This is a genomic window from Antiquaquibacter soli, assembly GCF_030580675.1.
Classification (GTDB): Bacteria; Actinomycetota; Actinomycetes; order Actinomycetales; family Microbacteriaceae; genus Rhodoglobus; species Rhodoglobus soli.
This window is the reverse complement of the sequence record NZ_JAUQUB010000001.1, coordinates 1,578,051-1,634,624: the sequence shown is the minus strand read 5'-3', so window position 1 is coordinate 1,634,624 and position 56,574 is coordinate 1,578,051. Positions and strand designations below refer to the sequence as shown.

Here is a 56,574-nt window from a genome sequence, read left to right as displayed (position 1 = left end):
ATACGAGGAGCTCCGCCCGGGCGGCGATGAGCGGCCGGGCGGCCGAGTAGCCCCACTCGGTGACCCACGCCTCACCCGCCACGAGCCGGCGGACGTCGTCGAGGAACTCGTCCCGCGGCACCCAGTCCGGCCCGTGATACAGCCCGTCGAGCTCCGTGTGCGGGATGCCCGTGCGCTCGCTGATGCGACGGGAGAGCGTCGTTTTCCCGACGCCCGTCACCCCTGCTACTGCGATTCGCACCCGGCGATCCTAGTAATGAACGCCAGCCGAGTTGTAGTCACCCTGACCCTAAGTGCTAGAATCAGTTCAGGTCGGTTTGACCTTTACTGATCGGACCCTCGTGAGCGCAGACATCTCCCTCGCCGTCTCGACGGCGATCTTCGCTCTGCGCCCGCATCCGGACACGGGGTTGAGCGCCCTATGGATCCCTCTCGTGCGCCGCACCCGCGACCCGTTCGAGAACCGCTGGGCCCTGCCGGGAGGCTGGGTGAGTCCCGACGAGAGCCTCTCGGATGCTGCCGCCCGCAACCTGCTCGAGACCACCGGCGTCGAGCCGACCTACCTCGAGCAGCTCTACGCGTTCGGCGCAGTCGACCGCTCGCCCGACCGGCGCGTCGTCTCCATCGTCTACTGGGCCCTCGTGCGGCCGGAGCAGGCGGATGCCGCGACCGACGGCGACAACGTCCGTTGGTTCCTCGCCGACGACCTGCCCGAGCTCGCGTTCGACCACAACCTCATCGTCGACTACGCCCTCTGGCGGCTGCGCACGAAGATGGAGTACAGCCGTATCGCGCACGCGTTCCTCGGCCCGACGTTCACCCTCACCGAGCTTCGCGAGGTGCACGAGGCCGTGCTCCAACGCCCCCTCGACCCCGCCAACTTCCGTCGTCAGGTCGAGCCCACGCTCGTCGCCACGGAGACGCTCGTGACCGGCGGCCGTCACCGCCCGCCCCGCCTGTACCGCTACGACGAGTCCGTCCGGCTCGTCGACAACGGCCCCCTGACCATCGCCACCCCGAGGAGCACCCCATGACATCCGTCGACACCCTCATCAAGTCGGCGCCCGGCGACACCTGCTCGCCGGCGCTCGCCGACGGCCCCTGGACGTTCGACCTCGGACTGCCCTCGTACGGCCCCGGAGCATCCCAGGGCGACATCATCCCGACCGGCTCGCCGCGACAGGGCCAGCTCCCGGTCGAGTACCAGCGCGCGTCGACCGAGGAGCTGCACGATCGCATCCGCGTCGCCAAGCAGGAGCTCGGCGACCGGGTCGTCGTGCTCGGGCACTTCTACCAGCGCGACGAGATCGTGCAGCACGCCGACTTCCTCGGCGACTCGTTCCAACTGGCGAACGCCGCCCAGACGGTACCCAACGCCGAGGCGATCGTGTTCTGCGGCGTGCACTTCATGGCCGAGACCGCCGACATCCTCGCCCAGCCCGGGCAGTCGGTCATCCTGCCGAACCTCGCCGCGGGCTGCTCGATGGCCGACATGGCCGACATCGACTCGGTCGAGGAGGCGTGGGCGCAGCTCGCCGAGCTGTACGGCACGGAGCCCGACGAGAGCGGTCGCGTCCCTGTCATCCCCGTCACGTACATGAACTCGTCGGCGGCCCTCAAGGGCTTCTGCGGCCGCAACGGCGGCATCGTCTGCACCTCGTCGAACGCCGCGACGGTGCTCGAGTGGGCGTTCGAGCGCGGCCAGCGTGTGCTGTTCTTCCCCGACCAGCACCTCGGTCGCAACACCGCGAAGGCCATGGGCGTGCCGCTCGAGCAGATGCCGATGTGGAATCCGAACAAGCCGCTCGGCGGCAACGACGAGCAGGGGCTGCTCGACGCCCGCGTCATCCTGTGGCACGGTTTCTGCAGCGTGCACCGCCGCTTCACGGTCGACCAGATCGAGAAGGCGCGCGCCGAGCACCCGGGCGTGCGCGTGATCGTGCACCCCGAGTGCCCGATGCCCGTCGTGGATGCCGCGGACGAGGCGGGCTCCACGGACTACATCCGCAAGGCCGTCGCCGCTGCGACCGAACCCACGACCTTCGCGATCGGCACCGAGATCAACATGGTCAACCGGCTCGCGGCCGAGTTCCCGCAGCACGAGATCTTCTGCCTCGACCCGGTCGTGTGCCCGTGCTCGACGATGTACCGCATCCACCCCGGCTACCTCGCGTGGGTGCTCGAGGCCCTCGTGCGCGGCGAGACCCTCAACCAGATCACCGTTCCCGACGACGTCGCCGAGCCCGCCCGAGTCGCGCTCGAGCGGATGCTCGCGGCCAAGCCGAGGGCCTGACCGTGGCCCGCGTCATCGTGGTCGGCACCGGCATCGCCGGGCTCATCACGGCCTACCGCGCGAGCGCGCACCACGACGTCGTCCTCGTCACGAAGGCGGAGCTCGCCGAGAGCAACACGAAGTACGCCCAGGGCGGTGTCGCCGTGGCGATGTTCCCCGACGACAGCCCGGCCTCCCACGTGGCCGACACCCTCGTCGCGGGCGCCGGTCTCTGCGACCCGGTCGCCGTCGAGGTGCTGTGCACGGAGGGTCCGCTGCGGGTGCGCGAACTCATGGAGCTCGGGGTCGAGTTCGACCGGGTGAACGGCGAGCTCGCGCGCGGCCACGAGGCGGCCCATTCGGCGCGCCGGGTCATCCACGCCGGCGGAGACGCGACCGGCCTAGAGATCGAGCTCGCGCTCGTCCGCGCGGTGCGCCGACTCGCTGTCGAGGTGCACGAGCACACGTTCATGCGAGATCTGGTCGTCGAGGAAACCGATGGCGATCGGCGGGTGACCGGCATCGTGGCAATCGGACCGGATGGCTCGAGCCGCGAGATCCTCGCCGACGTCGTCGTGCTCGCCTCGGGGGGTGCGGGCCAGCTGTACTCCCACACCACCAACCCCACCGTGACGACCGGCGACGGGGTCGCCGCCGCATGGCGCGCGGGCGCCGTGCTCGCGGACGTCGAGTTCTACCAGTTCCACCCGACCGCGCTCGCGGTGCCCGGCACGCCGCTCGTCTCCGAGGCCGTGCGCGGCGACGGCGCCGTGCTGCTCGACGAGAACGGTGAGCGATTCATGCGGCGAGTGCACCCCGACGGCGAGCTCGCCCCGCGCGACGTCGTCGCCCGGGGGATCGCCGCCCAGATGGCGAAGCAGGGCGGCCGGCCGGTGATGCTGGATGCGACCGCCCTCGGCGCCGAGTACCTCGAGGAGCGCTTCCCGGGCATCTCCCGCGTGACCCGCGAGCACGGCTTCGACTGGTCGCGGGAGCCGGTTCCCGTGACGCCGGCCGCCCACTACTGGATGGGGGGCATCCGCACCGACATCGACGGGCGTACGTCGCTGCCCGGGCTCCTCGCGGTCGGCGAGGCCGCGTGCACGGGGGTGCACGGCGCGAACAGACTCGCGTCGAACTCGCTCCTCGAGTCTCTCGTCTTCGCCTGGCGGGCGGCCGACGCCCTCGACGAGGTGCCGCCCTCGGCGCCCGCGCCCGGCCGGGATGCCCGGCTCGCGCCGTGGCCGGCCCCCGCCGCGAGGGCGACCACGCCGGTCACTCGCGAGGAACTCCAGTCGCTCATGTGGAGCCACGTCGGGCTCGAGCGCGACCTCGGCCTTCTCCGCGAGGCGCAGCACCGCCTTGCCGGGTGGACCGCTGAGGGCGACTCCGTCGAGGCCGGCGAGGTGCGCAACCTCCTCGACCTCGCGCGGATCGTCGTGCACGCGGCGATCGCTCGGGAGGAGTCGCGCGGGGCGCACGACCGCACCGATTTCCCGGACACACGCGAGGAGTTCGCGTTCTCCCTCGAGTGGTTCGCGACGGCGGACGAGCCGGCGGTGGTCCGATGACGAGGGAGGCGATCGACGGCATCATCCTCGGCGCTCTCGCCGAGGATGCGCCGTGGGGTGACGTCACGTCGGAGGCGTTCCTGCCGGAGTCGGCGCGGGCGAGCGCCGCTCTCGTGCCGCGCGAGCCCGGCATCCTGAGCGGCATCGAGGTCTTCGGTCGCGTGTTCGAGCTCGTCGACGAGGACGTCGTCGTCGAGCTCGGTGCCGAGGACGGGTCGGCCTTCGAGCCCGGCGCCGTGCTCGCGAGAGTGGAGGGCTCGGCACGGTCGGTGCTGCGCGCGGAGCGCATCGCGCTCAACCTCTCGCAGCGGATGAGCGGCATCGCGACACTCACTGCGCGGTACGTCGCCGCGGTGGAGGGTACTCGTGCGCGCATCGTCGACACCCGGAAGACGACCCCGGGGCTCCGCATCCTCGAGCGCCAGGCGGTGCGCGACGGCGGCGGCCACAATCACCGGTACTCGCTCTCGGACGCCGTGCTCGCCAAGGACAACCACCTCGCCGTCCTCGCCGCGCAGGGCGTCTCGCTTGGCGACGCGATCCGCGACGCGCGCTCCCGCATCGGGCACACGGCGCACCTCGAGGTCGAGGTCGATCGGCTCGACCAGGTCGAGGAGGTCGTCGCCGCGGGAGTCGACACGATCATGCTCGACAACTTCTCGATCGACGAGCTCGTCGCCGGGGTCGCGCTGGTCGCCGGCCGGGTGCGGGTGGAGGCGAGCGGGGGAGTGAACCTGGACACGGTCGCCGCGATCGCGCGCACCGGGGTCGACGTCATCTCGGTCGGCGCCCTCACCCACTCGGTGCGCTCGCTCGACCTCGGGCTCGATGTCGAGGTGACGGCGGGCTAGATGATCTACCTCGATCAGGCTGCGACGAGTGCCACCCGGCGCGAGGTGCTCGAGGCGATGTGGCCGTACCTCACCGGGGACTTCGGCAACCCGTCGAGCCATCACGCCGTCGGCGAGTCGGCGGCCCGCGGGCTCGCGGATGCCCGATCCCGTGTCGCCGCCGTGCTCGGCGTCCGCGCCTCCGAAGTGGTCTTCACCTCGGGCGGCACGGAGGCGGACAACCTCGCGGTCAAGGGCATCGTGCTCGCGAGCCGTCGGGGCCGGCACATTGTGACGAGCGCGATCGAGCATCCCGCCGTCCTCGAGTCGTGCGACTATCTCGCGCGGCACCACGGCGCGGACGTCACCGTTCTCCCGGTCGGCTCCGACGGGCTCGTCGACCCCGATCGCTTCGCGGCGTCGCTGCGGGATGACACGGCTCTCGCCACGATCATGTACGCGAACAACGAGGTCGGCACCGTGCAGCCCGTCGAGGAGCTCGCCCGTGCCGCACGGGAGCGGGGCATCCCGTTCCACACGGACGCGGTCCAGGCGGCGGGATGGCTCCCGCTCGCCCTTGACACGCTCGGCGTCGACGCGCTCAGCATCTCCGGCCACAAGCTCGGCGCGCCCAAGGGCATCGGCGCCCTCGCCGTGCGGGCTCGCGTGCCGCTCGAGGCGGTACTCCACGGGGGCGGCCAGGAGCGCGAGCGGCGATCCGGCACGGAGAACGTCGCCGGGGCGGTCGGTCTCGCCACCGCGCTCGAGCTCGCGGGAGCGGCCGACGTCCCCCGAATCGCTGCGCTGCGCGACGACTTCATCGCGGAGGTCCTCGCGAGCGTCCCGGGCGCGATGCTGACCGGGTCAGCCACTCATCGGCTTCCCGGCCACGCCTCGTTCTGCTTCCCCGGCACGAGCGGCGAGTCCGTGCTCCTCGGCCTCGAGGCACGCGGGATCACGTGCTCGAGCGGCTCCGCGTGCGCCGCGGGAAGCGACGAGCCGAGCGACGTGCTGCTCGCGCTGGGCATCCCCGCCGAGGTCGCGCAGACGGCCGTGCGCTTCACGTTCGGCGACGACATCACGCGGGAGCAGCTCGCGACGACCGCGGAGGAGCTCCGCGTCGCCGTCGCGTCCGTGCGCTCACTGGGCTGAGCGCTCACTATGCTGAGCGCGTGACCACCGCCCCGATCCGCACCGGCATCATCGGATTCGGCCTCGCCGGCCGCGTCTTCCACGCGCCGTTCCTCGCCACCAACCCCGACTTCCGGCTCGAGGTCGTCGCCACGAGCAGTCCTGAGCGAGCCGCGGACGCGACGAGCCAGCATCCCGGCGTCGCCGTCGTCGAGAGCCCGGATGCCCTGCTCGCCCGAGCGGCGGACCTCGACCTCGTCGTGCTCGCGTCCCCCGCCCACACTCACCTCGAGCAGGGTCTCGCCGCGCTCGAGGCCGGTTGCGCCGTTGTCATCGACAAGCCGTTCGTCCCCACCGTCTCCGACGCGGAGCAGCTCATCGCGGCCGCCGAGCGCGCCGGCCGCCCGCTCGTCGTATTCCAGAACCGCCGGTGGGACGGCGACTTCCTCACCGTACGCCGCCTCGTCTCCTCGGGCGCCCTCGGCCGCGTCCACCGCTTCGAGTCGACCTTCGAGCGCTGGGGCGGACCGGTGCGCGACCGGTGGCAGGAGACCACCACGATCGCCCAGGGGGCGGGCATCACCTACGACCTCGGCAGCCACCTCGTCGACCAGGCGCTGCAGCTGTTCGGGCCGGCGACGCTCGAGCAGGCCGAGCTCTCGGTCGTGCGCGACGGGAGCGTGAGCGACGACGACGCGTTCCTGTCCCTGCGGCACGACAGCGGCGTCCGCAGCCACCTGATCGTGAGCCGCGCTGCGGCCCAATCCGGACCCCGGTTCCGCGTGCTCGGAAGCGAGGCGGCCTACACCGTCTACGGGCTCGACGGCCAGGAGCCCGCGCTCAAGGAGCAGCGCTGGCCGGACTCCGGTGGCTACGGGGTGACCCCTGAGGCGGAGTGGGGACTCGTCGGCGTCGACGGTGCTGGCGGGTCGCTCGTGCCCGTTCCGACGGAGCGCGGCGACTACCCCGCCTTCTACGCGGGCGTCGCGGCGAGCATCCTGCACGGTGCGCCGCCGCCGGTGGATCCGCGGGACGCGCTCGAGGTGGTGCGCATCCTGGAGCGCGCGCACGAGCTGTCGCCCGTCGGCTAGGGGCGTCACGCCCCGGTAGGCTGGGGGCTTCGCACAGCAATCGACCGGGCATCCAGCTCGGCTGACGAGGAGTTCACCCGTGGCAACCCCCAGCAATCTCGACGCCGTCATCAACCTCGCGAAGCGCCGTGGCTTCGTCTTCCAGTCGGGGGAGATCTACGGCGGCTCGCGATCCGCGTGGGACTACGGGCCGCTCGGCACCGCGCTCAAGGAGAACATCAAGAAGCAGTGGTGGCAGACGATCGTCCAGGGCCGCGATGACGTCGTCGGCATCGACTCCGCGGTGATCCTTCCGAAGCGGGTGTGGGAGGTGTCGGGCCACGTCGAGGTGTTCTCCGACCCGCTCGTCGAGTCGCTGCACACCCACAAGCGGTACCGCGCCGACCACCTTCTCGAGGCCTACGAGGAGAAGCACGGGCATCCGCCCGTCAACGGCCTCGCCGACATCAAGGACCCGGAGACCGGCCAGCCCGGCGCCTGGACCGAGCCGCAGAACTTCTCGGGCCTCCTCAAGACCTACCTGGGCCCCGTCGACAACGAGGAAGGTCTCCACTATCTGCGCCCGGAGACGGCGCAGGGCATCTTCGTCAACTTCGCGAACGTGATGGGCGCGAGCCGGATGAAGCCGCCGTTCGGCATCGGCCAAGTGGGAAAGAGCTTCCGCAACGAGATCACGCCCGGCAACTTCATCTTCCGCACGCGCGAGTTCGAGCAGATGGAGATGGAGTTCTTCGTCGAGCCCGGGACGGACGAGGAGTGGCACCAGTACTGGATCGACGAGTCGATGCGCTGGTACGTCGACCTCGGTATCAACCCGGACAACCTGCGGCTCTACGAGCACCCGAAGGAGAAGCTCAGCCACTACTCGAAGCGCACCGTCGACATCGAGTACCGATTCCGCTTCCAGGGCAGCGAGTGGGGCGAGCTCATGGGTGTCGCCAACCGCACCGACTTCGACCTCAAGACCCACTCGGAGGCCTCGGGTACCGACCTCTCGTACTTCGACCAGACCAAGGACGAGCGCTGGATCCCGTACGTGATCGAGCCGGCGTTCGGTCTCACCCGGGCGCTCATGGCGTTCCTCATCGACGCCTACGCCGAGGATGAGGCCCCGAACGCCAAGGGCGGCGTCGACAAGCGCACGGTGCTGCGCCTCGACCGCCGTCTCGCTCCCGTCAAGGTCGCCGTGCTGCCGCTCTCCCGCAACGAGCAGCTCTCGCCGCTCGCGAAGGAGCTCGCGGCCGACCTCCGCAAGCTCTGGAACGTCGACTTCGACGACGCGGGAGCGATCGGTCGTCGCTACCGCCGCCAGGACGAGATCGGCACGCCGTTCTGCGTCACGGTCGACTTCGACTCCCTCGAGGACAACGCGGTGACCGTGCGCGAGCGCGACTCGATGGCCCAGGAGCGCATCCCGCTCGAGGGGCTCCCGTCTTACCTCGCGGAGCGACTCCTCGGGGCCTAGGGCTTCCTCGCCACCGGCTCTCCACAGGAGCCGCTTGTCCACAGTTCCCGGTCATCGCTGATCGAGGCTCTTCCGCCTCGACCACGCTGGCGGGATGACTCGACCCCACATCCAGGCCCGCCGCCCGCTCGCGGCGCTCCTCGCCGTCGTTCTCGCCTTCGCCGGCCTCGTCGCGCTCGACCGGGGGACCGCTCCCTCGGCGGGCGCCGCGACCACGGGAGCCGGGTACCGGGGCATCACCCCGTACGGCGGGTACCTCGGCAACTACATCGCTCCTGACGGCACTCGCGTCTACTGCATCGACTCCGGCCTCGACTGGCCGAGCGGGGCGACCGGTGGAGCGCAGGCGGTGTCCGGCGTTCAGGCCTCGTGGGGCGGATGGCTCTCCGGCGAGCAGATCAAGAAGCTCAACTTCGCCCTCTCGACGTGGGGGCAGACGGCCGACCCGACCGTCGCCGCCGCGGTGAGCGCGTTCGTGTACGCCTACGCGAGCAACTTCGCCGGGAACAACGGACAGGGCTACGGTGCGGGCGCCCACTACATCAACGGGAACGCGGCGGTGCTGCGCGAGTACAACGAGATCTGGCGGCGCGTCGAGACGGAGTACTCTCGCGGCGTCCAGCCCGCCGCTTCCCTCGACCTCGAACTCGCCAACGGGTGGGACGGCACGGTCACTATCGGGATGAACACGTCCGCTCTGAGCGGGATCCTCAGCCTCGAGGGCGCAACGGTCGCGGGCAGCGCCCGGCGCTGGGTCCACGTCGCCAACGGCACGGTCGTCCCGATCCGCGTCGACGCCGACGCGGCGGCGACGAGCCAGACCGTTCGCGCGAGCGTGGAGTTCATCGTCCAGGATCGACCCCAGCAGAGTCTGACGCTCTACTCGACGCCGGGCCAGCAGCGCACCATTCGAGGTGGGTCATTCGACCGAGTGGCGGTGCGAGCTGCCGACGAGGCGGTCGCCGACCTGCGCTTCTCGCCGATCGTGGAGACCACGGTGGCCTCACGGTTCGTGAACTCCGGCAGTGCGTTCGTCGACGGCCTGACGGCCTCAGTCGCACCGGGGTCCCCTGAGTGGCGGGTGGACAGCTCCGGCGAGGTGCCCGTCACCGCGGTCGGAACGCTCTACGGCCCGTTCGCGGAGCAGCCAGCCGTGTCCGATACGGTTCCGGCAGGAGCCCCCGTGGTGGGCTCGGAGTCTGTGACCCTCACGGGTCCGGGCGACTACCGATCGCCCGGCACGCTGATCGCCCCGTCGGCGGGCTTCTACACGTGGGTGTGGACGATCGACGCCGCGCAGCAGCCCGAGCCCGTGCGAGCACTCCTTCCTGATGGCTACGCGTTCGCCGACCAGTTCGGCCTCGTGGCGGAGTCGCACGTCGTGCCGACGGCGCTGCGCGCGGCGTCGCAGGTGAGCACCCCCGAAGCGGGATTCGGTGCGGCGATCGGCGACTCGCTCTCCGTCTCCATCGATCACGGTCTGTGGCTCGCCGAGTCAGGCGAACCGATCGCGGCGGAGTTCGAGGGCACGGCCTACTTCGTCCCCGGCGGCGACGCTCCTGCGGTGTCCGACACGGTACCCGCGGATGCCGTCGTGCTCGGAACCGCGCGAGTGACGGCACCGGGACCCGGCGTCTACGAGGCCTCGACGACGGTCACGGCACCACAAACCGCCGGGTTCGTGTCGTGGGTCTGGCGGCTGGATCCCGCCTCGTCGACCGCGCCGTACTTCGAGCCGTGGAGCGACAAGTTCGGGCTCCCGACCGAAACCGCTCGCATCCTTCCGCCGACCGTGTCGACACTCGCGGTCCCGGCGGTCGCGATCGGCGACGAGGTCCACGACACAGCCCTTGTCGGAGGCTACCTTCCCGCCCAACCGAGTTCACTCGTCTTCGAGGCGTACCTCCAGCCGTCCGGCGCGACGCAGCCGCTGTGCGACGAATCGAACCGCGTTTTCGACTCGTCCGACGAGCCCGTGGAGGTCTCGGCGATCGGTACCTACTCCTCGCCGTCGACCCGTTTCGAGGAGTACGGCACCTACTACTGGGTCGAGTCGCTCTATGCGCACGACGGCACACTCCTGCACCGCGGTGAGTGCGGCCTGGCCGAGGAGACAACGCTCGTCGCGCCCGGAGAGGTCGTCACGGAGGCCGTTCAGATCGTCGAGCCGGGCGCGGAGGCCCACGATGTCGCCCGGGTCTCGGGCCTGGTGCCCGACGGAGCGACTCTCGTGTTCGAGGCCTTCGCCCAGCACGGTATCGAGGACGGGCCTCTGTGCGACGCCTCGACCCGGGTGTTCCGCTCCGAGCCGATCGCTGTGGTCGAGGCGGGCACGTATCGCTCGGACGCCGTCGTGCTCGACCGGCCCGGCACGTACCACTGGGTGGAGACGCTCTACGACCGCCACGGGGACCCCCTGCACATCGGGGAGTGCGGCCTGGCTGCCGAGACGACGCGGGTCGGGACGCCCCGGCTTCCCAACACGGGACTCGAACTGGCCCCCGCCATCGCGATCGCCGTCGCGCTGCTCGGGGTGGGTCTGGGAATACTGCGCCGTCGGTCGCGTTGGGTCGAGGGTGAGTAATGCGATCAAGGTCGACATCTGGTCAGACGTTCAGTGCCCCTGGTGCTACATCGGCAAGCGCAAGTTCGAGGCGGGTGCGGCCGAGTTCGGCGGAGAGGTCGAGGTGGAGTACCACTCCTTCGAGCTCGCCCCCGACACCCCCGTCGACTTCGACGGCACCCCGATCGACTACCTCAGCGAGCGCAAGGGCATCTCGCGATCGCAGGCCGAGATGATGATCGAGCGGGTCACCGGGATCGCGTCGGCGGTCGGCCTCGACTACGACTACGACCACATCCACCAGACCAACACGGTCATCTCCCACGAGCTCATCCACTTCGCCAAGAGCAAGGGGCGTCAACTCGAGATGAAGGAGCGGCTCCTCAAGGCCTACTTCATCAACGGTGAGCATGTGGGTCGCATCCCGGACCTCGTCGAGATCGCCGTCGAGCTCGGGTTCGATCGGGACGAGGTGACCGAGGCCCTCGAGTCGCACCGCTTCCTCCCGGACGTGAAGGCCGACGTGGCGCAAGCGCAGGAGTACGGCATCCAGGGCGTCCCGTTCTTCGTCATCGACGGCAAGTACGGGGTGTCCGGCGCGCAGGAGGCGTCGACTTTCGCTAGCGTGCTGGAACAGGTTCGCAGTGAGAGGGATGCCCGATGACGGAAGCACTGACCGCACCCCAGCCCGTGATCGCCCTCACGCCGCTCGGCGATCCTGCGGCGGCGGCGTGCGAGGGCGACTTCTGCGAGATCCCCGACCACCACACGCAGGCGGTCATCAACCGCAAGCTCGACGACGACGCGGTCTAGACCGACGCCTTTTTCCGCGCGCTGAGTGCCGACGGCCCTATGCCTTCGGCACGAACCCCTGCTTCGACCACGCGATGAGGTCGGCGACCGGGGTCGACGCGTCGGTGCGCCGCGCGACAGCGGACGGGATGCGCGTGAGCTCGATCGTCGTCGGTCGGGGCGTGGCGGTCGGCGCTGTGAGGCGGTCCCCGAGCAGCCTCTTGTTCACCACCGCCCCGAGAACCGCCCCGGCGCCGAAGCCCAGCGGGAGAAGCACGAGGTAGATCGCCGGCGCGAGCCCGGCGAGCGTTCCGAGGCCGAGAGTCGCGGCCGTCCCGACGGCGGCTCCCACCACGAGTGCGAGCACCCATCGCTGCGACTTCACGTGCGCGGCATCCCACGTGCGCTGCTCGACGAGTTGGGCGCGGGCCTCGGCTCCCGGGAGCTCGCTGACCCAGAGCCGGCCGTCGAACCGGAAGACGTTCGGGTGCGCCTCGAGGGCCATCAGTCGCTGATGTCCGCGAGCGTGGCGTCGAAGCCGCGCACGAGGTCGTCGGCCTCGACCCACGCGGAGTAGCCGTGCTCGCCCGCGCCCATGGAGACGCGCTGGCCCGCGATGCGCTCGTCCGCGAAGACCGGCCACGCCGTGGTCGAGCCGAACGGCGTGATGGTGCCGCGCTCGTACCCGGTCGCCTCGAGGGCGACCGAAGCATCCGGCAGTTGCAGCTTGTTGACGCCCACGACGGCACGCAGCTTCGCCCAGGAGATCTGACGATCGCCGGGCACGAGCGCGAACAGGAAGGTGCCGTCGTGGCGCTTCACGACGAGGGACTTCACGATCGCGCTCGGATCGATGCCGAGCAGCGCCGCGGCCTCCTCGAGCGAGCGGGCTGCGGGCCGCTCGATGATCTCGATCGGGATGCCTCGGGCCGCGGCATCCTCGGCCACGCGGGTACGTCCAGGAGTTTCTGGGAGAATCGTCACGTGACCATTCTCCCCGCCACGGCCCCCGCATTGCGCATCGGGCCCCTCGAGCTCGACGTCCCCGTCGTGCTGGCCCCGATGGCGGGCATCACGAACACGGCGTTCCGCCGGCTCTGCCGGGAGTACGGCGCCGGGCTCTACGTCTCCGAGATGATCACGAGCCGGGCCCTCGTCGAGCGCACACCGGAGAGCATGCGCCTTATCACGCACCACGAGTCGGAGACGCCGCGCAGCATCCAGCTCTACGGCGTCGACCCGAAGACGGTCGCCGAGGCCGTCACGATGCTCGTCGCCGAGGACCGTGCCGACCACATCGACTTGAACTTCGGATGCCCGGTGCCGAAGGTGACCCGCAAGGGCGGGGGAGCGGCACTCCCGTGGAAGCGCGACCTCTTCCGCGACATCGTGGAGCGCGCCGTGAAGGCGGCGGGGGACATCCCGCTCACCGTCAAGATGCGCAAGGGCATCGACTCGGACCACCTCACCTACCTCGAGGCCGCGAAGGCGGCGGAGGGCGCGGGAGTCGCGAGCATCGCCCTGCATGCCCGAACCGCCGCGGAGTTCTACTCGGGCGCGGCGGACTGGTCGGCGATCGAGAAGCTCAAGTCCACCATCACCGGAACGCCGGTGCTCGGCAACGGCGACATCTGGAGCGCCGCGGACGCGCTGCGCATGGTCGAGGAGACCGGCTGCGACGGCGTCGTCGTCGGCCGCGGCTGCCTCGGGCGCCCGTGGCTCTTTGGCGATCTCGCGGCGGCCTTCGCGGGGGAGGAGCGCAAGTACGAGCCCACTCTCGGTTTCGTCGCCGACGCGTTCAAGCGGCACGCCGAACTGCTCGTCGAGTTCTTCGGCGAGGAGGACCGAGCCTGCCGCGACATCCGCAAGCACGTCGCCTGGTACTTCAAGGGCTACGCCGTCGGCGGCGAGCTCCGCGCGAGCCTCGCGACAGTCGAGTCGCTGCAGCAGCTCGACGACCTCCTCGGCCAGCTCGACCGCGAGCAGCCCTACCCGGGTGCCGACGCCGAGGGCCAGCGCGGGCGCGCGGGCACCCCCAAGAATCCGGTTCTCCCGCAGGGCTGGCTCGACAGCCGCGAACTGCAGGAGACGCACCAGGCCGAACTCATCGAGGCGGAGCTGAGCACGAGTGGTGGCTGAGCACAGCGGCGCGGCCTCCGGGTACGGGCCGGAGGACGCCGAGCGGTGGCTGCCGGAGCAGCACTCGAGCCGCCGCAGCGACTTCGCGCGCGACCGCGCCCGAGTGCTGCATTCGAGCGCTCTGCGCCGACTCGCGGCCAAGACGCAGGTGCTGAGCCCCACCTCGGGCCTCGACTTCGCGCGGAACCGCCTCACCCACTCGCTCGAGGTCGCCCAGGTCGGTCGCGAGCTCGCCGACAGCCTCGGACTCGACCCGGACGTCGTGGACACCGCCTGCCTGTCCCACGATCTCGGGCACCCGCCGTTCGGTCACAACGGCGAGCGGGCGCTCAACGACTGGGCCGGCGACATCGGCGGCTTCGAAGGCAACGCGCAGACCCTCCGGCTCCTCACGCGCATCGAGCCGAAGGTCTTCGGGCCCGACGGGAGCGCCTTCGGCCTCAACCTCACGCGCGCGAGCCTCGACGCGAGCACGAAGTATCCGTGGCCGATGGCTCAGGGCATCCCCGATCCTTCCGGGCGATCGAAGTTCGGCTTCTACGACGACGACACCGCCGCCTTCGAGTGGATGCGGCAGGGGGCGCCCGACCGTCGACGCTGTATCGAGGCGCAAGTGATGGACCTGTCCGACGACATCGCCTACTCCGTGCACGACTTCGAGGATGCGATCGTGAGCGGCTACATCGACGTCACGGCACTCGGCGCCCGCGTCGACCACGACGACCTCGTCGAGTCGATGTTCGCGTGGATCGGCGGCGAGCTCGACCACGACGAGCTCATCGCCGCCTTCGACCGACTCGACAGCCTCGACTTCTGGATCGATCGCTGGGACGGGTCGCGCCAGGCGCTCGCTCGCCTCAAGAACCTCACGAGCCAGCTCATCGGGCGGTTCGCGGCGGCCTCCGTCCAGGCGACGCGGGAGTCGTTCTCGGGCGAGCTCGCGCGATTCGGGGCAGACATCGTCGTTCCCCGCGAGATCCAGGCCGAGATCGCGGTTCTCAAGGGGATCGTGGCGGCGTTCGTGATGTCGGCGAACGCGCGCCGGCCGATCTACGCGCAGCAGCGCGACATCCTGTCCGAACTCGCCGACGTACTGCTGTGGACGGGGCCAGCGCACCTGGATGTCGGCTTCCGGGCCGACTGGGATGCGGCTGTCGACGACGCCGCGCGCAAGCGCGCCGTCGTCGACCAGGTCGCCTCCCTCACAGACCAGTCGGCGATGGACTGGCATCAGCGCCTCGTGCGCTAGCGGCAATGCCGCAGCGCCCTGACCGTAGAATCCTTCCGTGGCTGGCCTGATCCGACGGAGCGATATCGACGAGGTCCGGTCGCGCACGAACATCGCCGACATCGTCGGCGACTACGTCAGCCTCAAGAGTGCGGGCGGCGGTTCGATGAAGGGGCTCTGCCCGTTCCACGAGGAGCGCAGCCCGAGCTTCCACGTGCGCCCGCAGGTAGGTTTCTACCACTGCTTCGGTTGCGGCGAGGGCGGGGATGTCTTCACCTTCCTCATGAAGATGGACCACGTCTCGTTCGCGGAGGCCGTGGAGCGCATGGCTGCGCGCATCGGCTTCGAGCTGCACTACGAGGACGGGGGAGCCGCGCCCGACCACGGCAACCGCGCGCGCATCCTCTCGGCCAACAAGGCCGCCGAGGACTTCTTCATCGCCCAGCTCGCGACTCCCGAGGCGGAGCCGGGTCGGCAGTTCCTGGGGCAGCGCGGCTTCGACCCGGCCGCCGCCCAGCGCTTCGGAGTCGGCTTCGCGCCTCGCGGCGGCGCCCTCGGCCGGCACCTCAAGTCGCTCGGCTACACCGAGGACGAGCTCATCACGGCGGGCCTCCTCGGAAAGGGCGACCGCGGGGATGTCTACGATCGGTTCCGCGGTCGCTTGATCTGGCCGATCCGGGATGTCACCGGCCAGACGGTCGGGTTCGGCGCCCGCAAGCTCCTCGACGACGACCAGGGGCCCAAGTACCTCAACACGCCGGAGACGCCGGTGTACCACAAGAGCCAGGTGCTCTACGGCCTCGACCTCGCCAAGCGCGACATCGCCCGCGGCAAGCAGGTCGTCGTCGTCGAGGGCTACACCGACGTCATGGCGTGCCATCTCGCAGGGGTGACGACGGCCGTCGCGACGTGCGGCACGGCGTTCGGCGTCGACCACATCAAAATCGTGCGCCGCATCATCGGCGACGTCGAGAACTCCGACACGTCGGGCACCGGTGAGGTGATCTTCACCTTCGACCCGGACGAGGCGGGGCAGAAGGCGGCCAGTCGGGCCTTCGCCGAGGAGCAGCGCTTCGCCGCGCAGACCTTCGTCGCCGTCGCCCCCGACGGCCTCGACCCGTGCGATCTGCGCCTCAACCGGGGGGACGACGCGGTCAAGCGACTCATCCGCACGCGCAAGCCGATGTTCGAGTTCATGGTGCGCCGCGTACTCGCGAACTACGACCTCGAGACCGTGGAGGGCCGCGTCGCGGCTCTCCGGGCGGCCGCTCCGGTGGTCGCGGGCATCCGCGATCAGGCCCTCGGAATCGGGTACGTGCGCAATCTCGCCGGGTGGCTCGGCATGGACCCGGGGGAGGTGCAGCGGGCCGTGGCGGCGCAGCGCGGGTCCGCGCCGGCGCGCCCGAACGACTCCAGCGAGCCCACGAGGCCCCCCGAGCAGGAGGGCGCCCCGAACCTCATGTCGCTGCCCACCGACCCGACGACGAGGCTCGAGCGCGACGCCGTCATGGCGCTGCTGCAGTACCCGGGCCACGTCGGCCGGGAGCTCGCGCAGCGTGCCGTGGGGGTGGCGTTCTCCGATCGCACGCTCTCCGTGGTGCGGGACGCGATCGCGACGACCCTCGACCACCTCGAATCGAACGACTGGGTCGCGCGCGTCGCCGAAGAGGTGCCGGCACCGTACTCGACGCTCGTCACCCAGCTCTCGGTGGCGCCGATCCCCGAGCGGCCCGAGCTCATGGCAACGTACTGCCGGGGCGTGGCATCCGCTCTCATCGACCGCGACCTGTTGCGGCAGAAGCGTGAGCTCCTCGGCACGATGCAGCGCACGGATGCTTCGGCCGACCCCGAGCGCTACGCCCAGGTGCAGCGAGACCTGGTTCGCGTCGAGGCCGAGCGACGGGCGCTCCGGGAGGAGTGATCCTCGCTAAGGTTGAGGGATGACCGTCCGGGCCCGGGATCTCTCACTGCGCTATCCGTCGGACAACCCGGAGACCCGCTCGATCGCCGTCGCCGGCGTGGATCTCGATATCGCGCCCGGCGAGGTGCTCGCCGTCGTGGGCGAGACCGGGTCGGGCAAGTCGACGCTCGCGAAGGCCATCGCGCTCGAGGCGGACCGCGGGTCGAGCGATTCGCCGACCATCACCGGCGGCACCCTCGAGGTGCTCGGCACCGCCGTGCGCGGCATCGGTCGGCGGCAGCGCGACCGGCTCGCCCTCGGCGTGGGGTACCTCCGCCAGGAGGCCGGCGACCACCTCGAGCCGAGGCTCACCGTGGGGGAGAACGTCGCCGAGCCGATCTTCTCGCGCGACCGGAAGTTCGATCAGGACGAGGCGGGCCAGGCCGTCGCGACTCTCATCGACGCCGTTCGACTGCCGCTCGCGACGATGAACAAGTACCCCCACGAACTCAGCAAGGGGCAGCGGCAGCGCGTCGCGATCGCGAAGTCCCTCATCCTCGAGCCGCAGCTCGTCGTCGCGGACGACCCGACTGCGGGAATCGACGTGACGGTGAGATCGGCCATTCTCGACACGATCGTCGACCTGCAGCGACAGCGCTCGTTCGCCGCTCTCATCGTGACCGCCGATCTCGGCGAGGTGCGCCGCGTGAGCAACCGCGTGGCGGTGATGCACCGTGGCGGCATCGTCGGCATCGGCGATCTCGAGTCGGTGCTCGCCGATGCCCACCACCCGTACGTGAAGGGGCTCGCCGAGTCCCTCAGCTACCTCGAGGAGCCCGTGTGACCTCTCGACAGCCCGGCGAGCACAAGGATCCGCTCGCCGCTGCCGCTTCGCCCCTGCCCGCCGAGCTCCGGCCGCACGCCGGCCCGATCGCCATCCTTCCGGAGCCGACGGCGGCCATCGAGTCGGCTGTGCGCGACGCCGGGGGCACGGTCGCCCCGCTCGGCGATGACACGAAGGCCGTCGTGTGGCTGTCCGGCCCGTCCGCGACCTTGCGCGGCGTCCTTGCCGAGCATCCCGGCGTCGAATGGGTGCAGCTGCCGCTCGCGGGTGTCGAGTCGCACGCCGGGCTCTTCTCCGACTACGCGGACAAGACCTACCCGCTGTGGACGAGTGCGAAGGGCGCCTACTCGGAGCCCGTCGCCGAGCACGCGCTCGCCCTGACCCTCGGGATGCTCCGGCAACTGCCCGACAAGGCGCGCTCCGCCTCGTGGCAGGTGCCCCGGCAGGGGCTGTCGCTCTACGGGATGCGAGTGGCGATCGTCGGGGCTGGCGGAATCGCGGTCGAGCTCATCCGCCTGCTCGAGCCGTTCGAGACGCACATCACGATCGTCCGGCGTTCCCCGGGCGACGTGCCCGGCGCCGACCGGACGGTGACGAGCGACCGGCTCGCGGAGGTGCTCGCGGAGTCCGACGTCGTCGTGCTCGCCGCGGCGACGACCGACGAGTCGCGCAAGATGATCGGCGCCGAGGAACTCGCGGCGATGAAGCCGACCGCCGTGCTCGTGAACATCGCGCGCGGCGCGCTCATCGACTCCGATGCCTTGCTCGCGTCGCTCGACTCGGGCCACTTGTGGGGAGTCGGTCTCGACGTCACGGACCCGGAGCCGCTCCCGGACGGGCATCCGCTGTGGAACCACCCCCGGTGCGTCGTGACGAGCCACTCGGCCGACACCGACGAGCAGGTCGAACCCCTTCTCGCCGCTCGCGTGCGGCACAACGTCGCGGCGCTCCTCGGGGGCGGCGACTTCATCGGGATCGTGGACCCGGGAGCGAGGTACTGATGCCCCAGCAGTGGTGGCTCGGCGCGTACGGCGCCGACATGGAGGGCGGCGCGGAGGGTGTGAGCCTGCTCACCTCACGCGACGACGGCAGCCTCGAGCTCGTGCGCGTCTCTGCCCAGGTTCTCTCCCCGACATTCGTCGCAGCGCGCGGTGACCACCTGTACGCGGCTGCGGAGGGCACCGGTCGCATCCACTCCTACCGCATCGACGGCGAGCACCTCGTCGAGGACGGCGTCGTCCACTCGGGGGGCGATTACCCCTGCCAGCTCGAGTTCCTGGAGGGCGCCATCGTCGCGGCGAACTACGGCGCCGGCGAGCTCGGCGTCATCACCTTGGCGGAGTCCGGAGCGGTGGATGCCCTCGCCCAGGTCCTCACGAATACCGGGTCGGGCCCGCACAAGGAGCAGGACTCGGCTCACGCGCACGCGAGCCTGCGTTACGACGAGTCGACGCTGTTCTCCGCAGACCTCGGCGCCGACCGCATCCTCATCCACTCGATCGAGGGCTCGGTGCTCACGCGCACGGGCGAGCTCGCGCTGCCTCCGGGCACCGGACCGCGGGACCTCGCCCGGCACTCGTCGGGACTGCTGCTCGTGCTCGGCGAGCACGGCCGCGACCTGCACGTGCTCGAGTGGACGGGGCAGTCCCTGGAGATCGTGACGCGACTCGACCTGCCGGGCGCCGGCGCGTCCGACCAGGCCGCCGCGATCGGCTTCGGCCCGAACGGCTTCGTGTACGCGGGCCTGCGCGGCACCAACCAGATCTCGGTCGTGCGGATCTCGGACGACGGGCGGAGGCTCACTGCCGTCGGGGCCGTGCCAACTGAGGGGGACTGGCCGCGCAACCTCGTCGTCGACGGCGACCTGCTGCACGTCTGCAACCAGCGCTCGAGCACGGTCGCGAGCTTCCGCCTCGGGACGGACGGGATGCCCGAGCTCATCGCTCCTCCGACGCCCCTGCCGTCACCCACCTTCCTGCTGCGCGCGTAGCGGATTTGGGTGCCGCCGGAAGTTTGGTAAAGTAGCCAAGCTGAAAAGCGATCCTCGATAGCTCAATTGGCAGAGCAATCGGCTGTTAACCGATAGGTTCTTGGTTCGAGTCCAAGTCGGGGAGCCACACAGGTTCCCGTGTTACTCCGCCCGGAGTACACGGGAGTACGACACCCACGAATACGCTGGAGCAATGCGCTCCACCCGTCATCCGCCCGCGCACTGGCGCGCAGGCTGGGGTGGCTGGCACGGCCCGTGGCCGGAGGAGTGGGCGGATCGACCGCTCGGGCCGCGGATGTCGGAGCGCGGCAAGCTGCTGTTCCCGGTCCTTGTCTCGCTCCTCCTGCAGGTGCCGCCCTCGCTGTTCTGGGTGGCTGTGATGGGCCGCTCGCCTGCGACAGTCGGCACGCTCGCCCTCGCGATCGCGGGGCCCCTCGTGCTGCTCGCCGCGCGGCGGTTCCCGGGTCCGACGGTGCTGGCGATGAGCATCCTCGCGAGCCTCGATTTCTACTTCATGCCGAACGTGCCGAGCGCGCCGTATGTCGCGCTCGCGTTCGCGATCGTCGGTGCCCTGCTGCACGGAGCGCGCGTCTGGGCGTGGGCGAGCGTCGGCGCCGCGTGGGCCGTGACGCTCACCTTCGGACTGATCTACGGCCAGGACTGGCACCCGGTCCGGGTCGCCCTCACCACGCTCTCCATCCTGCTGATCTTCGGAATCGGGGAGGCGGTCCGCGGCCGCCGCGAGATGATGGCCGATTTCCGCAAGACGGTCGCGCAGCGCCGCCAGAGCGAGGTTCAGGCCGAACGCGTGCGCATCGCGCGCGAGCTGCACGACGTGCTCGCGCACTCTCTGAGCCAGATCAACGTGCAGGCGGGCGTCGGCCTCCACCTCATGGAGCGCCAGCCGGAGAAGGCGGCGGAGGCCCTCGCGAGCATCAAGGAGACCAGCAAGACGGCTCTCGACGAGGTGCGATCCGTGCTCGGGGTGCTGCGGTCCGGCACCCACGACCCGGATGCCCCGCTCCTGCCCGAGCCCGACCTGTCGAGGCTCCCGGGACTCGCCGCCTCCGTCACCGCGCAGGGGGTCGAGGTGACGCTCGATTCGACCGTGCGTGAGGCCCCCCAGGCGATCGCCCTCGCGCTCTACCGCATCGCGCAGGAGTCGCTCACCAACGTGGTTCGCCACGCTCGGGCATCCCGCGCCACCGTCTCACTGCGCCTCGAGGGCGGCTTCTACGTGCTCACGATCGACGATGACGGCGTCGGTCTCGACGGCCGCGGGTCCGGCGACGGTCGCGGGATGCTCGGCATGCGCGAGCGCGCCGAGCTCCTCGGCGGCGGCCTCGAGTCGGGCCGCTCGACCCTCGGCGGCACCCGAATCACCGCCCGCATCCCCGCCAAGGAGTCCGAATGATCCGTGTCGCGATCGCCGACGACCAGCAGCTGATCCGCGCCGGCTTCCGCAGCCTCCTCGAGGCCGAGCCCGATCTGGAGATCGTCGGCGAGGCCGGAACGGGGAGCGAGGCGGTGGCGCTCGTGACCGCGACGAAGCCGGATGTCGTGCTCATGGACATCCGCATGCCCGACGGCGACGGTCTCTGGGCGACCGAGCAGCTCGTCGCCAACCCCGACCTCGGATCGACCCACATCGTCATCGTGACCACGTTCGAGCTCGACGAGTACGTCGCTCGCGCGATCCGCGCCGGGGCGAGCGGATTCCTCGTGAAGGACACCGAGCCCGCCGAGTTCATCCGCGCCGTGCACGTCGTCGCCGCGGGCGACGCCCTCCTCAGCCCCGGAGTAACGCGCCGGCTCCTCGAGCGCGTCTCCGGCCAGCTGCGGGACGCGCCGGATGCCGCGCAGCTGCAGCTCATCACGGAGCGCGAGCGCGAGGTGCTCGCCCTCGTCGGCCAGGGTCTCACCAATGAAGAGATCGGCCGGGAGCTCTTCCTCAGCCCCCTCACCGCGAAGACGCACGTGTCGCGCATCATGACGAAGCTCGGCGCGCGCGACCGCGTGCAGCTCGTCGTCATCGCCTACGAGACCGGGCTGGTACGCCCGGGGGAGTAGCCGAGGTGTCGCCGCCGGGGCGACGCGTACGGATCGCGTACTCGCGAGGCTGGTCCTATCGGTTCCACCGGAACCCCGAACGATAGGACAACCCCGTGATCACCACGCTCGCACTCGCCACCGCCGTCGCGCACGTCGGCCCCGGGTTCGGCTTCGGCTGGATCTTCTTCCTCCTCATCCCGCTCTTCTGGATCGGCGTCATCGCCCTCATCGTCGGGCTCGGCCGTCGTCGCTGGGCCCGCGCGGGCTACGGTCCCGGCTGGCACCACGGAGCCTGGGCGGCCCGCAGCGCCGAGTCGACCCTCGCCGAGCGCTTCGCTCAGGGCGACATCGACGAGAAGGAGTACCGGGCCCGGCTCGAGGTGCTCCGCGCGAGCGGACCGGTGCCGCCCACCCGGTAACCTGGGAGGCCCATGGCCCACAGCGACGAGACCCGCGCAGCGCGCCGGTCAGCGGTCGCTGTGGGCCTTGCCGTTGCCGCCTACGGCGTCTCATTCGGCGCTCTGTCGGTCGCGTCCGGGCTCGACGTCTGGCAGACGTGCGCGCTCAGCCTCCTGATGTTCTCGGGTGGGTCGCAGTTCGCGCTCGTGGGAGTGCTCGCGGCGGGCGGCGCGGGAGCGGGCATCCCGGCCATCGCGAGCGCGACGCTGCTCGGCACGCGCAACGCGCTCTACGCGCTCCGCGTGGCGCCGTTCATCGGCGGACGGTGGCCGCGCAAGCTCCTCGCGGCGCAGTGGACGATCGACGAGACGACGGCGGTCTCCACAGCGCAGTCGTCGCTCGCCGCGCAGCGTACGGGCTTCTGGTGGACCGGCGCGATCATCTACGTCGGCTGGAACCTCACCACTCTCATCGGGGCGCTCATCGGCGATCTCCTCGGGGATGTTCGCCAGTACGGCCTCGACGCGGCGGCAGCGGCCGCGTTCCTCGGATTGCTCTGGCCGCGGCTGAGGCAGTTGCAGCCGGTCGTCGTGGCGATCGGCGCGGCCGTCGTGGCGGCGGTGCTCACGCCGTGGCTGCCGCCCGGCATCCCCGTGCTGTGCGCGGCCGTGGTGGCGGTCGTCGTCGGCGTCACGAACTGGTGGGGCGCGCGATGACCGTCTGGCAGATCATCCTGCTCGCCTCGATCGCCGTCTTCGCCCTCAAAATCGCCGGCTACCTCGTGCCGCCCTCGCTCATCGAGCGTCCCACCCCGTCTCGAGTGGCGAACCTGCTCACGGTCGCCCTGCTTGCGGCGCTCATCGTCGTCCAGACGCTCGGTCAGGGTCAGCAGATCGAGCTGGATGCCCGGGTGCCCGCCATCATCGTGGCGGCCGGGCTCTTCGCCCTGCGGGTGCCGTTCATCGTCGTGGTGGCTGCCGCAGCGGCCGTTGCGGCGGTGCTGCGGCTCTCTGGCGCGATGCCCTAGCGCTAGGCGTCCAGGTCGTCCACTCCCGGGAGCCAGCTCTTGCCGGGCCCGCCCCACGAGTTCTTCTTGATGGCCTTCGCCACGGCCTTCCCGTACGGGTGGCCGAGGCGGTCGGCGTAGAGCACCCCGTCGAGGTGGTCGTACTCGTGCTGGAAGATTCGGGCGAGCCATCCGTCCGCCCGCACCTCGAAGCGGGAGCCGTCGAGGTCCGTTGCTCGCAGAATGGCCGCGGGAGAGCGGCGCAAGGGGAAGCGCTCGCCCGGGATGGAGAGGCACCCCTCCGACTCCTCGTCCTCGTCCAGCTCGCCCGGCTCGGTCGGAGCGAGCCACAGCTCCGGGTCGATCGCGGTGCCCTCGTGCAGCACGCCGTCGTCGTCGGTCCACCGGTAGACGAAGATGCGCAGCCCGACGCCCACCTGTGGGGCGGCGAGACCCACGCCCGGGGCAGCGATCATCGTGTCCACCATGTCGGCGACGAGAGTGCGGACCTCGTCGGTGATCTCCCCGACCGGCAGAGCGGGGGAGTGGAGCACGGGATCACCCGTGATTCGAATGGGGAGCACGGCCATTCACCCAGAATATCCGGGTCGAAACCGGTAGATTCGTCAGGTGCCACCGGACCTTCAGGACCTCGCCGACCAGCTCACGCTGGACTCGTCGGCCGCGATCGGCATCCCCCTCGCCCTCGTCGCCGCCGTGATCCTCGCGATCGGCACGCAGTTCCAGCACCGCGGCGTTGCCCTCGTGGATGCGGAGACCGAGGCCTCGTCGAAGACCGGGCTCAGCTTCGGGCAGCTGCGCTCCCTCATTGCGCGACCGTCGTGGCTCATCGGCACCGTGCTCCAGGGACTCGCGATCGTGCTGCAGCTCACGAGTCTCGCGTTCGCACCGCTCATCGTGGTCCAGCCGCTCGGGGCCGTCGCCCTCGTCGTCACGGCGATCGTTAACGCGCGGGTGACCAAGGTGCCGCTCGATCGCTACTCGATTCGCGCGATCGTCATCTGCGTGCTCGGCATCGGCACCTTCGTCACCATCGCGGCGTTCGTCGCCAAGACTCATCCCATCACGGCGACCCAGCTCGTGACGGTGCTGATCATCCTCGCCGTCGTCCTGGCGGTCTTCATCACGCTCTTCCTCGTCATGCGTGGTCGCTCCCCGCGGCCGATCTTCTACGTCGTCGCGGCGGGCACGCTCTTCGGCTTCGTCGTCACCCTCGCGAAGGTCGTCATCGACCGGGTGCGCACGATCATCGCCACGGACTTCGCGATCGGTCCGGCCGACGTCCTCACCCTGCTGTGCCTCGTCGGCCTCGTCGCGGCGGCACTGCTCGGCACCTACTTCGTCCAGACAGCGCACTCCTCGAACCCGCCCGACCTCGTGGTCGCCGGACTGACCGTCATCGACCCGCTCGTGGCGGTCTCGATCGGCATCATCGTGCTCGGTGAGGCCGCCGGCGCGGACTGGTGGGCGATCGTCGCGTTCGTGATCGCCGCCGGGGTCGCCGTATTCGGCGTCCTGTCCCTCGCCCGGCACCACCCGCAGGCTCTCGCGAATACTCCACTGGCCGACGCGGCTGACGAGGCGACGCGCACCTCGTGAGGTACGGTGATACGCAGTGCCTCCGACGCTGCGCGATCACCCGTGCGCCCGTCGGCTCCCAGGAAAAGGAACCCCTCACCCGTGGCTACCTCATCGCGTCGATCGTCGGCTGACCAGCCGCTCCGCGTCCTCATCGGTGCAGACACCTTCGCGCCCGAGATCAACGGTGCTGCGAGCTTCATCGCCCGCCTCGCCGCCGGTCTCGTGCAGCGCGGTCACGACGTCCACATCATGGCCCCGTCCTACGACGGCTTCATCGGCACGCGCGAGGAGGTGCACGAGGGCGAGCGGATGACACTGCACCGCGTCCGGTCGTGGCGCTGGTACCCGCATCCCACGTTCCGCTTCCTGCTGCCGTGGCGCATCAAGGCGGAGTCCGCGAAGCTGCTCGACCGCATCGAGCCCGACGTGATCCACTTCCAGTCGCACATCGTCGTGGGGCGCGGCCTCACGATCGAGGGCGAGAAGCGGGGCATCCGGCTCATCGGCACGAACCACTTCATGCCCGAGAACATCCTCGACCACGCGATCATCATCCCGCCGTTCCTCGTGCGCTGGGCCATCCGCCGCGCGTGGGCGGCCGCCGACCGCTCGTTCCGCCGCGCCGAGCGCGTCACGACCCCCACGAAGAAGGCGGCGGAGTACCTCGAGGCCAACACCTCCGTGCGCGGCGTCCTCGCGATCTCGTGCGGCATCGACGCCCACAACTACACCCCGAGCTTCGAGCCGCGGAGCGCCAACCGCATCGTCTTCCTCGGCCGTGTGGTCGAGGAGAAGCAGATCGACAAGCTCATCCGCGCCGTCGGCAAGCTGGACCCGGCGCTGGATGCCCGGCTCGAGATCCTCGGATCGGGCGACCAGGAGCACCGCCTCAAGAGCCTGACGCACCAGCTGGGACTCGACGATCGGGTCTCGTTCGCGGGCAAGGTGAGCGAGGACTACCTCCGTTCGACCCTCACCGCGGCGAAGGTCTTCGCGATGCCGTCGATCGCCGAGCTGCAGTCGATCTCGACGATGGAGGCGATGGCGTCGGGGCTGCCGGTGGTCGCCGCCAATGCGATGGCCCTGCCCCACCTCGTGCACGACGGCGAGAACGGATACCTCTTCGCGAAGGGCGACGTCGACGACCTCGCCGAGAAGCTCACCCGGGTGCTCACGATGGAGCCGGCCCAGTACGAGGCGTTCCAGCGCGAGAGCCTCTCCATCGTCGAGGCGCACGACATCCAGCGCACCCTCGACACCTTCGAGAGCCTGTACCGCGGCGAGGAGCCCGCGGCTCGACCGTAATGACGGCGCCCGCGGCATCCGACACCCGCTTCGCCTCGCTCGACGGACTGCGGGGCGTGGCGGCGTTCGTCGTCCTGCTCCACCACGTCGCCCTCGTGACGCCGGGCATCACGATGACCTACCAGGGGCACGACATCGCCCCGACCTGGAGCCTCATCTGGTGGGCATCCTTCACTCCGCTGAAGATCCTCACAGCCGGCCCCGAAGCGGTTGTCGTCTTCTTCCTGCTGAGCGGCTTCGTGCTCGCTCTCGAGCCTTTGCGCAAGCCCGCCTACGACTGGCTGGCCTACTACCCGCGCCGCATCGTGCGCCTGTATCTGCCGATCATCGCCTCCGTCGCGTTCGCTGTGCTGCTGATCCTGCTGGTCCCGCGGGACCCGTCGCGCGCGTCCTCGCCGTGGGTGGGGATGCTCGCCGACCCGTCACTCGGTGCGCCGTCCGTCTTCGGTGAGGCCACCGTGCTCTTCCACCCGCCGCTGTTCCCCATCAACGGGCCGCTGTGGTCGCTCGTGTGGGAAGTCTGGTTCTCGCTCCTGCTGCCGCTCGCCCTCGCCCTCGTGCTGTTGGTGCGGCGGGCGTGGTGGGCCGTCGCCCTCGTGTCGTTCGGTCTCTCGTGGCTGGGCTTCCTGTGGGACTGGGGTGCGCTGCTGTACCTCCCCATGTTCCTCGTCGGGGTCGCCATGGCCCGCGGCATCGAGGACTTGCGCGCGCTGGCCGGCCGTATCTCCGCGCTTCGAGGGGCGCCGTGGGCATGGCTGGGTCTCGTGCTCCTCAGCCTGCTGCTGCTCGTGATCGGCTGGATCATCCGCGGCCGCGGCTGGGTCGACACCGAGTTCGCCATCTCGATCACCCCGGAGAAACTGCTCGGGGGAGCGCTGCTGCTGTTCTGCTGCGCGTTCGCCCCCGGAGCGCGATGGGCGTTGACGCTTCGCCCGATCGCGTGGCTGGGCAAGGTGTCCTTCAGTCTCTACCTCGTGCACGTGCCGGTGCTCTTGGCGATCGCGTTCGCGGTAGGGGCGACCCAGTGGTGGCTCACGGTGCTCCTCGCGATCCCGGCATCGCTGCTCGTGGCGTGGGGCTTCTCGGTAGCAGTGGAGATGCCCGCGCACCGGCTCTCGCGACGGGTAGGAGCGCTCGTCTCCCGGTAGCATCGCGACTTAAGGCGAATGTCAGTGGTGCATGTTTGCCTTGAGTCATGAGTTCTTCGGTTCAGCTGTTGGATCCGGCGTTGCCGGAGTCGCGAGTGGAGTTCGGGGTGGCTCGGGCGGAGTTTGCGGGGATGCAGGCGGCGCGGGCGGCGGCGGAGCAGTGGTCGGCGTGTGCGGATGTGTTGCGGGAGGCTCGCGCGTACCCGGAGGTGTATGCGGGGCCGGGTCCGGTGGATGGGGCGCGGGTGGAGTTCGCGGTGCGGGCTGCGGTCGCGGATCTGGCGGTGCGGTTGGGGTTGACGGAGCATGCGGTGCGGGATCAGGCCCACATTGCCGAGACGCTGATTGCCCGGATGCCGATGGTGTGGGCGTGGTTCCGGGAGGGGGAGATCTCGGCCGCTCACATCCGGGTCGTTGCGGATGTGATCACGGATCTGCCCGATGAGGTGTTGTCGCGCCTGGAGGCGGAGGTGCTGCAGCGTCGCAGCTTGCCGGTGCCGCGGTTGCGCTCCCAGCTGCGACTGCTGGTGGCGCGGCTGCACCCGCGCCCGCTGGCTGAACGTCATCAGGTCGCCGCGCTGAGGCGGGCGGTGTGGATCGAACCCGAACCGGACGGCATGGCGTTGCTGATCACCCGGATGCCCGAGGCCGATGCCACTCGTGCTCTGACACACCTGAACCACCTCGCCCGGCAGGCCGCAGCCCACCCCGACGAGGCCCGCACTCTCGACCAGATCCGCGCGGACCTCCTGCGGGACCTCGTCGCAGGCGACCTCACGGCAGGGACCGGTGTCGGTGTCACCGTCGGCGTCCTCATCCCGGTCGAGACCCTCCTCGGCGTCGCCGAGCGTCCCGCGACCCTGGACGGGGTCATCCCGATCGACGCGGACACCGCCCGCCGCCTCGCCGGAACCTCCAGCAGGTGGCGGCGCATCCTCACCGACCCGATCACCGGCACGATCCTCGACTACGACCGCCGCACCTACCGACCCCCGACCGACCTGGACCGCCTCATCCGCACCACCCACCCCACCTGCGACTTCCCCGGCTGCGGACGCGCCTCCCGCACCTGCGACCTCGACCACACCACCGCCTGGCACCACGGCGGAACCACGAGTGCAGCGAACCTCCGCCCCCTCTGCCGAAGCCACCACCGCCTCAAACACGAGACCCGGTGGGCCACCGACGGCACCCGCTGGACCAGCCCCACCGGACACACCACACCCACCACCAACGCAAACGACCCACCACCGTTCTGACGCCGGGCATTTCCGCTTGTTCCGCGGCGGTAGGGTTGGTTCCGGTTCGCCCGACGATGTGCGCGCCACGGGGCGGTAGCTCAGCTGGTTAGAGCAGCGGACTCATAATCCGTCGGTCACGGGTTCAAGTCCCGTCCGCCCTACCGGACCGCTCGATGTGTACACTGTGCACATGCCTCACTATCTCATCTCATTCCCCGCGGAGGCGATGGTGCTCTCCGATGAGGAACTCGCTCAGGCCGCCATCGACTCGAACGCCGTCTGCCAGGAGGCGATGGATGCCGGCGTCTGGGTCTTCGGGGGCGGGGTCGACGAAACCGTCCCGACGGTGCTCGTGTCGGGTGACGGCAGCGTCGCCGAGGGCACGCACCCGGGCTCGCGGATCACGGGCGGGTTGACGGTGCTGGATCTGCCGGACCGAGCATCCGCCGAGGAGTGGGCTCGAAAGATCGCGGTAGCGTGCCGGTGCGCGCAAGAGATTCGGGAGTTGATGTAGCAGTGACGAAGTACTTGATCTCGTTCCCCGGCGAAGCCATGGTGCTGACGCCGGAGGAGTTCGTCCAGGCGGGAATCGACGCGCACGCGGTGCTCCGCGAGGCCAAAGCGGCGGGCGTCTGGGTCTTCGGTGGGGGTCTCAGCGAGGAGGTCGCACCCGTGCGTGTCTCGGCCGACGGTACCGTCACCCCGGGAACGTACGAGCCGACGCGGCGGATCGAGGGCGGCTACAGCATCCTCGACCTGCCGTCGCGGGAGGCGGCACTCGAGTGGGCCGCCAAGTTCGCGGCCGCGTGCCGGTGCGACCAGGAGGTCCGCGAGTTCATGGACGACCCGGAGTCGTAGGGAACGCGCCCTACAGAATCAGACGCCGGCGGCCTTCTTCACCAGTTCGACGATCTGCTTCTCCGCCGCCGGGGTGAGCTTCGACAAGCCGAATGCGGTGATCCACACCTCGCCGTTGTCGAGGTTCCTGGCCTCGTTGAAGCCGAACGTCGCGTAGGGGCTCTTGAACTTGGCGGCCGGCTGGAAGAAGCAGATGACCTTGCCGTCGAGTGCGTAGGCGGGGAACCCGTACCAGGTCTTCGTCTCGAGGTGCGGCGCGGCCTCCGTCACGAGCTCGTGGATCCGCTCGGCGAGCACCCGGTCGGCCTCGGGCATCTCCGCGATCTTCTCGAGGAGATCCTCGAGCCCGGACTTCTTCCCCTTCTTCGCCGAGCGCAGCTCCTTGGCGCGCTCCTTCATCGCGGCGCGTTCCTCGGCGCTGAACTCGGTCTCGTCGGTGGAGCCCTGGGCCATCGTCGTTCCTCTCGCTGTGGTTCTGATCACCCCATGCTAGGCAGGCTCTGGCGAGCTCGGCTTCTTCAAAACTGATCGATCACGTCAGATCGCGGATGCGCGCGGCCGTCCCCTTGTCCTTGCCGACCCGCCGCTCCGACGTCACCGCGAGCACGAGCAGCACCGCCCCTGCGGTGGCGAGAGTGATCCACCAGGGGAGCGATTCAATGTTGCGACCGATCTGGACGGCGAAGACCACCACGTTCTCGACCGGCAGCACGATGATGCCGAGGATGAACGGCGCCGCGAGCCGCCGGAGATTGCCGATGAGGATGGCAACGAGTGCGAGAGCGATGACCATGATGGCGCGCTGGGTGAGCGGGTCGGTGCCGGTGGCGAGAACCGAGGGCACGAAGATCGCCAGGATGCCCGGACCGAGCAATCGCCACGATCCGGAGAACCCGATGGGCCAGCTGACGAGCGTGGCCCGAGCCACCGCGCGTTGCGGCCACATCGCGATGACGCCCACGGCGAGGAGGGCGAATCCGAGTGGCAGCGAATAGGTCTCGACTCGGAGTTCCCGGGCGCTCCAGCTCGCCACCGCGACCGACCAGGCGGCGGCGAACGTGAGCAGCACGGGCGGCAGCACTGTCGGGCGTACGCGCTCGCGCAGCGCGGTGACGATCATGAACGCGAGCAGGAGGAGGCTGATCGCGTAGACGCTCAGAATGGGCAGCCAGCCGTCGCGCATGCCGAGGACAGCCCCGAGCGTGACGAAGGCAACCGTCGGCACGAATAGCCACCGCGATCCCGCGACCCGCTCCGGAGCGGCCCAGGGCGCTTCTGCACGACGGCTCAGGAGGGCCGCCGCCGTCGCCGCGAGCAGCGCAGCCCCACCCGTGTAGCCGAGCACCGGGATGATGACGACGTCATCGCTGGAGACACCCGCGTCGTCGGCGCGAAGGCCGAACCGCGCGGCCTGGGCGACCCCGCCCGCTGCCGCGACGATGGCGACGACGAGGGACGGCGTGCGCAGCGCGGCCAGCCGTGCGAGCGGAGTCCAGCGCGAGAGTCGCGGCAGGGCCGCCCCGACGGCGACGAGAGCGACGGCGAAGCCCAGCAGCAGCCACGCCCTCCAGGGCACGGCGGACTCCGATCCGACGACGACCTGGGCAGCGAGGATCGGAACGATCGCGACCGAGAGGCCGGTCGCATACAGCCCGGCCGCCGACAGACCGAACCCCGGGAGCCCGCGCGCGACGAGAATCGCCCCGAGCAGGGCGGCTGCGAGCGTCGGCGGCAGCAGGTACGGCTCGAGGCCCGTGACGCCGTTGAGGGCCCAGATACACCACAGCGCTCCGGTGAAGGCTGCGAACGCGAGCGGCCAGCCGTAGCGACGCTTCGCGAAGAGCGCCGTCGCGATCGCGCCGACACCGAGGATCACGAGCACAGTGAATGTCGTGGGGATGCCCGCCGCTGCTCGCACGAGAGCGAGGAGCACCCCGATCGCCCCCGTCACGAGAGAGGACACCTCGACAGCGACGCGGGACCAGCGAGCATCCTGCTCCGGGATGCCGTGGCGCTCGAGCGCCGCCCCGATGAGCCCCGTCGAGGGCAGCACAAGCGCGACGATCGCCGCGATGATCGGCAGGGTGACGGGAGACGCGCTCACGGTGAGAAGCTCAGCGCCGAGGCAGACGACGACGACGGCGAGAGCGGGGACGAGCAGGGCAGCCGCGCCGGCTCGTACGAACCTCGTCAGACCAGGGCGCCGGGTGAGCACGATGACCAGGAGGAGGACGAAGGTGACGCCGGTGGAGAGCGCCGTCCAGCCGCTGCGCTCGATGAGCACCGAGACGATGCCGATGAGGAAGGGGACCGCTGTCACCAGGAGGACGGCGTACCAGTGCCGCCCGGAGACCCTGGGGACGAGGGTCGCGACGATGGCTGCCAGCGCCGCCGCGGTGGTCGTGAGGCAGAAACCAGCGAGGTCGTCGATGTCCGCGAGAGCGAATCCGGCGGCGACGACGACGAGCGAGTAGGCGTACCCCGCCCCCGTGTAGGCCGGGCGGATCACGCGGGGCATCGCGAAGGCGAGAGCGACGAGCGCGACGACTCCGGCGGCGCCCAGCGGAACGCGGAGCGCGTCGTCGGTCCAGGAGAGCAGACCTGCGAGCACGAGGAGGCCGTGCGCCGCCACGAGCAGCGGCGCGCGGAGCGCGAGCCGAGCGGAGCGCAGCCGCGGCACGAGAGCGAGGCCGACTGCGACTCCCGCGACGACGAGCAGGCTGAGCCCCACTTGTACCGGCAGCAGGAGGTCGCTCCATGTCACGAAGACACTGAGGCCGAGCATCCCGAGCCAGACTCCCACCGGGAGGTAGGCGTGCTCGAGCGACGACTCGAGCGGCCGGCTGACGAGGTGCAGGATGCCTCCCGCAACCGCCACCGCCACGAGGAGCAGCACCGTGGCGAGCGCCGTCGAGCCGCCCGTCACCTCGCCGGGGTAGTCGCCGAAGAAGGTGATGGCACGACCGGCGAGGTGGATGATCGCGCCGATCGCACCGGGAACGGCGACGATGAGCGTCGCCGTCCACGTACCGGCGCGCACGAGCCGCCGTCGTACCCCGCGGAGGCCCGGGACGATCGAGGAGACGGCGGCGGCCGCGAGTACGCCCGCACCGACGAGAGCGATCGTCCACTCGTCGTCGACGTCGATCGCGAACGACGCGAGTGCCCCCGCCGTCGCGATGAGGAACCCGGCCGAGTAGCTCCACGCGGAGGAGGCGAGGGTTCGAGCGGACACGAGAGCGATGAGCGCTAGCCCCGCAACGATCGCCGCCGAGCCGAGCGCGCGCGGAGTCTGCGGACCGTCGACCGTCAGCAGTAGTCCGAGGGCGATGGTTCCGGCGATCACCTGCAGGATCGAGGCGGTGACCCGATCCGCCGCGAGCGCGCTTCCGAATCGCCGACCGAGGCGGCGCGCGAGCGGGTGGACGCCGATACCGACGGCCGCGGCCGCGACGAATCCCGCGGAGTGCGCCCACGCCGAGTCCAGCGCGAGCCCGAGGAGTGCGGGGGCGAGCGGGAGGGCAGCGAGCGCCACCCACACCCAGCTCCGCAAGCGGACGAGGGAGCCGAGCGCGATGAGCGCAGCGGCAGCGACGAGGGTGCCCACCGCGGTGAGGACGAACGCAGCCCGGGCGTCGGAGGAGCCGTCTCCCAGCGCCCAGACGTCAAGTCCGACGAAGACCGTGCCGAGCGCGCCGACCGCCTCCGCGGAGAACTGGAGTCCGCCTCGGGCGAGGAGCCACGCGGCGACGAGGAATACGGCGGTGACGGCCGCGATGATCGCGGTGCGGATGCCGAAGTCGGAGAGGTCGGGGTTGAAGAACGTGAAGACGATCGCCGCGACGGCGACGAGGCCGGCGCCCGCGACGGCGAGAACCGACTGGAGGCTCAATTGCGAGCTCGGGCGAGCGCGCACCGCGGTCACCGCGGGTGTGCCCATCGGCGCAGCGACTGGCGTGGTGGCCGCGGGCGAGTTGGTGCGGACCGCCACGGCGGTGGTGAGCACCGGCAGCGCGTCGATGAGCTTCTGCCGGTTCTCGAGAGCCGCGACCGTCGCCTCGGACGCCTTCAGGATGTCCCAGGCGAGCGGGCCGCTCAGGTCGGCCCCGCACCGGTCGCACGAGCTGCTGCGAAGCACCGCGTCGCACTTCGGGCATCGGCTTCGATCGAGCAGGTGCGCGGTGACCGAGGCGGTCCAGGTGTGTGACATGCGCGCCAGTCTATGTCGAGGCAAACTCGTAGGAGCGGCGATTGCGATATCTGTGGATCGAAGATATGTTCGACATATGGTGCACCACTGGAGGGCGAGCGATCAGCTGCAGAACTCGCTCCTCGCGGGCGAGTGGCGCATGTTCGACCGTGGCTATCTCGTCGGAACGATCCAGCAGGGTCGGGCGAGTGGCGTGCCCATCTTGCGAGGACTCGCGCCGGACGGGTCGCCGCTGGGCTACGCCGCAACCCTCGAGGAGGCCTGCGACGCGATGTGGGAGTGGTACCGCCGAGTAGGTCGACTGCCGTAACGGTGGCACACTGGCTCGCATGAGCACGCTCGAGTCCGCGTGGCAGTCGCTCGGCGAGGACGCCGACGCGCTCGCGCTCGTGCGCTCCCGCGCGGCTGAGGTTCCGCTCGACGCGGTGCTGCCCGTGGGGGCGTTAGTGCACGATGCGATCGCCGCGGCATCCCTTTCCGCCTCCCTGCTGGCCGCACGGCGGGGTCGTGCCGCGGCGGGGGCCGTCGAACTCGACCCGGACCGCATCGCGACCGCGGTGACGAGCGAGAAGCACTATCGGCAGCGCGGCGAGCCGATGTCGCCGTGGGCGGAACTGTCGGGTTTCTGGCCGACCGGCGACGGATGGGTCCGCACGCACGCGAACTACCCGCACCACCGCGACCGGCTGCTCGCCGCACTCGGGCTCCCGTTGGGGACGACCGCTGATGACCTGCTCGCCGGCCTCCGCGGGTGGCGGGCGGCCGATGTCGAGGAGCGCGCCGCGGAGCACGGAGCGGTCGCCGTCGCCGTGCGCACCGGGGAGCAGTGGCGCGAGCATCCCCAGTCCCTCGCCGCAGCCCAGCAACCGCTCGTCGCGCTCGAGAGGATCGCGGATGCACCGGCGCGCGTCCCTCGAGAGCGCTTTCGAGTGCTCGACCTCACTCGCGTCATCGCCGGTCCGGTCGCCACCCGCACGCTCGCGCTGTGGGGCGCTGACGTGCTCCGCGTCGACCCGCCCGGCCTGGCCGAGCCCGAGTACCAGCACCTCGATACCGGCGCCGGCAAGCGCTCGGCGGTGCTGGATGCCTCGGCGCCCGAGTTCGGTCGGCTCCTCGAGTCCGCCGACGTCGTCGTGGCCGGGTACCGCCCCGGCTCCCTCGACCGGTTCGGCCTCAGCCCGGAGGCGATCGCCGACCGCAACCCCGGCGCGGTCATCGCACGAGTGAGCGCGTGGGGCGGCATCGGGCCGTGGGGAGCACGCCGCGGCTTCGACAGCATCGTGCAAGCGGCGACGGGCATCGCCGTGCTCGAGTCACCGGATGGCTCGCGGCCCGGAGCCCTGCCCGCCCAGGCGCTTGACCACTCGGCCGGCTACCTGCTCGCGGCCGCGGTGACGACTGCTCTGCGCCGCCGGGCCGACGAGGGCGGGTCGTGGCTCGCCGACGTGTCGCTCGCCCGCATGGCGGCCGAGCTGATGGCTGCGTCCCGCGACCGGCGTCATCGGCACGTCGGCTTCGCCCCTACGGTCGTCGAGCTCGGCGAGCTCGTCCTGGCGGCGCCCGCCGCCGGGTTCGCGGGCTCGGCGCGGCAGTGGAGCGCGCCGCCTGTGCCCCTCGGATCGAGTGCTCCGGAGTGGCGCTGACCTCTTCCGCGAGTGTTGCGCGAGCGGCTGCTAGCGTGGAACGGTGACCGATTCGCCCGAGGACCAGCTCGCCACCTACCACTCGCGGCGGGAGCTCGCCGTCGTCCAACCGACCGGCAACCTCGCCCTCGTGAACACCCAGTGGGTGAGCAGCGAGCAGTCCATCTGGGGTGTTCCCGGCACGTGGGCGCCCGCCGAGGGCGGCCTCTCCGTGACCGCGGCCGCGAGCGACGACATCGTCGTCGACGGCGTGCTCGTGGACGGCACGACTCTCGTCCGGGGCAAGGATGCCGCGGAGCCGAGCACGGTCGTCTTCAGCGACACCGTGAGCGGCTTCGTGATCGCCGGCGACGACGGCCAATACGCGCTACGGGTCTGGGATTCGAACTCCGAGGCGATCCAGGAATTCGGCGGCATCGACATCTTCGACTACAACCCCGAGTGGGTCATCACCGGTACCTTCACGGAGAACCCGGAGGGCACGACGCTCGGCTTCGAGCAGCTCAAGAGCGATGGGAAGACGAAGGAGCACGTCATCCCCGGAGAGATCCGCTTCTCGAAGGACGGCGTGGACTACAACCTCGCCGCGTTCAAGGCGGGTCGCGCCCTCCAGCTCGTGTTCGCCGACGCGACCAACGGTGAGTCGACGTACAGCGTCGGCCGCTTCTTGTTCCTCGCGCCCAACCCGGACGGCACGATCACGCTCGACTTCAACCGGGCGGTGCTGCCCCCGTGCGCATTCAGCTACAACTTCAACTGCCCTCTTCCCCCGAAGCAGAACCGCTTCGGCGTGCCGATCGAGGCAGGGGAGAAGAACGTCCTCAAGAAGGACGGCTCGCTCCTGCACGGCTAGTGTCGTCGCCCGGCGGCACACTGGACTTGTGATCATCGTCCTCGACCGCCGGAGCACCGAGCTCCGCGCGTCGGTCGACGGCGGCGAGCTCGAACCCGTGGGAGATCTCGCCGCGTTCGTCGCGCGGTTCGAGCGCGACCGCCCCCGGTGGGTCTGGGATGACACGTCCTGGTGGTACCCCCAGCTCCTCGCCGCGCGGGTGCGGGTCGACCGCTGCTTCGATCTGCGGTTGTGCCACAGCATCCTGCGCCTCTCGGAACTCACTGCCGGATCACAGCTCGCTACAGCACCGATTGGTCCTTGGGATCGGCCGGCGCTGGAGCCTCGGCCGAGGGATGACGCGCTCTTCGAGCTTGACGACGCTGACGCCGAGCCCCTGCCCGATCCCGTCGCAGAATTCCAAGCACAGCGGGCGGCTGTCGCGGCATCCTCCGAGCCGGGCCGGATCGACCGACTGCTTGCCGTCGAATCCGCCGGTGCTCTCATCGCCGCCGAGATGCAGTACGCGGGGCTCCCGTGGCGCGCCCGGGAGCATGACGAGATCCTCACGCGCATTCTCGGGCCGCGCCCGCGAGCGGGCGAGCGGCCGGCACGGCTCGCGGCGGTGCTGGAGCGCGTTCGGGCCGCGATCGACGTCCCCGACCTCAACCCCGACTCTCCTGTCGAACTGCTCAAGCACTTGCGGAACGCGGGACTGGCCGTCGCCTCGACCTCGCAGTGGGAGCTCGCCGACATCGAGCATCCCGTTATCGAGCCCCTCCTGGAGTACAAGAAGCTCGCCCGGCTCCTGAGCGCGAACGGGTGGACCTGGCTCGAGACGTGGGTCGCCGATGGTCGATTCCGCCCCGACTATGTGCCGGGCGGCGTCGTCACGGGCAGGTGGGCGACGAGCGGCGGGGGAGCGCTCCAGTTGCCGAAGCAGATCCGCGGGGCGGTGGTCGCCGATCCCGGGTGGTCGCTCGTCGTCGCGGACGCCGCGCAGCTCGAGCCGCGCATCCTCGCCGCCCTCGCAGGCGATCGCGCGATGATGACCGCGGGAGCCGCCGGCGACCTCTATGCCGGAATCGTGGCGAGCGGCACGGTCGAGACCCGCGACCAGGCCAAGGTCGGGATGCTCGGCGCCATGTACGGCGGAACCACGGGCGAGAGCGGTCGCATCCTGCCCCGCCTCGCCCGCGCGTACCCGCGCGCGATCGGCCTCGTGGAGGAGGCCGCGCGCGCGGGCGAGCGCGGGGAGAAGGTCACCACGAGGCTCGGGCGGAGCTCGCCGCCTCCGAGCGAAGCCTGGCGCGAGGCCCAGGCGGATGCCTCGGGCGAGTCCGCCACGGAGGCGGCGACGAAACGCGCCCGCTCACAGGCGCGCTCCTGGGGCCGCTTCACGCGCAACTTCGTCGTTCAGGGGTCGGCGGCGGAGTGGGCCCTGTGCTGGATGGCGAGCATCCGTGCCCGTCTGCGGGAGCTCGCGGATGGCGCCTGGTTCACCGACTCGGCCCACCTCGTGTTCTTCCTGCACGACGAGATCGTCGTGCACTGTCCGGCCGGCCAGGCGGAATCCGTCGCCGCAGCGGTGCGTGAGTCGGCGGAGGAGGCGGGGCGTCTCTTGTTCGGGTCCTGGCCGGAGCGCTTCCCGGTCACCGTGGCGATCGTCGACAACTACGGCCAGGCGAAGTAGCGCACCGCCGAATCACATGCTTGTGATTCGCAGGTTTCCTCGGCATAATGAGGCCAGCGGTTCGCCGCCCAACTTCACACGAGTCACTCACACCGTTCCACCGGGTCGATGGGGAAGTCGCACCCAACCGGAACGGAGTTAGACGTGACTGCACCACAGGCTCGCGGAGTGCTTTTCGTGCACTCCGCTCCTCGCGCGCTGTGCCCCCACATCGAGTGGGCAGCTGGTCGCGCCCTTGAGCGTGCCGTGAACTTCGACTGGACCGCTCAGCCGGTCCTCAAGGGATCGCAGCGCACCGAGTTCTATTGGGAAGGCCCGCGCGGCACGGGGGCCAAGCTCGCGTCCGCCCTGCGCGGCTGGGAGCACTTGCGCTACGAGGTCACGGAGGATGCCGGGCTCGGCACCGACGGTGGCCGCTGGATGCACACTCCCGACCTCGGCATCTTCTTCGCGCAGACGGACACCGTCGGGAACGTCGTCATCCCCGAGGACCGGATCCGCTACGCGATGGAAGTCGCCGGCGCGAATGCGGTCGAGCTGCATCGCGAGTTGCGCCTCGCCCTCGGTCAGGCGTGGGACGACGAGCTCGAGGTCTTCCGGCACGCGGGCCAGGACTCCGCGGTCGTCTGGCTGCACAAGGTGGGCTGAGGCCCGCGCACGTCGAAGGTAGGAGGAACGAGATGGACACGCTGAACCGGGAACTGGACGAGCTCGTCGCCGAGGTCGCTCCGACTCTCATTGATCTGGAGCAGCTGGAGCGGCTCGTCACCGAGGACGACCTGCTGATGTTCGACGGCGAGTGCACCGTCCACGACGGCTGCCGGCCGATCCTCAAGGGATGACGTTCGACGTCACCCTGACGCGCGCGCTCGGTGCGACTCCGGCGCGGGTGTGGGAGGCGCTGACGACTTCCGAACTGGCGGACTGGTTCTGGCCGAAGCAGTTCGAGACCGTGGTTGCCGTCGATCCGATCACCGGGGGCGGCTTCTCGATCTCGAGCGAGCCGATGGGGATGGCCGTCGACGCGCGAATCCTCTCCGCGGTGCCCGGCCGTGAGCTCGTGCTCGACTGGGGCTGGCGGGGCGAGGATGCTCGCACGACGGTCACACTGACGCTCGAGCCATCCGCCGCCGGCACCGCTCTCACCCTCGCTCACGCCGGCAACGCCGATCAGGAGACCGCGGACGACCACCGAGCGGGCTGGGAGTCCTGCCTCGACAGGCTCCCCGCCCACCTGGAGCGCGTCGAGCGCTAGCTGTAGCTGCGGAACGCGACCACCGAGTTGTGACCGCCGAAGCCGAACGAGTTGCTGATCGCGAGCAGCGGGCCATCGCCGAGGGCGCGCGGCGAAGTCACCACGTCGAGCGGGATCTCGGGGTCCTGCTCGGTGAGGTTGATCGTCGGCGGAGCGGTGCGGTGGTGCAGGGCGAGGATGGTGAAGATCGCCTCGAGTGCTCCGGTGCCGCCGAGCAGGTGGCCGGTCGCTGCCTTTGTCGCGGAGACCGCGATGTTCGGGAGGTGGTCGCCGAAGACGCGCAGCATGGCGTTGTACTCGGCGATGTCGCCGACCGGCGTGCTCGTGGCGTGCGCGTTGACGTGGACCACGTCGGTGGGCTTCGCGCCCGCCTGCTCGAGCGCGGCGAGCATCGCTCGGGCCGCGGCCGACCCTTCGGGATCGGGAGCGGTGATGTGGAAGGAGTCGCTCGTCACCGCGCCGCCGGCGAGCTCCGCGTAGATGCGAGCGCCGCGAGCGAGGGCGTGCTCCTCGGTCTCGAGCACGATCGAGCCGGCGCCCTCGCCCAGCACGAAGCCGTCGCGCGAGACGTCGTAGGGCCGCGAGGCGGTCGCCGGGGAGTCGTTGCGCTTCGAGAGGGCCTGCATCGACGCGAATGCGGCGATGGGAAGCGGATGCACGACCGACTCGGTCCCGCCCGCGATGACCACGTCGGCGAGCCCTTCCTGGAGGTGCATGTACGCGTTCGCGATGGCCTCCGTGCTCGACGCGCAGGCCGAGACATCCGTGCGCGCGTAGGCGCGGGACGGGATCGACATGCTGATCGCAGCGGCCGCGGCGTTCGGCATGAGCATGGGGATCGTCATGGGCAGGACTCGACGGGGACCCTTCTCCTTGAGGGTGTCCCACGCGTCGAGGAGCGTCCAGAGGCCGCCGATGCCGGTCGAGTAGTCGACGCCGACGCGGATCGGGTCCACGTCGGGGGAGCCCGCATCCGCCCATGCCTCGCGCGCGGAGATGAGCGCGAACTGGCTCGACGGGTCGAGGCGCTTGGACTCGACGCGCTCGAGGACCTCCTCGGGCCGTACCTTCGCCTCGGCGGCGAAGGTGACGGGGAGCTCCAGCTCGGCGACCCAGTCCTGGGTGAGCGAGTGGGCACCGGATTCTCCGGCGAGCAGAGCCTGCCACGACTCGGGGGCGGTGCCGCCGAGGGGCGAGGTGGCGCCGATGCCGGTTACAACGATCTTCTTGGTCATTTCACATTCCTGTCGCGGCTCTACTGGCCTGGTGTGGTCGCCCAGGCCGGTCGGGAGCGGGCCAGCCGTGCGAAGCGGCTGGCCGGCCGCCGACGTGGTGGTGCTTAGCCCTGGGCGCTGACGATGAAGCTCACCGCGTCGCCGACGGTCTTGAGGTTCTTGACCTCTTCGTCGGGGATCTTGACGTCGAACTTCTCCTCGGCGTTGACGACGATGGTCATCATCGAGATGGAGTCGATGTCCAGGTCGTCGGTGAACGACTTGTCCAGCTCGACGGTGTCGGTCGCGATGCCGGTCTCGTCGTTGATGAGCTCGGCCAGGCCGGCCAGGACTTCTTCGGTGGACAATGCCATTGTGTTTTCTCCTTGGGGGTGTGAATTGACCGTGTGCCAGTTTACGGGAGGACGATAACCTGCGCCCCGAAGACGAGGCCCGCGCCGAATCCGATCTGGAGGGCGAGTCCGCCGCTGAGCTCGGGGTGCTCCTCGAGCAGTCGGTGCGTCGCGAGCGGGATGGATGCTGCGCTCGTGTTGCCCGTCGTGGCGATGTCTCGGGCGATCGCGACCGACTCGGGCAGACCGAGCTGCTTCGCGAACTCGTCGATGATGCGCATGTTCGCCTGGTGCGGGATGAACGCCGCGAGGTCGTCGGCGGTGACCCCGGCCACTTCGAGCGCCTCCTTCGCGACCTTGGCCATCTCCCAGACCGCCCAGCGGAACACGGTCTGGCCGTCCTGGCGGAGCGTCGGCCACTCGGCGCGGCCCTCGCGGAAGTCGACGAGCGTGGCATCCATGCCGACGGCGTCGGCCTTGGAGCCGTCGGAACCCCAGACGGGAGCGGCGATTCCCGGGAAGTCGCTCGGGCCGACGACGACTGCCCCGGCCCCGTCACCGAGGAGGAACGAGATGGTCCGATCGGTGGGCTTGACGATGTCGGAGAGCTTCTCGGCACCGATCACGAGAGCGTAGTGGGCAGCACCACTGCGGATGAGGGCATCGGCTTGGGTCACGCCGTAGCTGAATCCGGCGCACGCCGCGTTCTCGTCGTACGCTGCGGCCGGGTTCGCGCCCACGCGGTCGGCAACGACCGCGGCCATGGAGGGAGTCTGCTGCACGTTGCTGATTGTCGCGACGATGACCAGGTCGATCTGCTCGGGCGCGATTCCGGCCTTCTCGATGGCCTCGCGCGCTGCGTCGGTCGCGAGGTCGACGGCGAGGACGCTCTCCGACGCACGGGTGCGGGTGACGATGCCCGTGCGCTGGCGGATCCATTCGTCGCTCGAGTCGATGGGGCCGACGAGGTCGTCGTTGGGCACGACCCGGTCACCGCGAGCGGCTCCGTAGCTGTAGATGCGGGTGAACTCCACCCCGTGGGACTGCTTGAGGACGGCCATTAGTTCCCCTCGATCAGGTCGATGGCGGCAGCGAGGTCGTCGGGCGTCTTGACCGCGACGGTCGGTACTCCCTTGAGGCCCCGCTTCACGAGGCCGACGAGGGCGCCCGCGGGTGCGAGCTCGATGACGCCGGTGACTCCGGCGTCCGCGAAGGACTCCATCGTCTTGTCCCACCGTACCGGCGACGACACCTGGCCGACGAGGAGGTCGAGGTACTCCTGACCGCTCGACACGCGCGACCCGTCCTTGTTGGTCCAGATCGGCACGGTCGGGTCGAGCGGCACGATCGACGCCGCAAACTCGGCGAGCGGTTCGACCGCGGGCTGCATGTATCGCGTGTGGAACGCGCCCGCGACCTGGAGCGGGATGACCCGTGTCCCCGCGACGGGGTTCTCTGCGAGGGCGGCGAGTGCGGGGAGGGCGCCGGCGACGACGACCTGTCCGCCGCCGTTGTAGTTGGCGGGGGAGAGGTCGAGCTCCTCGAGCCTCTCGAGGAGGGCGGCCTCATCGCCGCCGAGAACGGCGGACATCCCGGTCTGCTCGAGGGCCGCGGCATCCGCCATCCGGTTGGCGCGCTCGCGCACGAACGCGACGGCGTCCGTCTCGCTCAGGATGCCCGCTCCCGCGGCCGCGGTGACCTCGCCCACCGAGTGCCCGGCGATGCCGCCGATCCTCTCGCGGCGCCCGTCGGCGAGGAGCGCGGAAAGGGTGAGGAGGCCGGCGGCGACGATGAGGGGCTGCGCGACGCGGGTGTCGCGGATGGTGTCGGCATCGGAGACCGTGCCGTGCGCGACGAGATCGATGTCGACCGCGTCGGAGATCGCCGAGAGCTGCTCGGCAAAGCGCGTCTCGGTGAGCCACGGCTCGAGGAATCCGGGAGTCTGGGAGCCCTGGCCGGGCGCGACGAGAACAATCACCCGTCTAGTCTGCCAACGATCCCGGCGGCATCGCTGGCGGGACCCTCACAAACTTCAGGCCGACCGTTGTGCGATCCGCTAGCGCTTGCGGCCTTCCGGGTCGGCGATCGAGCCGACGATAAGGGCGGACTGGAGGATGAGTGCCTCGCGCGCGCCCGTCGCATCCCAGCCGATGACCTCGCTCACGCGCTTGAGTCGGTAGCGCACGGTGTTCGGATGCACGAACAACTCCCGAGCTGTCGCCTCGAGCGATCGGCCGTTGTCGAGGTAGCACCACAGCGTTGCGAGCAGGTCCGTCGAGTGCTGCTGGAGCGGCCGGTAGACCTTCGTGATGAGGGTCGCACGGGCGAGCGGGTCACCCGCGAAGGCGCGCTCGGGCAGCAGATCGTCGGCGAGGGTGGGTCGGGGGGCGTTGCGCCAGGAGCGCGCCACCGCGAAACCGGCGAGCGCGGCCTTCGCGCTCTTCGACGCGTCCACGAGGCTCGGGACCTCGTGACCGAGCACGAGGTGGCCCGGGCCGAACCCGGGTTCGAGCTGCTCGGCAATGGTGAGGAAGGGCAGCGGGGTAGGGGCATCCGGGTCGTCCGAGTGCGGGCTCGCGCGGCCGATGACAAGCACCAGTCGGGCACCCTGGACACCGATGAGGACGTCGGCGTCGAGGTGGCGGGCCGTGCGCCGGAGCTGGTCGACGTCGAGCATCTTGGGGGCGGTGCCGACGAGGACGCACACCTCGCCGTGGCCGTTCCAGCCGAGGGCCGCGATGCGGCTCGGCAGCTCGTTGTCGTACTCGCCGGAGAGGATCGAGTCCACGACGAGGGCCTCGAGCCGGGCATCCCACAGTCCCCGGGCCTCGGCGGCGCGCGCGTAGACGTCCGCGGCTGCGAAGGCGATCTCCCTCGAGTAGAGCAGGATCGCCTCGCGCAGTACGTCGTCGCCGTCCTTGACGCGCTCCTCGACCACCTCCACGGTGATGCGGATGAGCTGGAGGGTCTGCGTGAGCGACACCGATCGCAGGAGCTCGCGCGGTGCCGCCCCGAAGACGTCGGCGGCGATCCACGGGATCGACTTGGGGTCGTCGAACCACGAGATGAAGCTCGTGATGCCGTTCTGCGCGACGAGGCCGACCGCCGAGCGCCGCCCCGGCGGCATGTCGCCGTACCAGGGCAGCGTCTCGTCGAGTCGTTTGAGCGTGGCTGTCGCCAGCTCGCCGGAGATCGTCCTCAGCCAGGCGAGCGTCTGCTCCTTCGTCTTGGGCGCCACCGGCGGCTAGCTCTCCCCGCCGGCCGATCCGGTCGTGCCCGCCGTCACGTCGAGCAGGCGGTACTTCGCGATCGCCTGGGCCGGGAGCGAGGCGTCCACCACTCCGCGACGGGCGAGCGACTGAAGCGTGCGCACGACGATCGACGGTCCGTCGATCGTGAAGTAGCGCCGCGCGGCCGCGCGCGTGTCGGAGAAGCCGAAGTCGTCCGCGCCGAGGGTCGCGAAGTCGCCGGGCACGAACTGGCGGATCTGGTCCGGAACCGCGTGCATGAAGTCGCTGACGCCGATGAACGGACCCTCAGCGCCCTGCAGCTTCTGCGTGACGTAGGGCACGCGAGCCGGCTCCTCGGGGTGCAGGAAGTTGTGCTCGTCGGCGGCGATGCCGTCGCGGCGCAGCTCGGTCCACGAGGTGACAGACCAGACGTCCGCGGACACGCCCCAGTCGGTGGCGAGGAGTCCCTGAGCCTCGAGCGCCCACGGGACCGCGACACCGGACGCGAGCAGCTGGGCCTTGGTGCCCGGCGCGGCGGACGGTGCCAGGAGGTGGATGCCGCGGACGATCCCCTCGACGTCGACCCCCTCCGGCTCGGCCGGCTGCACGATGGGCTCGTTGTAGACCGTGAGGTAGTACATGACGTTGGGGTCCGGGTGCTGGCCGCCGTACATCCGCTCGAAGCCCGCTCGAACGATGTGGCCGATCTCGTACCCGTAGGCCGCGTCGTAGGCGACGACCGCGGGGTTGGTGGACGCCAGGAGGATCGAGTGGCCGTCCGCGTGCTGCAGACCCTCACCGGTGAGTGTGGTGCGGCCGGCGGTCGCGCCGATGATGAACCCGCGCGCCATCTGGTCGCCCGCGGCCCACATGGCGTCGCCCGTGCGCTGGAACCCGAACATCGAGTAGAAGACGTAGACCGGAATGAGCGGCTCGCCGTTCGTGGCGTACTGGGTGCCCGCGGCCGTGAACGCCGCGAACGCGCCCGCCTCGTTGATGCCGACGTGCACGATCTGGCCCTGCGGGCTCTCCTTGTAGGCGAGGAGCAGCTCGCGGTCCACCGACGTGTACTGCTGGCCGTGCGGGTTGTAGATCTTCGCCGTCGGGAAGTACGCGTCCATTCCGAACGTGCGCGCCTCGTCGGGGATGATGGGCACGATCCGGTTACCAGCGCCCTTGTCGCGCAACAGGTCCTTGAGCAGTCGGGCGAACGCCATCGTGGTGGCGACCTCCTGCTTGCCCGAGCCCTTCTTCACGACCTCGTACGACGCCTCCTCGGGGATGGCGAACTGCGTGTACTTCGACCGACGCTCCGGCACGTAGCCGCCGAGCGCGCGACGGCGCTCCTGCAGGTACTGGATCGCCTCGTCGTTCTGACCGGGGTGGTAGAACGGCGGCTGGTAAGGGTTCTCCTCGAGCTGGGCGTCCGTGATCGGGATGTGCATCACGTCGCGGAAGACCTTGAGGTTGTCGAGCGTGAGCTTCTTCATCTGGTGGGTCGCGTTGCGGCCCTCGAAGCTCGGGCCGAGGCCGTAGCCCTTGACGGTCTTCGCGAGGATGACCGTCGGCTGGCCCTTGTGCTCGGATGCCGCCTTGAACGCCGCATACACCTTGCGGTAGTCGTGGCCCCCGCGCTTGAGGTTCCAGAGCTGCTCGTCCGAGTAGTCCTTGACCATCTCGAGCGTGCGCGGGTCGCGGCCGAAGAAGTTCTCGCGCACGTAGGCGCCCGACTCGGCCTTGTAGGTCTGGTAGTCGCCGTCCGGCGTGCGGTTCATGAGGTCGCGCAGCGCGCCCTCGGAGTCGTTCGCGAGCAGGGCATCCCACTCCCGGCCCCAGACGACCTTGATGACGTTCCAGCCGGCGCCGCGGAAGAAGCTCTCGAGCTCCTGGATGATCTTGCCGTTGCCGCGCACCGGTCCGTCGAGGCGCTGCAGGTTGCAGTTGATCACGAAGTTGAGGTTGTCGAGCCCCTCGTTCGCCGCCCACTGGAGGGCGCCGCGGCTCTCGACCTCGTCCATCTCCCCGTCGCCGAGGAACGCCCACACCTGCTGGTCCGAGGCATCCTTGATTCCGCGGTTGGTGAGGTACTTGTTGGACTGCGCCTGGTAGATGGCGTTGATCGGGCCGAGACCCATCGAGACCGTCGGGAACTGCCAGAACTCGGGCATGAGCCGCGGGTGCGGGTAGCTCGAGAGGCCGAAGGGCGCGCGCGACTTCTCCTGGCGGAAGGCGTCGAGGTTGTCCTCGGTGAGCCGACCCTCGAGGAAGGCGCGGGCGTACATGCCGGGGGAGGCGTGGCCCTGGTAGAAGATCTGGTCGCCGCCACCGGCGTGATCGGCACCGCGGAAGAACCAGTTGTGTCCGACCTCGTAGAGCGCGGCGGACGAGGCATACGTGGAGATGTGGCCGCCGACGCCGATGCCGGGGCGCTGGGCGCGGTGCACGGTGATCGCCGCGTTCCAGCGGATCCACGCGCGGTAGCGGCGCTCGATCTCCTCGTCACCGGGGAAGGCGGGCTCGTTCTCCGGGGCGATCGTGTTCAGGTAGTCGGTCGTAGGGACCATCGGCACACCGAGGTGCAGGTCCTTCGACTCCTTCAGGAGGCTCAGCATGATCTCGCGACCGCGGGCGTGTCCGTGGGTCGCGACGAGGGACCGCAGCGACTCCTGCCACTCGGCAGTCTCCTCGGGATCCTGGTCCATCTTGTTGACCGAGTACGGATCCTGGTCGTTTACCGTCACCGCTGACCTCTTCCTGGTAGAAGGTTGTGGAAACCGCGCCGGCCGGGTTGCGGCCTGTCGCGATCGACATACGCCTGACGAGTCTAGTTGTCGATTGGATACTGTTCGGTACCGGCGTATCATTGCCGGTCGGCCCCGCGCTCTCCGCCGGCGGGGCGAAAGGAATCGCGCCACCATGGCTCTCGCCACCGACATCATGGCCCCCGACTTCGACCTCCCGAACCAGTTCGGCGAGCACATCCGGTTGTCGGAGTTCCGCGGCGTGAGGCCCGTCGCGCTCGTCTTCTTCCCCCTCGCCTTCTCGAGCACCTGCACGGGGGAACTGTGCGCGCTCCGCGACAACCTCGCGCTCTTCGCCGAGGCGGGCGTCGAGCTCATGGGCATCTCGGTCGACTCGAAGGCGACGCTGCGCGCCTGGGCCGAGCAGGAGGGCTACACCTTCACGCTGCTCGCCGACTTCTGGCCGCACGGCGACGTCGCCAAGGAGTACGGCGTGTTCATCGAGGAGAAGGGGTTCGCGAATCGCGCCACCTTCCTCATCGACTCGAGCGGGGTCATCCGGTCGAGTTTCATCACGGCGCCCGGCGAGGCCCGATCGCTCGAGGCCTACCGCGAGGCGCTCGCGCAGCTCCGCGCCACGGTCTAGCCGAGGAGCGATACGGCGCGGGCGATCACGAGCACCAGGATCACGTAGCCGGCGAGGGCGCCGAGCCCCGCGAGGATCTTCGCCCGAGGCGTCAGCGCCATCGCGTCGGGCGGGCTGAACGCCATCGTGTTGGTGAGCGAGAAGTAGGCGTAGTCGACGAATCCCGCGGTCCAGTCGGACCGCGCAGACGACCCGCGGGCGACCTCCTCGATAGCGTCGTGGTCCTCGTCCTGCGGGAAGCGGATGTCGGCCAGCGGGAGTTTCTCGCGAGGCGTTGTCGTGCGCACGACGGGGCCGCCGCGATCCATCTCCCAGAAGACGAGCGCGAAGACGATCACGTTGGTCGCCCACACCTGAGCGGCTGCGAGCAAGAGGGAGCCGTCCTCGTCGCTCTTGGCTTGCACGAGCATGACGATGAGCTGCACGAGGGCCACCTGATTGGCGACGGCGAGGACGGCGGTAAGCGCGACCGACAGCACGCGAGAAAGTCGCGTCTGCCGCGTCATCCGGACCGGGTTGATGAAGACGAGCGGCACGAGGAGGGCGACGCACAGCGCGACGACCGAGTACCGCACCAGCGGCAGGAAGCTGCTCGGCAGCAGCGCGTACAGCAGCAGCGCGACGACGACGGCGCCGACGGCCGGCCACCGGTGCTCGGTGCGGTCGCGTTCTTCGGCGATTCTCTTGCTCATGGCGTGAGGATGTTGACGGACCGGGCGATGACGAGGGCGAGCAGCACGAACCCGACGAGGGCTTGGTAGGCCATGAGCAGCTTCGCCCGACGGCTGAGCGGCATGACGTCGGTGGGGCTGAACGCCATCATGTTGGAGAGCGAGAAGTAGGCGTAGTCGAGGAACTCCGGGTACCAGCCCGCCTGACCGTGCGGGTTGTCCTGCTGGGGGAAGCGGAAGTCCTGGATGGCACGATCGTGCGACCCTTCGATGCGGCGCTGAACGGGCCCGCCGAGGTCGAGCTGCCAATAGACCAGTCCGAACGCCACGACGTTGGTGATCCACACGGCGAGCGCCGTCAGCAGGACACTCGGTCCGTCCGCTCGGTTGTTGATCAGTTCGATGATCAGCTGGACGACGTAGACCTGGTTGAGGGCCGTCAGGGCTAGAGCGAAGCCGATCCCGAGCCAGCGCGACCAGCGGGTCTCGCGGTCGAGCCGCTTCGGATTCATGAGGACGAGGGGTGTGAGCACCACGACGCCGATGGCGGGGGCCACCCACGCGGGGATTCCCGTGATCGTCCCCGGCAGGAGCAGATGCAGCCCGAGGGCGGCGAGCGTCACGAGAAGCACGGGCCAGCGGTGCTCGCTGTGCGGCGCATCCGTGGTCCTCGGCATGATGCCGAGTGTATGCCTGTACCATGAGGGGCGTCGCCCGGCTGGCCGGGCCGACGGGCCTTTAGCTCAGTTGGTAGAGCGCCACGTTTACACCGTGGATGTCATCGGTTCGAGCCCGGTAGGGCCCACCTCGAAACCACTGCACGCTCGATCGGGAGCGCGGTGGGCGTTCGCCGCGAGATGCCTGAGCGTGCCGCGCCAGTTGGCGGTCGCCCGGTATACCGCCCGGGGGACTGGGTGCCGATTCCCACGAGGCGTCCAGACTCGGCCCGGAGGGTGGTCGCTTCGCCCGAAGTCGTCCGAATCGCCGTGCCCGCATCCGGGTCGGCGGTCCCTCCCGGAGAATCGCTATGCCCGAAACCACGTCGTCCCCCGTTCGCCCTGCTCGCCGCCGCGTCCTCATCAGAGGCGCAGCAGTCCTCGGTGCCCTCCTCGCCGTCGGCGGCGGTGTCGCCGCGGCCACGACCGCCGCCCAATCCGCCGGAGCAGAGGAGAGCGAGCGCCGAATCCTCACCCAGCTGCTCGACGACACGTCGAGCGTGCGCCCCGAGCAGCTCGACGCCTATGACGCGATCGCCGAGCAGAGAATCGCTTACTCCGAGCAGCTCGCGGCGGAGGCCGAGGCGCGGGCGGCATACCTCTTGACCCCGGCCGGAGCACAGGAGACTGCACGAGACCTCGCGTCGAGCACCTACGGGTGGGGCGACGACCAGTTCTCCTGCCTCGTGAGCCTGTGGGGGCGGGAGTCCGGCTGGTCGTACAGCGCCTACAACGCCTCGAGCGGGGCGACGGGCATCCCGCAAGCCCTTCCCGGCGAGAAGATGGCGGTCATGGGGGATGACTGGCAGACGAATCCCGCGACGCAGATCGCCTGGGGCCTCGCGTACATCTCGGGCTCGTACGGCACGCCGTGCGCGGCGTGGGGTCACTCCGAGTCGTACAACTGGTATTGATCGCCCGGCGGGCGTCGGAGCCCGTTCCTCCCGTCCCGCCCCGATTGGGTAGCCTCGCTGGGTGACCACGAGCGCCCCGACCCGCAGTTCCGGTGCGTGGGCGCTCATCCTCGCGTCCCTGCTGTGGGGTACCACGGGCACCGCGGCGAGCTTCCTCCCCGAGGACGTCAGCCCGCTCGCGATCGGTGCGAGCACAATGACGATCGGGGGAGCACTCCTCTTCGCGGTGTTCGCCCGCCGGTCGCTCGCGGCGATCCGGTCGACGGGCAGTCGGCGCTGGCTGCTCCTCGGCGCGGTCGGGGTCTTCGCGTATCCCCTCGCCTTCTACTCGTCCATGGATCTCGCGGGGGTAGCGATCGGAAACGTCGTCTCGTTGGGGACCGGGCCTGTCTTCGCTGCCCTGCTCGAGTGGGTCTTCGAGCGGCACCGGCTCTCCCTGATGTGGTTGGGATGCACGGCCGTCGCGATCCTCGGAGTGGTTCTGCTCGCGGTCGGGGGCCACGGTGCCTCGGGCGCTGCGGAGAACGTGCTGGCGGGCATCCTGCTCGGCCTCGTCGCCGGCCTCTCGTACGCGCTCTACACCTACGCGTCGAGCCGTGCGATCCGCTCGGGGCAGCCCGCGGGCGCGATCATGGGCGGGATGTTCGGGCTCGGCGCCATCGCGCTCCTGCCGGTCTTACTGCTGACCGGGGCACCGCTGCTGCAGTCGGCGTCGTCGGTCGGGATCGCGGCGTACCTCGCCCTCGGGCCGATGTTCGTCGCCTACCTGCTGTTCGGCGTAGGTATGCGGACGCTGCGGAGCAGCACGGCGACGACGATCACGCTTCTCGAGCCGTTCGTCGCGACGCTGCTCGCGGTGATCGTCGTCGGCGAGCGCCTCGACGCCGTCGGTTGGATCGGACTGATCCTCATTCTCGTCGCAGTTACTGTGCTGGCTACGGCCCGTCGCCCGGGCGCCGGGGCGCGCCAGCCTTAGAATTTCCTCCATGGCAAGCGACGACGAGGTTAACGAACAAACCTCATTCGACCCGACTTTCGCCACGGCTGGGCCGCGTCGATCCACCTTCACGCCGCCCCCCGGCAGCACCGCAACGCCGCCTTCCAGCCCGGCGGTTCACGACGACGACGAGCTTGCGAACGCGCTCGCAGCCGACCTGGGGCGCATCGCCTCCGGCCCGGTCCCCGTCGTGAACCCGACCGCGCCCGTGACGATCGAGACGGCGGATGAGACTCCCGCACCCGAGGGACCGGCGCCCGAGGTGGCGCCCCAGCCGGGGTACGACCCGACGGCTGACGACGATGACCCTGCGGAGGATGACGCCGCCGATGAACAGGCGTCGACTCCGGAGCTCCAGTTCGCTCCGCCCCCGGCGCCGGAGACCATGGCGGCCCCGGAGACTGCGGCGCCTCCGCCGTGGAGCTCCCTTCCCGCACCCGACCCCTCACAGGCCGTCGACCTGCCCGAGGGTCCGCCTCAGCGACCCGTCCGTCGCTCGCTGCCCGAGGACGAGCTGCTCCACCTGGGGGCGGAGCAGGACGCGGGCTCGCGCATCGAGCAGTTGGAGGCGCAACTCAGGCTGCGCGAGCAGGAGGCGCGGGAGTTCGCTGCGTGGGAGAACTCCATGCTCGCCCTCGGCACCCCGGACGCTCTCGCTGCGGTGGAGGATGCGCGCGCCGACTTCAGCGACGTCGTCGCACCGTCCACCGGGGCGATCAGCATCCCCGCCGCCGCGCCGGTCGTCGAGGATGTCTCGCCCGCGCCCGAGCCCGAGGCGGAGGCGGAGCCGGAGCCGGCCCAGAAGTTGGAGCCGGAGCCAACCCCGGAGCGGGCGCCGCTGCCGGAGCCGCCGGCCTTCCTCGAACCCCCGACCGTGACAGGCTCCGCCCCCGTGGTGGCTGCGGCCGCGTACGAGGTCCTCGACGAGGACGACGAGTCGCCTTCTCCCGAGGCGGCGCTGCCCGCGTGGGAGGTGCCGGCCCCGAGCGCCCAGTGGAATCCGACTCCGTGGGAGCCCGAGTCGACGGTCGAGCCCGAGTCGACGGTCGAGCCCGAAGCGGTGCTCGACCCGGAGCCCGAGGCAGAGCCCGAGCCGACTATCGAGGTCGAACCGCTCGATGCGGTCGAGCCCGAGCCTCTCGTGGAGCCGCTCTCCCCGTTCGCCCCGCCGCCGCTCGTCGAACCGCCGCCCTTCGGCGGACCGCCCCTCCTCCCCTCCCAGGCATCGGCGCTGCCGCCCCTCGTGGACGCGGTTCCCGACTTCCGTTCGGCCGCGAGCGCCGACGCCGAGCCCGACATCGTCGACGCTGAGATCGTCGACGCTGAGATCGTCGAGGATGCCCCGACGGTAGTCCCGCCGACTGCCGCGAGTGCTGACTCCGGAGAGCCCTTCCTCTTCGGCGGTACTCCTCCGACTCCGCCGTCCCGGGAGTTCAGCTTCGAGGACCTCCTCAGCGGTGCGTCGGAGGAGGGGGAGGAGCCGCTCCTGCGAGCGGATCCCGAGCCGGCGACGGCCGAGGCATCCGCCCCCGAAGCTCTCTTCATCGAGCCGTTGCCGGTCGCGGTCGGCGAGCCGGTGCCGACCGCCACCGGATCCGTCGCGATCGTCGAGCCTGCCTATGAGGAGGAAGCCGACGAGGACATCGACGACGTCGTCGACGAGACCGATCGCGTGCAGACGATTCTCGGTCTGGGGGCAACGCAGACTCTCCCGCCGTCGATCTCCCCGCCGTCCGGGCCCATCTCGACGGTCCGGGTTCCCGACGATCAGACCGTCCTCATCGACAACGAACCCGTCGCTCCGCGGGCCTTCGCGATCGAGCGCCCCGGGCCCGAGCCGACTCCGCTCGACCAGCGGGTCGGCCGCGCGGCGCGACTGTTCTGGCTGTGGTTCGCCGCGAACTCCTCGGTGGTGAGCCTGGCGCTCGGTGCCACGGTGTTCGCGGTAGGGATGAGCCTGCGCCAGTCGATCGTCGCTGTTCTCGCCGGAATCGCGCTCTCCTTCATCCCCCTCGGCCTCACGACCCTCGCCAGCAAGCGCAGTGGTCAGCCGACGATGATCGTCTCCCGGGCGACATTCGGGCTCCGCGCAAATGTGATTCCCGCGGTGCTCGCGCTCGTGAGCCGGGTCTTCTGGGGTGCGGTGCTCTTGTGGCTCGTCGCCTCCTCCGTCGCCGTGGTCCTTGTCGGGGCAGGGCTGGAGGGTCCGCTTGGCGAGGCGACTATCCTGCTCATCGCCCTGGGCGTCGCCTTCGTCGTCGCGGTGCTCGTGGCAGTCGCGGGGTACGGCTTGTTCGCCCGCATCCAGCTCGTGCTGAGCATCCTGTCGGGCGTCCTCGTGGTCGGTTTCATCGCCCTCACCGCCTCGTACGTCGACATCGCCCAGGCGCTCACCGTGCCGGACGGCTCGTGGCTGCTCGCGGGAACGGGCGCCGTGCTTGTGTTCAGCGTCGTCGGGCTCGCCTGGGCGAACAGCGGTGGGGACCTCGCCCGCTATCAGCGGCCCGGGTCGAGCGGCGGTGGGTCCATGCTCTGGGCCACCTTTGGCACGACCCTGCCGAGTTTCGTGCTCATCGCGTACGGCGCGCTCCTCGCGGCATCCAACGAGGGGATCGCCCGAGGACTCGCCACCGCGCCGCTCGACACGATCGCCGCGCTGCTGCCGCTCTGGTACCCGGTCCCGCTCCTTGCCGCGACGGTGCTGAGCCTGCTCTCGGGCGTCGTCCTGACCCTCTACTCGGGCGCATTCGCGCTCCAGGCGGTCGGGGCGCGGATGGCTCGGCACTGGTCCGTGCTCGTCGTCGCTGCACTCCTGGCCATCATCGCCGCTCTGCTCACCCTCGGCGTCTCGGGCGGCATGGCCGACCTCTTCCGCGATGCCGCGACGACGCTCGCGGTGCCGACAGCGGCGTGGGCGGGCATCTTCGCGGCGGAGACGATGATCCGCAATCGTCGATTCGAGTCGCAGTCCCTCGTCCAGCGGGGCGGCGTGTACGCGGATTGGCGATGGGGCAATCTCATCGGCTACGTCGTCATCACCGTGATCGGCTTCGGCCTCACGACGGCGACGGTTCCGTGGCTCGCGTGGCAGGGTTACGTGTTCTCGGCGCTCGGCGTTCCGCTCGACAGCGACCTCGCGGGCACTGACGGGGGAGTGCTCGTCGCGCTCCTGCTCGGCATCCTGCTGCCCATCGTGATCGGCATCCCCGGCATCCGCAAGCAGGAGGAAACCCGCGTTCCGTGACCGATCGTAGACTGGCACGGTGACCCCCACCGTTGCCGACGTCGTCTCGGCCGTCGACCGCCTGTGGCCCGTGGCAGGTGCGGAGCCGTGGGACGCGGTCGGGCTCGTCGCCGGGGATCCCTCGGCGGAGGTGTCGAGCATCCTGCTCGCCGTGGACGCGGTCCTCGACACGACCGACGAGGCGCTTTCCGTGGGAGCCGACCTGCTTCTGGTGCATCACCCGCTCCTGCTGCGCGGAGTCACGAGCGTCGCTGCGGACCGCTACAAGGGGGCGGTTCTCACCCGGCTCATCCGCGGCGGCTGCGCTCTGCTGGCGGCGCACACGAACGCGGATGTCGTCGCGCGGGGAACGTCGGCGGCGCTCGCCACGGCGATCGGCCTCGAGGACGCCCGCCCGCTCGTCCCCGGCACCGTCGATCCTTCCGTTGGTCTCGGGCGGGTCGGCAGGCTCGACCGACCGGTGACGCTCGGCGCCCTCGCTCGTGCCCTCGCCGAGGTGCTCCCCGCGACGGCGACAGGGGTGCGCGTCGCCGGAGAGTTCGATCGACCGGTGCGCACGATCGCCCTGTGCGCTGGAGCGGGCGATTCGCTGCTCTCGCACCCCGATGTGCTCGCGGCTGACGTGTACATCACGTCCGACCTGCGGCACCACCCGGCTTCCGAAGCGGTCGAGAACGCCCGCGTCGCTGGTGGACCAGCCCTCATCGACGTGTCCCACTGGGCCAGCGAGTGGTTGTGGCTGGATGCCGCGGCCAGCGAGCTGCGCGCCGCCCTGCCCGGCGTCGAGGTCGCGGTGAGCGACCTGCGCACCGACCCGTGGGACTTCGTCGTCACCCAGTGACACCCCGTTCGATCAGAGAGAGACATCCATGGCACTGAAGGCCAGCCCCGACGACCAGGCGCTTCTGCTCGACCTGCAGGCGCTCGATACCCGGATCGCCCAGCTCGAGCACAAGGCGAAGTCGCTGCCCGAGCTGCAGACGATCGCAGAGTTGGGCCGGGAATCCGATGCACTGCGCGGCACGCTCGCCGAGCAGAACGGCGCGGTGGAGGACTCGCGGCTCGAACTCGGCCGCGTCGAAGCGGACGTGAAAGTCGTCGAGGACCGCATCGCCCGGGACTCCGAGCGGCTCCAGTCCAGTTCGTCCGTGAAGGACGTGGCCGCCCTGGAGCAGGAACTCGCCGCTCTCCGCAAGCGGCTCGGAGACCTTGAGGAGATCGAGCTCGCCGTGATGGAGCGCCTCGAGGAGCAGCAGTCGGTCGTCGCAGGCACCCAGGGCCGGCTCGAGGAGCTGCAGAGCCGCATTGCCGAGGCGGAATCGGCTCGGGATGCAGCACTCGCGAGTCTCTCCGGTGAGCGCACGACGGCTGCCGCGGGCCGCCGCACCATCGAGTCGAAGGTCCCGGCCGACCTCCTCGCGCTCTACGAGAAGCAGCGTGCGCGCTACGGCACCGGAGCATCCCTCCTCCAGCACGGCGTCTCGAAGGCCTCCGGCGTCAAGCTGCTCGAGGATGAGCTCCAGAAGATCCGCGCCGCAGCCCCGGACGATGTCCTGATCTGCCCGTCGAGCGACGCCATCCTCATCCGTACCGCCGAGTCGGGCCTGTGATGGGCCGGGTGCTCGTCGTCGAGGCCGATGGCGGTTCCCGAGGCAACCCCGGGCAGTCCGGCAGCGGTGCGGTCGTGATCGACGAGGCTACGGGGGAGCTCCTCGCCGAGATCGGCCTGTATGGCGGCGTCGCGTCCAACAACGTCGCCGAGTACAAGGGCATGATTGCGGGAGTGCGTCGCGCCCTCGAGATCGACCCCGACGCCGAGCTCCTCGTGCGGATGGACTCCAAGCTCGTCGTCGAGCAGATGTCGGGCCGCTGGAAGATCAAGCACCCCGATATGGCCGAGCTCGCCGCGGAGGCCCGACGGGTGCTCACGGGGACTCCCGTCCGGTTCCAGTGGATCCCCCGACTGGAGAACTCGCGAGCCGACAAGCTCGCCAACCTCGCGATGGACCTCAAGGCCGACTTCTCGCGCCCCGCGTAGACTGTCCCCTCGGAATGGGTCGGCAAGACGGTCGCGTCGGCTGGAGACAGCCGCCGAGGAACGTCCGGGCTCCACAGGGCAGGACGGTGGGTAACACCCACCCGGGGCAACCCGCGAGAAAGTGCAACAGAAAGCAGACCGCCAGCGCCCTCGGGCGCGGGTAAGGGTGAAACGGTGGTGTAAGAGACCACCAGCGGTCGCGGTGACGCGATCGGCTAGGTAAACCTCGTCCGGAGCAAGGTCAGACAGGAAGCGGTGAGGCGGCCCGCCGAGCTTCCGGGTAGACCGCTAGAGACGTGCGGCAACGTACGTCCGAGATAGATGGCCGTCCAGCATCCGCGTGATGCGAGACAGAACCCGGCGTAGCAGCCGGCCCATTCCCTAGAATCGGCTCATGCCCACCCCGTCGCATTCTCCCGGCTGGTACCCCGATCCGGATGGTGCTCCCGGGCAGCGCTGGTGGAACGGCATCGGGTGGAGCGATGCCCGGCGCAGCGTAGACGGCGGTCGGGTCGCGCCGACCGCCCCACCAGCGATCGCGGCGCCGCCAGTCGCACCCGCAGCGCCGCCCTCGGCTCCCGTGGTCTACTCCGCGTCGAACCCGGCCCCGCAGTATCCCGGGCAGTACGGCGCGGCCCCGGGGACCCCGGGCTACACCCCTCGAGCGAGCGTCACCCTGGATGCACGGCAGAACCCGCGAGCCGTGCACTCGTTCGTGGCGGGACTCATTGCCGTCTTCTTCAATGTGCT

The 56,574-nt window shown here is 70.2% G+C and carries 55 protein-coding genes, 3 tRNA genes, 1 other RNA gene and 1 pseudogene (2 of these 60 running past the window's edge); 46 read left to right on the top strand and 14 right to left on the bottom strand.

What is annotated here, in order from left to right:
* On the bottom strand, positions 1-241 hold the 5' portion of the coding sequence (locus Q5716_RS08055; protein ID WP_305002556.1) for a P-loop NTPase family protein. It extends 278 nt beyond the left edge of the window; only the first 241 of its 519 coding nucleotides appear in the window; it begins with the start codon at positions 239-241; its stop codon lies beyond the left edge, outside the window.
* Positions 242-341: 100 nt separating this feature from the next.
* Between Q5716_RS08055 and Q5716_RS08050 the strand changes: the two genes are divergently transcribed.
* The 10 genes from Q5716_RS08050 to Q5716_RS08005 all read left to right on the top strand — a co-directional run bounded on the left by Q5716_RS08050 (position 342) and on the right by Q5716_RS08005 (position 11,736).
* Positions 342-1,034 (top strand): NUDIX hydrolase, encoded by a 693-nt coding sequence (locus tag Q5716_RS08050; protein ID WP_305002555.1) that lies wholly within the window; start codon positions 342-344, stop codon positions 1,032-1,034.
* Positions 1,031-2,293, top strand: coding sequence for a quinolinate synthase NadA (gene nadA, locus Q5716_RS08045; RefSeq protein WP_305002554.1), 1,263 nt, complete (start codon positions 1,031-1,033; stop codon positions 2,291-2,293). Before Q5716_RS08050 ends, nadA begins: the two co-directional genes overlap by 4 nt.
* A 2-nt stretch (positions 2,294-2,295) precedes the next feature.
* Positions 2,296-3,843: an L-aspartate oxidase gene (gene nadB / locus Q5716_RS08040; RefSeq protein WP_305002553.1), complete on the top strand. Its 1,548-nt coding sequence runs from the start codon at positions 2,296-2,298 to the stop codon at positions 3,841-3,843.
* On the top strand, positions 3,840-4,694 hold the full coding sequence (gene nadC / locus Q5716_RS08035; protein WP_305002552.1) for a carboxylating nicotinate-nucleotide diphosphorylase: 855 nt from the start codon (positions 3,840-3,842) through the stop codon (positions 4,692-4,694). The genes nadB and nadC overlap by 4 nt, the downstream gene beginning before the upstream one ends.
* Positions 4,695-5,825: a cysteine desulfurase family protein gene (locus Q5716_RS08030; RefSeq protein ID WP_305002551.1), complete on the top strand. Its 1,131-nt coding sequence runs from the start codon at positions 4,695-4,697 to the stop codon at positions 5,823-5,825.
* Between the two features lie 20 nt (positions 5,826-5,845).
* Positions 5,846-6,895 carry a Gfo/Idh/MocA family protein gene (locus Q5716_RS08025; RefSeq protein WP_305002550.1) on the top strand — a complete coding sequence of 350 codons (1,050 nt, stop codon included), beginning with the start codon at positions 5,846-5,848 and terminating at the stop codon, positions 6,893-6,895.
* A gap of 79 nt (positions 6,896-6,974) precedes the next feature.
* Positions 6,975-8,360 carry a glycine--tRNA ligase gene (locus Q5716_RS08020; RefSeq protein ID WP_305002549.1) on the top strand — a complete coding sequence of 462 codons (1,386 nt, stop codon included), beginning with the start codon at positions 6,975-6,977 and terminating at the stop codon, positions 8,358-8,360.
* A gap of 94 nt (positions 8,361-8,454) precedes the next feature.
* The gene (locus Q5716_RS08015) at positions 8,455-10,944 is read left to right on the top strand and encodes a hypothetical protein (RefSeq protein WP_305002548.1); all 2,490 of its coding nucleotides are present in this window, start codon (positions 8,455-8,457) and stop codon (positions 10,942-10,944) included.
* On the top strand, positions 10,937-11,587 hold the full coding sequence (locus tag Q5716_RS08010) for a DsbA family oxidoreductase (protein ID WP_305002547.1): 651 nt from the start codon (positions 10,937-10,939) through the stop codon (positions 11,585-11,587). Before Q5716_RS08015 ends, Q5716_RS08010 begins: the two co-directional genes overlap by 8 nt.
* Complete coding sequence (locus Q5716_RS08005; protein ID WP_305002546.1) at positions 11,584-11,736, top strand: hypothetical protein; 153 nt, start codon at positions 11,584-11,586, stop codon at positions 11,734-11,736. Before Q5716_RS08010 ends, Q5716_RS08005 begins: the two co-directional genes overlap by 4 nt.
* 37 nt (positions 11,737-11,773) lie before the next feature.
* Here Q5716_RS08005 and Q5716_RS08000 read toward each other — a convergent pair whose 3' ends face one another.
* Together Q5716_RS08000 and Q5716_RS07995 are read right to left on the bottom strand one after the other, a co-directional pair.
* Entirely contained in the window at positions 11,774-12,220 is a 447-nt protein-coding gene (locus Q5716_RS08000) for a hypothetical protein (RefSeq protein ID WP_305002545.1), read from the bottom strand.
* On the bottom strand, positions 12,220-12,699 hold the full coding sequence (locus tag Q5716_RS07995; RefSeq protein WP_305002544.1) for an aminoacyl-tRNA deacylase: 480 nt from the start codon (positions 12,697-12,699) through the stop codon (positions 12,220-12,222). Before Q5716_RS07995 ends, Q5716_RS08000 begins: the two co-directional genes overlap by 1 nt.
* Here Q5716_RS07995 and dusB point away from each other — a divergent pair, their 5' ends adjacent.
* The 12 genes from dusB to Q5716_RS07935 all read left to right on the top strand — a co-directional run bounded on the left by dusB (position 12,700) and on the right by Q5716_RS07935 (position 23,294).
* Complete coding sequence (gene dusB, locus Q5716_RS07990) at positions 12,700-13,854, top strand: tRNA dihydrouridine synthase DusB (RefSeq protein ID WP_305002543.1); 1,155 nt, start codon at positions 12,700-12,702, stop codon at positions 13,852-13,854.
* Positions 13,847-15,103 carry a deoxyguanosinetriphosphate triphosphohydrolase gene (locus Q5716_RS07985; RefSeq protein ID WP_305002542.1) on the top strand — a complete coding sequence of 419 codons (1,257 nt, stop codon included), beginning with the start codon at positions 13,847-13,849 and terminating at the stop codon, positions 15,101-15,103. Before dusB ends, Q5716_RS07985 begins: the two co-directional genes overlap by 8 nt.
* A 37-nt stretch (positions 15,104-15,140) precedes the next feature.
* Positions 15,141-17,003 carry a DNA primase gene (dnaG, locus tag Q5716_RS07980; RefSeq protein WP_305002541.1) on the top strand — a complete coding sequence of 621 codons (1,863 nt, stop codon included), beginning with the start codon at positions 15,141-15,143 and terminating at the stop codon, positions 17,001-17,003.
* Between the two features lie 19 nt (positions 17,004-17,022).
* On the top strand, positions 17,023-17,826 hold the full coding sequence (locus tag Q5716_RS07975; protein ID WP_305002540.1) for an ATP-binding cassette domain-containing protein: 804 nt from the start codon (positions 17,023-17,025) through the stop codon (positions 17,824-17,826).
* Positions 17,823-18,827 carry a D-isomer specific 2-hydroxyacid dehydrogenase family protein gene (locus tag Q5716_RS07970; protein WP_305002539.1) on the top strand — a complete coding sequence of 335 codons (1,005 nt, stop codon included), beginning with the start codon at positions 17,823-17,825 and terminating at the stop codon, positions 18,825-18,827. Before Q5716_RS07975 ends, Q5716_RS07970 begins: the two co-directional genes overlap by 4 nt.
* The gene (locus Q5716_RS07965; RefSeq protein WP_305002538.1) at positions 18,827-19,816 is read left to right on the top strand and encodes a lactonase family protein; all 990 of its coding nucleotides are present in this window, start codon (positions 18,827-18,829) and stop codon (positions 19,814-19,816) included. The genes Q5716_RS07970 and Q5716_RS07965 overlap by 1 nt, the downstream gene beginning before the upstream one ends.
* A 51-nt stretch (positions 19,817-19,867) precedes the next feature.
* A tRNA-Asn gene (locus Q5716_RS07960) sits at positions 19,868-19,943 on the top strand.
* A gap of 66 nt (positions 19,944-20,009) precedes the next feature.
* Positions 20,010-21,230, top strand: a complete 1,221-nt coding sequence (locus tag Q5716_RS07955; protein WP_305002537.1) for a sensor histidine kinase — start codon at positions 20,010-20,012, stop codon at positions 21,228-21,230.
* A complete protein-coding gene (locus Q5716_RS07950) occupies positions 21,227-21,886 on the top strand; it encodes a response regulator (RefSeq protein WP_305002536.1) in 660 nt (219 codons plus the stop codon). Before Q5716_RS07955 ends, Q5716_RS07950 begins: the two co-directional genes overlap by 4 nt.
* A 95-nt stretch (positions 21,887-21,981) precedes the next feature.
* On the top strand, positions 21,982-22,287 hold the full coding sequence (locus Q5716_RS07945; RefSeq protein ID WP_305002535.1) for an SHOCT domain-containing protein: 306 nt from the start codon (positions 21,982-21,984) through the stop codon (positions 22,285-22,287).
* A gap of 12 nt (positions 22,288-22,299) precedes the next feature.
* Positions 22,300-22,983 (top strand): AzlC family ABC transporter permease, encoded by a 684-nt coding sequence (locus Q5716_RS07940; protein ID WP_305002534.1) that lies wholly within the window; start codon positions 22,300-22,302, stop codon positions 22,981-22,983.
* A complete protein-coding gene (locus Q5716_RS07935; protein WP_305002533.1) occupies positions 22,980-23,294 on the top strand; it encodes an AzlD domain-containing protein in 315 nt (104 codons plus the stop codon). Before Q5716_RS07940 ends, Q5716_RS07935 begins: the two co-directional genes overlap by 4 nt.
* A 2-nt stretch (positions 23,295-23,296) precedes the next feature.
* Here Q5716_RS07935 and def read toward each other — a convergent pair whose 3' ends face one another.
* Entirely contained in the window at positions 23,297-23,863 is a 567-nt protein-coding gene (def, locus tag Q5716_RS07930; protein WP_305002532.1) for a peptide deformylase, read from the bottom strand.
* A gap of 40 nt (positions 23,864-23,903) precedes the next feature.
* Between def and Q5716_RS07925 the strand changes: the two genes are divergently transcribed.
* The 7 genes from Q5716_RS07925 to Q5716_RS07895 all read left to right on the top strand — a co-directional run bounded on the left by Q5716_RS07925 (position 23,904) and on the right by Q5716_RS07895 (position 29,427).
* Complete coding sequence (locus Q5716_RS07925) at positions 23,904-24,893, top strand: DMT family transporter (protein ID WP_305002531.1); 990 nt, start codon at positions 23,904-23,906, stop codon at positions 24,891-24,893.
* Positions 24,894-24,974: 81 nt separating this feature from the next.
* Positions 24,975-26,180, top strand: a complete 1,206-nt coding sequence (locus tag Q5716_RS07920) for a glycosyltransferase (protein WP_305002530.1) — start codon at positions 24,975-24,977, stop codon at positions 26,178-26,180.
* Entirely contained in the window at positions 26,180-27,328 is a 1,149-nt protein-coding gene (locus Q5716_RS07915) for an acyltransferase family protein (protein ID WP_305002529.1), read from the top strand. The genes Q5716_RS07920 and Q5716_RS07915 overlap by 1 nt, the downstream gene beginning before the upstream one ends.
* 47 nt (positions 27,329-27,375) lie before the next feature.
* The gene (locus Q5716_RS07910; RefSeq protein WP_305002528.1) at positions 27,376-28,587 is read left to right on the top strand and encodes an HNH endonuclease signature motif containing protein; all 1,212 of its coding nucleotides are present in this window, start codon (positions 27,376-27,378) and stop codon (positions 28,585-28,587) included.
* 69 nt (positions 28,588-28,656) lie between these two features.
* Positions 28,657-28,730, top strand: a tRNA-Ile gene (locus Q5716_RS07905).
* A gap of 29 nt (positions 28,731-28,759) precedes the next feature.
* Positions 28,760-29,083 carry a transcription initiation protein gene (locus Q5716_RS07900; protein WP_305002527.1) on the top strand — a complete coding sequence of 108 codons (324 nt, stop codon included), beginning with the start codon at positions 28,760-28,762 and terminating at the stop codon, positions 29,081-29,083.
* A 2-nt stretch (positions 29,084-29,085) separates the two neighbouring features.
* A complete protein-coding gene (locus tag Q5716_RS07895; protein WP_305002526.1) occupies positions 29,086-29,427 on the top strand; it encodes a YciI family protein in 342 nt (113 codons plus the stop codon).
* Between the two features lie 18 nt (positions 29,428-29,445).
* Here the strand turns inward: Q5716_RS07895 and Q5716_RS07890 are convergent, their stop codons facing one another.
* Positions 29,446-29,880: an iron chaperone gene (locus Q5716_RS07890; protein WP_305002525.1), complete on the bottom strand. Its 435-nt coding sequence runs from the start codon at positions 29,878-29,880 to the stop codon at positions 29,446-29,448.
* A gap of 79 nt (positions 29,881-29,959) precedes the next feature.
* Entirely contained in the window at positions 29,960-33,637 is a 3,678-nt protein-coding gene (locus Q5716_RS07885) for an SCO7613 C-terminal domain-containing membrane protein (RefSeq protein WP_305002524.1), read from the bottom strand.
* 76 nt (positions 33,638-33,713) lie between these two features.
* Here Q5716_RS07885 and Q5716_RS07880 point away from each other — a divergent pair, with 76 nt between their 5' ends.
* The 7 genes from Q5716_RS07880 (at position 33,714) to Q5716_RS07850 (ending at position 39,060) form a co-directional block, all read left to right on the top strand.
* Positions 33,714-33,947, top strand: a complete 234-nt coding sequence (locus Q5716_RS07880) for a hypothetical protein (protein WP_305002523.1) — start codon at positions 33,714-33,716, stop codon at positions 33,945-33,947.
* Positions 33,948-33,966: 19 nt separating this feature from the next.
* On the top strand, positions 33,967-35,280 hold the full coding sequence (locus Q5716_RS07875) for a CoA transferase (protein ID WP_305002522.1): 1,314 nt from the start codon (positions 33,967-33,969) through the stop codon (positions 35,278-35,280).
* 43 nt (positions 35,281-35,323) lie between these two features.
* On the top strand, positions 35,324-36,133 hold the full coding sequence (locus Q5716_RS07870) for a DUF1684 domain-containing protein (protein WP_305002521.1): 810 nt from the start codon (positions 35,324-35,326) through the stop codon (positions 36,131-36,133).
* A gap of 34 nt (positions 36,134-36,167) precedes the next feature.
* The gene (locus Q5716_RS07865; RefSeq protein ID WP_434056608.1) at positions 36,168-37,805 is read left to right on the top strand and encodes a bifunctional 3'-5' exonuclease/DNA polymerase; all 1,638 of its coding nucleotides are present in this window, start codon (positions 36,168-36,170) and stop codon (positions 37,803-37,805) included.
* 108 nt (positions 37,806-37,913) lie between these two features.
* The gene (locus Q5716_RS07860; RefSeq protein WP_305002519.1) at positions 37,914-38,453 is read left to right on the top strand and encodes a DUF3145 domain-containing protein; all 540 of its coding nucleotides are present in this window, start codon (positions 37,914-37,916) and stop codon (positions 38,451-38,453) included.
* Between the two features lie 32 nt (positions 38,454-38,485).
* Positions 38,486-38,647 (top strand): hypothetical protein, encoded by a 162-nt coding sequence (locus Q5716_RS07855; RefSeq protein ID WP_305002518.1) that lies wholly within the window; start codon positions 38,486-38,488, stop codon positions 38,645-38,647.
* On the top strand, positions 38,644-39,060 hold the full coding sequence (locus Q5716_RS07850) for an SRPBCC family protein (RefSeq protein WP_305002517.1): 417 nt from the start codon (positions 38,644-38,646) through the stop codon (positions 39,058-39,060). Before Q5716_RS07855 ends, Q5716_RS07850 begins: the two co-directional genes overlap by 4 nt.
* On the opposite strand, the gene Q5716_RS07845 is transcribed toward Q5716_RS07850, so the two are convergent.
* The 6 genes from Q5716_RS07845 to aceE form a co-directional block, all read right to left on the bottom strand.
* Positions 39,057-40,295, bottom strand: coding sequence for a beta-ketoacyl-[acyl-carrier-protein] synthase family protein (locus tag Q5716_RS07845; protein ID WP_305002516.1), 1,239 nt, complete (start codon positions 40,293-40,295; stop codon positions 39,057-39,059). The two genes, Q5716_RS07850 and Q5716_RS07845, sit on opposite strands and share 4 nt — an antisense overlap.
* 104 nt (positions 40,296-40,399) lie before the next feature.
* Entirely contained in the window at positions 40,400-40,648 is a 249-nt protein-coding gene (locus Q5716_RS07840) for an acyl carrier protein (RefSeq protein WP_294180585.1), read from the bottom strand.
* A 41-nt stretch (positions 40,649-40,689) separates the two neighbouring features.
* Positions 40,690-41,688, bottom strand: coding sequence for a beta-ketoacyl-ACP synthase III (locus Q5716_RS07835; protein WP_305002515.1), 999 nt, complete (start codon positions 41,686-41,688; stop codon positions 40,690-40,692).
* A complete protein-coding gene (locus Q5716_RS07830) occupies positions 41,688-42,605 on the bottom strand; it encodes an ACP S-malonyltransferase (protein ID WP_305002514.1) in 918 nt (305 codons plus the stop codon). Before Q5716_RS07830 ends, Q5716_RS07835 begins: the two co-directional genes overlap by 1 nt.
* A 78-nt stretch (positions 42,606-42,683) precedes the next feature.
* Complete coding sequence (locus tag Q5716_RS07825) at positions 42,684-43,865, bottom strand: PucR family transcriptional regulator (protein WP_305002513.1); 1,182 nt, start codon at positions 43,863-43,865, stop codon at positions 42,684-42,686.
* Between the two features lie 6 nt (positions 43,866-43,871).
* Entirely contained in the window at positions 43,872-46,598 is a 2,727-nt protein-coding gene (aceE, locus tag Q5716_RS07820; RefSeq protein ID WP_305002512.1) for a pyruvate dehydrogenase (acetyl-transferring), homodimeric type, read from the bottom strand.
* Between the two features lie 175 nt (positions 46,599-46,773).
* Here aceE and Q5716_RS07815 point away from each other — a divergent pair, with 175 nt between their 5' ends.
* Complete coding sequence (locus tag Q5716_RS07815) at positions 46,774-47,244, top strand: peroxiredoxin (protein WP_305002511.1); 471 nt, start codon at positions 46,774-46,776, stop codon at positions 47,242-47,244.
* On the opposite strand, the gene Q5716_RS07810 is transcribed toward Q5716_RS07815, so the two are convergent.
* Both Q5716_RS07810 and Q5716_RS07805 read right to left on the bottom strand, forming a co-directional pair.
* Positions 47,241-47,936 carry a hypothetical protein gene (locus Q5716_RS07810; protein WP_305002510.1) on the bottom strand — a complete coding sequence of 232 codons (696 nt, stop codon included), beginning with the start codon at positions 47,934-47,936 and terminating at the stop codon, positions 47,241-47,243. The two genes, Q5716_RS07815 and Q5716_RS07810, sit on opposite strands and share 4 nt — an antisense overlap.
* On the bottom strand, positions 47,933-48,592 hold the full coding sequence (locus tag Q5716_RS07805) for a DUF1345 domain-containing protein (RefSeq protein WP_305002509.1): 660 nt from the start codon (positions 48,590-48,592) through the stop codon (positions 47,933-47,935). Before Q5716_RS07805 ends, Q5716_RS07810 begins: the two co-directional genes overlap by 4 nt.
* Positions 48,593-48,647: 55 nt before the next feature.
* Here Q5716_RS07805 and Q5716_RS07800 point away from each other — a divergent pair.
* From Q5716_RS07800 to Q5716_RS07760, 9 genes and pseudogenes are all read left to right on the top strand, one after another.
* Positions 48,648-48,720: transfer RNA gene (locus Q5716_RS07800), tRNA-Val, on the top strand.
* Positions 48,721-49,239: 519 nt separating this feature from the next.
* A pseudogene (locus Q5716_RS07795) lies at positions 49,240-49,545 on the top strand (aggregation-promoting factor C-terminal-like domain-containing protein); the annotation flags it as partial.
* A 61-nt stretch (positions 49,546-49,606) separates the two neighbouring features.
* Positions 49,607-50,521 (top strand): DMT family transporter, encoded by a 915-nt coding sequence (locus tag Q5716_RS07790; RefSeq protein WP_305002508.1) that lies wholly within the window; start codon positions 49,607-49,609, stop codon positions 50,519-50,521.
* 10 nt (positions 50,522-50,531) lie between these two features.
* A complete protein-coding gene (locus Q5716_RS07785) occupies positions 50,532-53,786 on the top strand; it encodes a cytosine permease (protein WP_305002507.1) in 3,255 nt (1,084 codons plus the stop codon).
* Positions 53,787-53,805: 19 nt separating this feature from the next.
* A complete protein-coding gene (locus Q5716_RS07780; RefSeq protein ID WP_305002506.1) occupies positions 53,806-54,627 on the top strand; it encodes a Nif3-like dinuclear metal center hexameric protein in 822 nt (273 codons plus the stop codon).
* A 28-nt stretch (positions 54,628-54,655) separates the two neighbouring features.
* On the top strand, positions 54,656-55,396 hold the full coding sequence (locus Q5716_RS07775) for a zinc ribbon domain-containing protein (RefSeq protein ID WP_305002505.1): 741 nt from the start codon (positions 54,656-54,658) through the stop codon (positions 55,394-55,396).
* Entirely contained in the window at positions 55,396-55,824 is a 429-nt protein-coding gene (locus Q5716_RS07770; RefSeq protein ID WP_369523973.1) for a reverse transcriptase-like protein, read from the top strand. Before Q5716_RS07775 ends, Q5716_RS07770 begins: the two co-directional genes overlap by 1 nt.
* A gap of 15 nt (positions 55,825-55,839) precedes the next feature.
* Positions 55,840-56,205, top strand: an RNA gene (rnpB, locus tag Q5716_RS07765) — RNase P RNA component class A.
* Between the two features lie 13 nt (positions 56,206-56,218).
* A protein-coding gene (locus Q5716_RS07760; protein ID WP_305002504.1) for a DUF2510 domain-containing protein crosses the window boundary here: on the top strand, positions 56,219-56,574 show its 5' portion. Its footprint extends 208 nt past the window's final position; the window shows 356 of its 564 coding nt (coding positions 1-356); it begins with the start codon at positions 56,219-56,221; its stop codon lies off the right edge, out of view.

What these genes read in the sequence shown, in the direction of transcription:
- nadA (WP_305002554.1), top strand. Translation starts at nt 1,031, where the DNA reads ATGACATCCGTCGACACCCTCATCAAGTCGGCGCCCGGCGACACCTGC.
- nadC (WP_305002552.1), top strand. Translation starts at nt 3,840, where the DNA reads ATGACGAGGGAGGCGATCGACGGCATCATCCTCGGCGCTCTCGCCGAG.
- Q5716_RS08030 (WP_305002551.1), top strand. Translation starts at nt 4,695, where the DNA reads ATGATCTACCTCGATCAGGCTGCGACGAGTGCCACCCGGCGCGAGGTG.
- Q5716_RS08015 (WP_305002548.1), top strand. Translation starts at nt 8,455, where the DNA reads ATGACTCGACCCCACATCCAGGCCCGCCGCCCGCTCGCGGCGCTCCTC.
- Q5716_RS08005 (WP_305002546.1), top strand. Translation starts at nt 11,584, where the DNA reads ATGACGGAAGCACTGACCGCACCCCAGCCCGTGATCGCCCTCACGCCG.
- Q5716_RS08000 (WP_305002545.1), bottom strand. Translation starts at nt 12,220, where the DNA reads ATGGCCCTCGAGGCGCACCCGAACGTCTTCCGGTTCGACGGCCGGCTC.
- Q5716_RS07975 (WP_305002540.1), top strand. Translation starts at nt 17,023, where the DNA reads ATGACCGTCCGGGCCCGGGATCTCTCACTGCGCTATCCGTCGGACAAC.
- Q5716_RS07965 (WP_305002538.1), top strand. Translation starts at nt 18,827, where the DNA reads ATGCCCCAGCAGTGGTGGCTCGGCGCGTACGGCGCCGACATGGAGGGC.
- Q5716_RS07955 (WP_305002537.1), top strand. Translation starts at nt 20,010, where the DNA reads ATGCGCTCCACCCGTCATCCGCCCGCGCACTGGCGCGCAGGCTGGGGT.
- Q5716_RS07950 (WP_305002536.1), top strand. Translation starts at nt 21,227, where the DNA reads ATGATCCGTGTCGCGATCGCCGACGACCAGCAGCTGATCCGCGCCGGC.
- Q5716_RS07940 (WP_305002534.1), top strand. Translation starts at nt 22,300, where the DNA reads ATGGCCCACAGCGACGAGACCCGCGCAGCGCGCCGGTCAGCGGTCGCT.
- Q5716_RS07935 (WP_305002533.1), top strand. Translation starts at nt 22,980, where the DNA reads ATGACCGTCTGGCAGATCATCCTGCTCGCCTCGATCGCCGTCTTCGCC.
- def (WP_305002532.1), bottom strand. Translation starts at nt 23,863, where the DNA reads ATGGCCGTGCTCCCCATTCGAATCACGGGTGATCCCGTGCTCCACTCC.
- Q5716_RS07915 (WP_305002529.1), top strand. Translation starts at nt 26,180, where the DNA reads ATGACGGCGCCCGCGGCATCCGACACCCGCTTCGCCTCGCTCGACGGA.
- Q5716_RS07910 (WP_305002528.1), top strand. Translation starts at nt 27,376, where the DNA reads ATGAGTTCTTCGGTTCAGCTGTTGGATCCGGCGTTGCCGGAGTCGCGA.
- Q5716_RS07900 (WP_305002527.1), top strand. Translation starts at nt 28,760, where the DNA reads ATGCCTCACTATCTCATCTCATTCCCCGCGGAGGCGATGGTGCTCTCC.
- Q5716_RS07890 (WP_305002525.1), bottom strand. Translation starts at nt 29,880, where the DNA reads ATGGCCCAGGGCTCCACCGACGAGACCGAGTTCAGCGCCGAGGAACGC.
- Q5716_RS07885 (WP_305002524.1), bottom strand. Translation starts at nt 33,637, where the DNA reads ATGTCACACACCTGGACCGCCTCGGTCACCGCGCACCTGCTCGATCGA.
- Q5716_RS07880 (WP_305002523.1), top strand. Translation starts at nt 33,714, where the DNA reads ATGGTGCACCACTGGAGGGCGAGCGATCAGCTGCAGAACTCGCTCCTC.
- Q5716_RS07875 (WP_305002522.1), top strand. Translation starts at nt 33,967, where the DNA reads ATGAGCACGCTCGAGTCCGCGTGGCAGTCGCTCGGCGAGGACGCCGAC.
- Q5716_RS07860 (WP_305002519.1), top strand. Translation starts at nt 37,914, where the DNA reads ATGGGGAAGTCGCACCCAACCGGAACGGAGTTAGACGTGACTGCACCA.
- Q5716_RS07855 (WP_305002518.1), top strand. Translation starts at nt 38,486, where the DNA reads ATGGACACGCTGAACCGGGAACTGGACGAGCTCGTCGCCGAGGTCGCT.
- Q5716_RS07850 (WP_305002517.1), top strand. Translation starts at nt 38,644, where the DNA reads ATGACGTTCGACGTCACCCTGACGCGCGCGCTCGGTGCGACTCCGGCG.
- Q5716_RS07845 (WP_305002516.1), bottom strand. Translation starts at nt 40,295, where the DNA reads ATGACCAAGAAGATCGTTGTAACCGGCATCGGCGCCACCTCGCCCCTC.
- Q5716_RS07840 (WP_294180585.1), bottom strand. Translation starts at nt 40,648, where the DNA reads ATGGCATTGTCCACCGAAGAAGTCCTGGCCGGCCTGGCCGAGCTCATC.
- Q5716_RS07835 (WP_305002515.1), bottom strand. Translation starts at nt 41,688, where the DNA reads ATGGCCGTCCTCAAGCAGTCCCACGGGGTGGAGTTCACCCGCATCTAC.
- Q5716_RS07815 (WP_305002511.1), top strand. Translation starts at nt 46,774, where the DNA reads ATGGCTCTCGCCACCGACATCATGGCCCCCGACTTCGACCTCCCGAAC.
- Q5716_RS07810 (WP_305002510.1), bottom strand. Translation starts at nt 47,936, where the DNA reads ATGAGCAAGAGAATCGCCGAAGAACGCGACCGCACCGAGCACCGGTGG.
- Q5716_RS07805 (WP_305002509.1), bottom strand. Translation starts at nt 48,592, where the DNA reads ATGCCGAGGACCACGGATGCGCCGCACAGCGAGCACCGCTGGCCCGTG.
- Q5716_RS07785 (WP_305002507.1), top strand. Translation starts at nt 50,532, where the DNA reads ATGGCAAGCGACGACGAGGTTAACGAACAAACCTCATTCGACCCGACT.
- Q5716_RS07775 (WP_305002505.1), top strand. Translation starts at nt 54,656, where the DNA reads ATGGCACTGAAGGCCAGCCCCGACGACCAGGCGCTTCTGCTCGACCTG.
- Q5716_RS07770 (WP_369523973.1), top strand. Translation starts at nt 55,396, where the DNA reads ATGGGCCGGGTGCTCGTCGTCGAGGCCGATGGCGGTTCCCGAGGCAAC.